The 51,927-nt window shown below is 70.5% G+C and carries 53 protein-coding genes; 24 read left to right on the forward strand and 29 right to left on the reverse strand.

The genetic code is table 11. From position 1 onward, the window contains the following. Together GXW79_RS19200 and GXW79_RS19205 are read right to left on the reverse strand one after the other, a co-directional pair. Positions 1 to 1,302, reverse strand: a 1,302-nt coding sequence (locus GXW79_RS19200; protein WP_246504140.1) for an efflux RND transporter periplasmic adaptor subunit, incomplete at its 3' end; no start/stop codon positions are given. Beyond that, positions 1,299 to 2,681: an efflux transporter outer membrane subunit gene (locus GXW79_RS19205; RefSeq protein WP_211876066.1), complete on the reverse strand. Its 1,383-nt coding sequence runs from the start codon at positions 2,679 to 2,681 to the stop codon at positions 1,299 to 1,301. The genes GXW79_RS19205 and GXW79_RS19200, both read right to left, overlap by 4 nt. Positions 2,682 to 2,989: 308 nt before the next feature. Here GXW79_RS19205 and GXW79_RS19210 point away from each other — a divergent pair, with 308 nt between their 5' ends. Next, complete coding sequence (locus GXW79_RS19210) at positions 2,990 to 4,018, forward strand: GGDEF domain-containing protein (RefSeq protein WP_211876067.1); 1,029 nt, start codon at positions 2,990 to 2,992, stop codon at positions 4,016 to 4,018. Here the strand turns inward: GXW79_RS19210 and GXW79_RS19215 are convergent, their stop codons facing one another. Further along, positions 4,019 to 5,737 carry a hypothetical protein gene (locus GXW79_RS19215; protein WP_211876068.1) on the reverse strand — a complete coding sequence of 573 codons (1,719 nt, stop codon included), beginning with the start codon at positions 5,735 to 5,737 and terminating at the stop codon, positions 4,019 to 4,021. A gap of 164 nt (positions 5,738 to 5,901) precedes the next feature. Here GXW79_RS19215 and GXW79_RS19220 point away from each other — a divergent pair, with 164 nt between their 5' ends. Then, a complete protein-coding gene (locus GXW79_RS19220) occupies positions 5,902 to 6,528 on the forward strand; it encodes a hypothetical protein (RefSeq protein ID WP_211876069.1) in 627 nt (208 codons plus the stop codon). Positions 6,529 to 6,535: 7 nt separating this feature from the next. Here the strand turns inward: GXW79_RS19220 and GXW79_RS19225 are convergent, their stop codons facing one another. Continuing rightward, positions 6,536 to 7,111, reverse strand: coding sequence for an HNH endonuclease (locus GXW79_RS19225; protein ID WP_211876070.1), 576 nt, complete (start codon positions 7,109 to 7,111; stop codon positions 6,536 to 6,538). Between the two features lie 184 nt (positions 7,112 to 7,295). After that, positions 7,296 to 7,985 (reverse strand): alpha/beta hydrolase, encoded by a 690-nt coding sequence (locus tag GXW79_RS19230; RefSeq protein ID WP_211876071.1) that lies wholly within the window; start codon positions 7,983 to 7,985, stop codon positions 7,296 to 7,298. A gap of 49 nt (positions 7,986 to 8,034) precedes the next feature. Here GXW79_RS19230 and gluQRS point away from each other — a divergent pair, with 49 nt between their 5' ends. Next, the gene (gene gluQRS / locus GXW79_RS19235) at positions 8,035 to 8,859 is read left to right on the forward strand and encodes a tRNA glutamyl-Q(34) synthetase GluQRS (protein WP_211876111.1); all 825 of its coding nucleotides are present in this window, start codon (positions 8,035 to 8,037) and stop codon (positions 8,857 to 8,859) included. A 68-nt stretch (positions 8,860 to 8,927) separates the two neighbouring features. Here the strand turns inward: gluQRS and GXW79_RS19240 are convergent, their stop codons facing one another. Both GXW79_RS19240 and GXW79_RS19245 read right to left on the reverse strand, forming a co-directional pair. Continuing rightward, positions 8,928 to 9,398, reverse strand: coding sequence for an OmpA family protein (locus GXW79_RS19240; RefSeq protein ID WP_211876072.1), 471 nt, complete (start codon positions 9,396 to 9,398; stop codon positions 8,928 to 8,930). Positions 9,399 to 9,483: 85 nt separating this feature from the next. Beyond that, positions 9,484 to 10,335, reverse strand: coding sequence for an NUDIX hydrolase (locus GXW79_RS19245; RefSeq protein ID WP_211876073.1), 852 nt, complete (start codon positions 10,333 to 10,335; stop codon positions 9,484 to 9,486). Positions 10,336 to 10,418: 83 nt separating this feature from the next. Between GXW79_RS19245 and GXW79_RS19250 the strand changes: the two genes are divergently transcribed. From GXW79_RS19250 to GXW79_RS19265, 4 genes are all read left to right on the forward strand, one after another. After that, entirely contained in the window at positions 10,419 to 12,293 is a 1,875-nt protein-coding gene (locus tag GXW79_RS19250; RefSeq protein WP_211876074.1) for an ABCB family ABC transporter ATP-binding protein/permease, read from the forward strand. Between the two features lie 72 nt (positions 12,294 to 12,365). Further along, positions 12,366 to 12,614: a hypothetical protein gene (locus tag GXW79_RS19255; protein ID WP_211876075.1), complete on the forward strand. Its 249-nt coding sequence runs from the start codon at positions 12,366 to 12,368 to the stop codon at positions 12,612 to 12,614. A 375-nt stretch (positions 12,615 to 12,989) separates the two neighbouring features. Continuing rightward, positions 12,990 to 13,283 carry a 50S ribosomal protein L28 gene (gene rpmB / locus GXW79_RS19260; protein WP_211876076.1) on the forward strand — a complete coding sequence of 98 codons (294 nt, stop codon included), beginning with the start codon at positions 12,990 to 12,992 and terminating at the stop codon, positions 13,281 to 13,283. Between the two features lie 74 nt (positions 13,284 to 13,357). Next, positions 13,358 to 13,894 (forward strand): class I SAM-dependent DNA methyltransferase, encoded by a 537-nt coding sequence (locus tag GXW79_RS19265; RefSeq protein WP_367614970.1) that lies wholly within the window; start codon positions 13,358 to 13,360, stop codon positions 13,892 to 13,894. On the opposite strand, the gene GXW79_RS19270 is transcribed toward GXW79_RS19265, so the two are convergent. Then, on the reverse strand, positions 13,891 to 15,927 hold the full coding sequence (locus tag GXW79_RS19270; protein WP_211876077.1) for a hydantoinase/oxoprolinase family protein: 2,037 nt from the start codon (positions 15,925 to 15,927) through the stop codon (positions 13,891 to 13,893). The two genes, GXW79_RS19265 and GXW79_RS19270, sit on opposite strands and share 4 nt — an antisense overlap. A gap of 175 nt (positions 15,928 to 16,102) precedes the next feature. Continuing rightward, a complete protein-coding gene (locus GXW79_RS19275) occupies positions 16,103 to 17,737 on the reverse strand; it encodes a hydantoinase B/oxoprolinase family protein (RefSeq protein ID WP_246504142.1) in 1,635 nt (544 codons plus the stop codon). A gap of 86 nt (positions 17,738 to 17,823) precedes the next feature. Here GXW79_RS19275 and GXW79_RS19280 point away from each other — a divergent pair, with 86 nt between their 5' ends. Next, positions 17,824 to 18,741 (forward strand): SMP-30/gluconolactonase/LRE family protein, encoded by a 918-nt coding sequence (locus tag GXW79_RS19280; RefSeq protein WP_211876078.1) that lies wholly within the window; start codon positions 17,824 to 17,826, stop codon positions 18,739 to 18,741. Here GXW79_RS19280 and GXW79_RS19285 read toward each other — a convergent pair. Continuing rightward, positions 18,738 to 19,253 (reverse strand): fasciclin domain-containing protein, encoded by a 516-nt coding sequence (locus GXW79_RS19285; RefSeq protein ID WP_211876079.1) that lies wholly within the window; start codon positions 19,251 to 19,253, stop codon positions 18,738 to 18,740. The two genes, GXW79_RS19280 and GXW79_RS19285, sit on opposite strands and share 4 nt — an antisense overlap. 167 nt (positions 19,254 to 19,420) lie before the next feature. Here GXW79_RS19285 and GXW79_RS19290 point away from each other — a divergent pair, with 167 nt between their 5' ends. The 6 genes from GXW79_RS19290 to GXW79_RS19315 all read left to right on the forward strand — a co-directional run bounded on the left by GXW79_RS19290 (position 19,421) and on the right by GXW79_RS19315 (position 24,344). Continuing rightward, on the forward strand, positions 19,421 to 20,854 hold the full coding sequence (locus GXW79_RS19290; protein WP_456315838.1) for a lactate utilization protein B: 1,434 nt from the start codon (positions 19,421 to 19,423) through the stop codon (positions 20,852 to 20,854). Between the two features lie 278 nt (positions 20,855 to 21,132). Next, on the forward strand, positions 21,133 to 21,813 hold the full coding sequence (locus GXW79_RS19295) for a LutC/YkgG family protein (protein WP_211876080.1): 681 nt from the start codon (positions 21,133 to 21,135) through the stop codon (positions 21,811 to 21,813). Positions 21,814 to 21,846: 33 nt separating this feature from the next. Then, on the forward strand, positions 21,847 to 22,362 hold the full coding sequence (locus GXW79_RS19300; RefSeq protein ID WP_246504143.1) for a Smr/MutS family protein: 516 nt from the start codon (positions 21,847 to 21,849) through the stop codon (positions 22,360 to 22,362). Further along, positions 22,359 to 22,715: a helix-turn-helix domain-containing protein gene (locus GXW79_RS19305; protein WP_211876082.1), complete on the forward strand. Its 357-nt coding sequence runs from the start codon at positions 22,359 to 22,361 to the stop codon at positions 22,713 to 22,715. The genes GXW79_RS19300 and GXW79_RS19305 overlap by 4 nt, the downstream gene beginning before the upstream one ends. Continuing rightward, on the forward strand, positions 22,712 to 23,695 hold the full coding sequence (locus GXW79_RS19310) for an NAD(P)-dependent oxidoreductase (RefSeq protein WP_211876083.1): 984 nt from the start codon (positions 22,712 to 22,714) through the stop codon (positions 23,693 to 23,695). Before GXW79_RS19305 ends, GXW79_RS19310 begins: the two co-directional genes overlap by 4 nt. Positions 23,696 to 23,744: 49 nt before the next feature. Beyond that, positions 23,745 to 24,344, forward strand: a complete 600-nt coding sequence (locus GXW79_RS19315; protein ID WP_211876084.1) for an NMCC_0638 family (lipo)protein — start codon at positions 23,745 to 23,747, stop codon at positions 24,342 to 24,344. A 33-nt stretch (positions 24,345 to 24,377) separates the two neighbouring features. On the opposite strand, the gene GXW79_RS19320 is transcribed toward GXW79_RS19315, so the two are convergent. Then, positions 24,378 to 24,854: an MmcB family DNA repair protein gene (locus GXW79_RS19320; RefSeq protein WP_211876085.1), complete on the reverse strand. Its 477-nt coding sequence runs from the start codon at positions 24,852 to 24,854 to the stop codon at positions 24,378 to 24,380. A gap of 109 nt (positions 24,855 to 24,963) precedes the next feature. Between GXW79_RS19320 and GXW79_RS19325 the strand changes: the two genes are divergently transcribed. Continuing rightward, on the forward strand, positions 24,964 to 25,935 hold the full coding sequence (locus tag GXW79_RS19325) for a Bug family tripartite tricarboxylate transporter substrate binding protein (protein WP_211876086.1): 972 nt from the start codon (positions 24,964 to 24,966) through the stop codon (positions 25,933 to 25,935). Here the strand turns inward: GXW79_RS19325 and GXW79_RS19330 are convergent. From GXW79_RS19330 to GXW79_RS19360, 7 genes are all read right to left on the reverse strand, one after another. Then, entirely contained in the window at positions 25,925 to 26,380 is a 456-nt protein-coding gene (locus tag GXW79_RS19330; protein WP_211876087.1) for a YaiI/YqxD family protein, read from the reverse strand. The genes GXW79_RS19325 and GXW79_RS19330 overlap by 11 nt on opposite strands. Next, positions 26,377 to 27,198, reverse strand: a complete 822-nt coding sequence (locus GXW79_RS19335) for an SDR family NAD(P)-dependent oxidoreductase (RefSeq protein ID WP_211876088.1) — start codon at positions 27,196 to 27,198, stop codon at positions 26,377 to 26,379. Before GXW79_RS19335 ends, GXW79_RS19330 begins: the two co-directional genes overlap by 4 nt. A 1-nt stretch (position 27,199) precedes the next feature. Next, positions 27,200 to 28,003: a crotonase/enoyl-CoA hydratase family protein gene (locus tag GXW79_RS19340; protein WP_211876089.1), complete on the reverse strand. Its 804-nt coding sequence runs from the start codon at positions 28,001 to 28,003 to the stop codon at positions 27,200 to 27,202. Beyond that, the gene (locus GXW79_RS19345) at positions 28,000 to 28,998 is read right to left on the reverse strand and encodes an acyl-CoA dehydrogenase family protein (RefSeq protein ID WP_211876090.1); all 999 of its coding nucleotides are present in this window, start codon (positions 28,996 to 28,998) and stop codon (positions 28,000 to 28,002) included. The genes GXW79_RS19340 and GXW79_RS19345 overlap by 4 nt, the downstream gene beginning before the upstream one ends. After that, complete coding sequence (locus GXW79_RS19350) at positions 28,995 to 30,131, reverse strand: acyl-CoA dehydrogenase family protein (protein ID WP_211876091.1); 1,137 nt, start codon at positions 30,129 to 30,131, stop codon at positions 28,995 to 28,997. Before GXW79_RS19350 ends, GXW79_RS19345 begins: the two co-directional genes overlap by 4 nt. Further along, complete coding sequence (locus tag GXW79_RS19355; protein WP_211876092.1) at positions 30,131 to 31,339, reverse strand: CaiB/BaiF CoA transferase family protein; 1,209 nt, start codon at positions 31,337 to 31,339, stop codon at positions 30,131 to 30,133. Before GXW79_RS19355 ends, GXW79_RS19350 begins: the two co-directional genes overlap by 1 nt. Positions 31,340 to 31,401: 62 nt before the next feature. Continuing rightward, on the reverse strand, positions 31,402 to 32,793 hold the full coding sequence (locus tag GXW79_RS19360; protein ID WP_211876093.1) for an MATE family efflux transporter: 1,392 nt from the start codon (positions 32,791 to 32,793) through the stop codon (positions 31,402 to 31,404). Between the two features lie 224 nt (positions 32,794 to 33,017). On the opposite strand from GXW79_RS19360, the gene GXW79_RS19365 reads away from it, so the two are divergent. Further along, positions 33,018 to 33,575: a TetR/AcrR family transcriptional regulator gene (locus tag GXW79_RS19365; RefSeq protein ID WP_211876094.1), complete on the forward strand. Its 558-nt coding sequence runs from the start codon at positions 33,018 to 33,020 to the stop codon at positions 33,573 to 33,575. Here the strand turns inward: GXW79_RS19365 and GXW79_RS19370 are convergent. From GXW79_RS19370 to GXW79_RS19385, 4 genes are read right to left on the reverse strand one after another with little or no spacing between them, the layout of a single operon-like run. Beyond that, positions 33,572 to 33,877 carry a hypothetical protein gene (locus GXW79_RS19370; protein WP_211876095.1) on the reverse strand — a complete coding sequence of 102 codons (306 nt, stop codon included), beginning with the start codon at positions 33,875 to 33,877 and terminating at the stop codon, positions 33,572 to 33,574. The two genes, GXW79_RS19365 and GXW79_RS19370, sit on opposite strands and share 4 nt — an antisense overlap. After that, positions 33,870 to 34,862 (reverse strand): phosphotransferase family protein, encoded by a 993-nt coding sequence (locus GXW79_RS19375; protein WP_211876096.1) that lies wholly within the window; start codon positions 34,860 to 34,862, stop codon positions 33,870 to 33,872. The genes GXW79_RS19370 and GXW79_RS19375 overlap by 8 nt, the downstream gene beginning before the upstream one ends. Continuing rightward, positions 34,855 to 36,063, reverse strand: a complete 1,209-nt coding sequence (locus GXW79_RS19380) for an acyl-CoA dehydrogenase family protein (protein WP_211876097.1) — start codon at positions 36,061 to 36,063, stop codon at positions 34,855 to 34,857. The genes GXW79_RS19375 and GXW79_RS19380 overlap by 8 nt, the downstream gene beginning before the upstream one ends. A 12-nt stretch (positions 36,064 to 36,075) precedes the next feature. Further along, positions 36,076 to 36,825 (reverse strand): SDR family NAD(P)-dependent oxidoreductase, encoded by a 750-nt coding sequence (locus tag GXW79_RS19385; protein ID WP_211876098.1) that lies wholly within the window; start codon positions 36,823 to 36,825, stop codon positions 36,076 to 36,078. Between the two features lie 90 nt (positions 36,826 to 36,915). On the opposite strand from GXW79_RS19385, the gene GXW79_RS19390 reads away from it, so the two are divergent. The 3 genes from GXW79_RS19390 to GXW79_RS19400 are packed head-to-tail and all read left to right on the forward strand — an operon-like array spanning position 36,916 to position 39,957. Then, positions 36,916 to 37,656, forward strand: coding sequence for an SDR family NAD(P)-dependent oxidoreductase (locus GXW79_RS19390; protein WP_211876099.1), 741 nt, complete (start codon positions 36,916 to 36,918; stop codon positions 37,654 to 37,656). A 60-nt stretch (positions 37,657 to 37,716) separates the two neighbouring features. Next, positions 37,717 to 38,778 (forward strand): NAD(P)-dependent oxidoreductase, encoded by a 1,062-nt coding sequence (locus tag GXW79_RS19395; RefSeq protein WP_367614972.1) that lies wholly within the window; start codon positions 37,717 to 37,719, stop codon positions 38,776 to 38,778. 21 nt (positions 38,779 to 38,799) lie between these two features. Next, positions 38,800 to 39,957, forward strand: a complete 1,158-nt coding sequence (locus GXW79_RS19400) for an MFS transporter (RefSeq protein WP_367614973.1) — start codon at positions 38,800 to 38,802, stop codon at positions 39,955 to 39,957. On the opposite strand, the gene GXW79_RS19405 is transcribed toward GXW79_RS19400, so the two are convergent. After that, on the reverse strand, positions 39,935 to 40,549 hold the full coding sequence (locus tag GXW79_RS19405; RefSeq protein WP_211876100.1) for a M35 family metallopeptidase: 615 nt from the start codon (positions 40,547 to 40,549) through the stop codon (positions 39,935 to 39,937). The genes GXW79_RS19400 and GXW79_RS19405 overlap by 23 nt on opposite strands. A 139-nt stretch (positions 40,550 to 40,688) precedes the next feature. Between GXW79_RS19405 and GXW79_RS19410 the strand changes: the two genes are divergently transcribed. Genes GXW79_RS19410 through GXW79_RS19425 form a run of 4 tightly spaced genes read left to right on the forward strand, consistent with a single transcriptional unit; the run spans position 40,689 to position 45,715 of the window. Further along, a complete protein-coding gene (locus GXW79_RS19410) occupies positions 40,689 to 41,498 on the forward strand; it encodes an enoyl-CoA hydratase (protein WP_211876101.1) in 810 nt (269 codons plus the stop codon). Positions 41,499 to 41,509: 11 nt separating this feature from the next. After that, a complete protein-coding gene (locus GXW79_RS19415) occupies positions 41,510 to 43,135 on the forward strand; it encodes an acyl-CoA synthetase (RefSeq protein ID WP_211876102.1) in 1,626 nt (541 codons plus the stop codon). A gap of 13 nt (positions 43,136 to 43,148) precedes the next feature. After that, positions 43,149 to 44,543, forward strand: a complete 1,395-nt coding sequence (locus GXW79_RS19420; RefSeq protein WP_211876103.1) for a dipeptidase — start codon at positions 43,149 to 43,151, stop codon at positions 44,541 to 44,543. Continuing rightward, positions 44,540 to 45,715, forward strand: a complete 1,176-nt coding sequence (locus GXW79_RS19425) for a multidrug effflux MFS transporter (RefSeq protein ID WP_246504144.1) — start codon at positions 44,540 to 44,542, stop codon at positions 45,713 to 45,715. Before GXW79_RS19420 ends, GXW79_RS19425 begins: the two co-directional genes overlap by 4 nt. On the opposite strand, the gene GXW79_RS19430 is transcribed toward GXW79_RS19425, so the two are convergent. The 6 genes from GXW79_RS19430 to GXW79_RS19455 are packed head-to-tail and all read right to left on the reverse strand — an operon-like array spanning position 45,697 to position 50,333. Further along, the gene (locus GXW79_RS19430) at positions 45,697 to 47,382 is read right to left on the reverse strand and encodes a thiamine pyrophosphate-binding protein (protein ID WP_211876104.1); all 1,686 of its coding nucleotides are present in this window, start codon (positions 47,380 to 47,382) and stop codon (positions 45,697 to 45,699) included. The genes GXW79_RS19425 and GXW79_RS19430 overlap by 19 nt on opposite strands. Before the next feature lie 55 nt (positions 47,383 to 47,437). Further along, positions 47,438 to 48,097, reverse strand: a complete 660-nt coding sequence (aat, locus tag GXW79_RS19435) for a leucyl/phenylalanyl-tRNA--protein transferase (protein WP_211876118.1) — start codon at positions 48,095 to 48,097, stop codon at positions 47,438 to 47,440. 1 nt (position 48,098) lies between these two features. Next, positions 48,099 to 48,566, reverse strand: a complete 468-nt coding sequence (locus GXW79_RS19440; RefSeq protein WP_211876105.1) for an Lrp/AsnC family transcriptional regulator — start codon at positions 48,564 to 48,566, stop codon at positions 48,099 to 48,101. Positions 48,567 to 48,584: 18 nt separating this feature from the next. Next, positions 48,585 to 49,079, reverse strand: a complete 495-nt coding sequence (locus GXW79_RS19445) for a L,D-transpeptidase family protein (RefSeq protein WP_211876106.1) — start codon at positions 49,077 to 49,079, stop codon at positions 48,585 to 48,587. 22 nt (positions 49,080 to 49,101) lie between these two features. Continuing rightward, the gene (locus GXW79_RS19450; protein WP_211876107.1) at positions 49,102 to 49,638 is read right to left on the reverse strand and encodes a cytochrome P460 family protein; all 537 of its coding nucleotides are present in this window, start codon (positions 49,636 to 49,638) and stop codon (positions 49,102 to 49,104) included. Continuing rightward, positions 49,635 to 50,333 carry a glutathione S-transferase family protein gene (locus GXW79_RS19455; protein ID WP_211876108.1) on the reverse strand — a complete coding sequence of 233 codons (699 nt, stop codon included), beginning with the start codon at positions 50,331 to 50,333 and terminating at the stop codon, positions 49,635 to 49,637. The genes GXW79_RS19450 and GXW79_RS19455 overlap by 4 nt, the downstream gene beginning before the upstream one ends. A 54-nt stretch (positions 50,334 to 50,387) precedes the next feature. On the opposite strand from GXW79_RS19455, the gene glpK reads away from it, so the two are divergent. Next, entirely contained in the window at positions 50,388 to 51,884 is a 1,497-nt protein-coding gene (gene glpK / locus GXW79_RS19460; RefSeq protein ID WP_211876109.1) for a glycerol kinase GlpK, read from the forward strand. Positions 51,885 to 51,927 lie beyond the last annotated feature (43 nt).

Below are 51,927 nucleotides of genomic sequence, written 5' to 3' on the forward strand. Positions count from 1 at the left end.
CTGGCGCCGGCGCCCGCCACCGGCCGGGCGCGGCGGCGGCTGCACCGCCTCGGCAACCTGCACCGCGCTGCCCTGCGCGAGCCGCAGCGCGCCGGAGGTCACCACCGCCTCACCTACCCGCAGCCCGCGCATCGCCACCGCATCGGTGCCCTGCATGACGCCCAGGGTGATCGGGCGCTGCTCGACCGTATTGTCCTCCTTCACCACGAAGACGAAGGCCCCGTCCGGCCCGCGCTGCACGGCGACGAGCGGGATCACGGTCACGTTGCGCAAGGTCGTCACCTGCATGCGCACATTGACGAAGGCGCCCGGCCACAGCCGCTGGTCCTCGTTCGGGAACAGCGCCTTGAGCCGGATGGTGCCGGTCGCCTGGTCCACTTGGTTGTCCACCGTTACCAGCGTCCCGGTCGGGTCGGCGGGCGGCGCGGCGCCATCGGGCCGCGGAATCGCCGATTCGCCCAGGCGGATGCTCACCGGCACGGCGCCAGCCGCGATCGCCTCGGTGACCTGCGGCAGGGTCTGCTGCGGCAGGGTGAAGTTCACCGCGATCGGCCGCACCTGCGTCACCACCACGATGCCGGTGCTGCTGGTCTGCACGAAATTGCCCACGTCGACCAGGCGGAGCCCCACCCGCCCGTCGATCGGCGAGCGGATGGTCGTGTAGTCCAGCTGCACTCGCGCCGCATCGATCGTCGCATCGTCGAACTGCAGCTGCGCCTCCAGCTGGGCGACCGTCGCGCGTTGCGTGTCCAGCGTCTGCTGCGAGGCGCCGTTGTTGCGCACCAGCTGCTGGTAGCGCGTGAGGTCGAGCCGCGCATTGGCCAGCTGCGCCGCGTGCTGTGCCCGCGTCGCCACCGACTGGTCGAGCGTCGCCTGGTAGCTGCGCGGATCCAGGCGCACCAGCACGTCGCCGGCGCGCACATCCTGGCCTTCGCGGAACGCCACCTCGATCAGCCTGCCGGAGACCTGCGGCACGATGGTGATGGTGTTGGATGCCTGCAAAGTGCCGAGCGCGTCGAGGAAGATCGGCAGGTCGCGCGTGGCGGCCGCCACCGCGCTCACGGGTACCGGCGGCGCGCCACGCCCGCGCGGCCCACCTGAGGGCCCGAAGCCGCCCGCCGGGGCGGCGGTCTGGCTGCTGCGGGCGAAGGGCGGCCAGCCCATCCACCAGGCGAGCCCCGCGGCACCGGCGCCGAGCAGCACCAGGATCGCCAGGATGCGCGGCCAGCGCCGCCGGCGGACCACCGGGGTGCTGATGACCGAGGGCAGTGGCTCCGGCGCGCGGGCAGGCAACTCGTTCATCGGGCGATCCTTCCCTCGGGCATCGACCAGCCGCCGCCGAGCGCGGTGAACAGGCTAGCCGCCGCCTGCAGCCGCTGGATGACCGCGACGGCCAGCGCATCGCGCGCCGTGAACAGCGTGGACTGCGTGTTGAGCACGGTCAGCAGGTCGATGGTCCCCGCGCGGAGCTGCGCATCGGCGATCTCGAAGGCGCGCCGCGCCGCCGCCTCGCGCGCTTCCTGCAGCCGCACCAGCTCGGTGGTCCGGCGCAGCGCGGAGAGGTTGGTCTCGGTATCCTGCAGGGCCGCGAGGATGGAACGCCGGTAGCTTGCCAAGTTCTCCTCCTGCACGCCGCGCGCCTGTTCGACCTGGGCGCGGAGCGAGCCGCCATCGAATATGGGCTGGGTGATGCCCGCCGCGAGGTTGTACAGCACCGAGCCCGGCCGAAGCAGCGTTTCGAGCGCGAGTGACTGGATGCCGCCCGAACCGGTCAACGTGATGCGCGGGAACAGGGCCGCCCGCGCCGCGGTCACATCCGCGTTGGAGGCCGCGAGCGTGGCCTCTGCGAGGCGCACATCGGGCCGCCGCAGCAGCATCTCGGACGGCAGGCCGGGGACGATGGTGGGAACCCGCAGCGCGCGCAGCGGCGGGCCATCGGTCGAGAGCAGCTCCGGCAGGCCGCCGCTCAGCGTCGCGAGGGCGAAGCTGTTCTGCTCGGCGCTCTGTTGCAGCGGCGGTGCGGTCGCGCGCACCTGCGCCACCACCACCTCCTGCTGCGCGACGTCGAGCCCGGTGGCGGTGCCGGCGTCGAGGCGCTGGCGCAGGATGCCCAGGATGTTCTCGGCGGCTGCGAGATTCTCGCGCTGGATCGCGAGGCGGGCGATGGCGCCGAGATACGCAAAATAACCGTTCGCAACGGAGGACTGGGTGCTCAGCGTCACCGCGCCGATGTTGTAGGCGTTGGCGATCGCGCTCGACCGCGCGCTGTCGAGGCGCGCCTGCAGCCGGCCCCAGAAATCGATCTCCCAACTGGCGCTCAGCGAGGCGCCGAACGCGTTGGTGCCCTGGCCGGAGGAGCCGGGATTGAAGTTGGTGTTGCGCTGGCGCTGCACCGAGCCATCGGCATCGACGATGGGCAGAAGCGCCGCGCCGGTGATGCGGGTGAAGGCGTCGGCCTGGCGCAGCCGCGCCACCGCGATGGCGATGTCCTGGTTGGCCACCATCGCCTGGCCCATCAGTCGGTCGAGCGTGGGCGCGCCGAAGCCGCGCCACCAGGCTGGGTCATCCGAGCGCGGCCCGGCTGCGCCGGCCATGACGTATTCGGCCGGCGGGGTGATGCCGCTCTCGGTCCGCTCGGTCGTCAGGGCGCAGCCGCCCAGCATGGCGGCGGCGAGCAGCACGCCGCGTCGCGTTGCGGCAGCGGTTAATTGTCGAGCCAATCGCGGTCCACTCCAATGCGTCACCCGCCCGGGCGGGGTGGCGCCACCCTCGGCGGGGGCACGCCTGCGCTGTTTTGCCTAGGCCCGCGGCTCAAGCCAGTATCTTAGTGAAACCAGCAGCCAGGGTTTGGTTGCGCCGTCATATCAATAAGGCGTCCAGCAGGGGTTCGCCACCGGCGTCTTCCGTCGCGCCGGCGCATTAAGCCCCGTTTCACCCTTCCGCGCTATGGATCGCCATGGCTCGTGCCATGCGCGCCGACGGAGGGTTCATGCTGACGGATCAGACCCTGGTGACCGACGCCGCCTGCGCCGCTAGCCTGCGAGACCTGGCAATGCGGCGCCTCGCCCCGAACGGGCGCAACTACAGCGTCTGGTACGAGTACCACGAGGGCAAGAATTTCGCCCTCCGCCACGCGATCGACCAGCACCTCGCCGCCGGCGCGACGATCGACGAGGCGGAGATGCACGCCCTCCATGGCCGCTTCCTGTGCGACGCGCAGCAGGACCGGCTGCTGAGCGAGAACCGGCTGCTGGCGCAGGGCACGCTGCAGGAGGTCGTGGCGCTGTTGAGCCGCGCGGCTGTCGAACATTCCCAGTCGGGCCACGTCATCGCCGAGGCAGGGCGTTCGCTCGCCGAGGACTCCTCGCGTCTCGCCAACGTGGTCACCGCCCTGCTCGCCGAGACCGATGCGATGTCGCGGCGCGGCGAGATCCTCGGGCGCCGGCTCGATGCCGCGACGCGCCAGATCAGCGGCCTCGAGAAGCGGCTCTCCGTCGCGCGCCACGAGGCGACGGTGGATCCGCTCACCGAGCTGCTGAACCGCCGCGCCTTCGACGCCGCCCTGCAGCGGGTGACGCAGCAGGCGGCCGCGACGAAGGAGCCGCTGGCCATGCTCATGGTCGACGTGGACCGTTTCAAGCGCATCAACGACAGCTGGGGCCACCCGGTCGGCGACGCGGTGCTGCGCGTGGTGGCGAACAAGCTGCGGCAATCCTCGCGCGACACCGACACCGTCGCCCGCTATGGCGGCGAGGAGTTCGTCGTGCTGCTGCCCAAGGCGCCGCTGGCCGAGGCGATGATGGTCGCCGACCGCGTGCGCCTGGCGGTGTGCGGGCGCAATCTCACGTTGCGCGACACTGGCAAGGTGATCGGCACGGTGACGGTCTCGGCGGGCGTCTCGATCTACCGCCCTGGCGAACCGGTCGCCGATTTCCTCACCCGTGCCGATGAGGCGCTGATCCAGGCGAAGCAATCCGGCCGCAACCGGGTGATGACGCTGGAAGGCGCGATGGCCTGATCAGCCGCGCCCGGCAAGCGCGCCGAGCGTCGCTGCCTGCCCGGCGCCGCTCGCCGGGCCGCCGAGTGCGCTGTCGGCCACCGCAAGGCCGTCGCCATCGCCGCGCAGCCGCGCGTCCAGCAGGCCCGTGTAGAGCGATCCGAGGCGCGTCGCCCGCGCCGCCGCCGTGGGGTCAAGCACCAGCGCCCCGGCACCGCGCGCCCGCGCGACGCAAGCGAGGGCGCGGACCAGCAGCGCGAGCGAGGCGGCATCCTCGGCCGACATGCCGGCGATCGCGGGCAGCTCGGCCATACCGCGGCGCCCGCCCAGGGCGACCGGCGCCGTCACGATCCCCAACGCCGCCAGCGCGCGTGCGACCGCCCCCGCCTCGCCGAGCTCGGCGAGCGCCATGATGGCGGCGGCCTGGTCCAGGGCGGTGCCGTAGAGCCCACGCTCCAGCCCGTCGCCCAGCGCCTCGCGTCGTTCCAGCGCCAGCAGCCGCGCGGGTGAGGACGCCTCGCCCAGCGCGCGCTCGGCCAGCACCAGGAAACCGGCATCGAGCGCCGCCAGGGCAGGGGTTGCGCGCAGCTCGGCCAGCAGGGTGGCGGCAAAGCCGCGCAGCGCGGCGCGCTCTGCCTCGGGCACCGGGGCGAGCCCGTCTTCGGCCAGCGCCAGCCGCCGTGCCACCGCCAGCAGCGCGACGCCGCGGCCTCGCGCCCGGCCGAGCGCGCGGCCGCGCTGGTCCGCCCTCGGGTCCGCGATCTCGTGGTCGAGCAGCAGCCGCTCCTCGGCGACCGTCACCGCGTCGGCACCCTCCGGCCCATGGCGCAGAACCAGCCAGTGTGCGGCGGCATCCGGGCGCACGGAGAGCTTGGCGTTGACCACCGCCCCCGCCGCGGGCCGCAGCTCCAGCCGTAATCCGGCGGCACCTGCTTGGCGCAGCGTCACCGCGGCGACTGTCCCTTCGCACAGCGTCACCATGCCTGCGGCGAGCGGCACCGGCGCGCCATCGACCGCCGCCTCGGTGAAGGACTCGCCGTCGCTGATACCGTCGCAGGCGGTGATGAGGCGCAGCCGGCGTGGCGCCACGCCAGGCGCCGGCTCGAACCGCACCGTGACGCCCAGCCAGCCGGAGGCGGCGCGGATCTCATAGGTGTAGCTCAGCCGGCCCACCTCGCGTGGTGCTCCGCCGAAGCGGCCGGGCGCGACGATGGCGCTCACCTGCGTCAGGCGCACCAGGCCGGGCGCGCGGTCCACGCGCGCCTCGACGATCGCGTCCTCCACGTCCAGGCAATGCGCCCGACCCCAGAGGCGGAACTCGATCATGGCGCCGCCATGCTTCACGCCGGGGCCGGTCGCGTCGCGCATGCGCTGGTGCAGCACGCCCTCGCGCAAATTGCCGAAGAACTCATGCGTTGCGGTGCGGATGTCGAGGCGCTCTGGGTCGTCGCTCACGACCACCAGGGGCAGCTTGCCGATGGCGCGGACCAGCGTGCCACCCGCAGCCATCGCGCGCAGGCATTCCACGAGCGCGCCGGCCAGCGCGGGCTCGGTCCGGGCGAGTGCGGGGTGGGTGAGCGCCTCCGCCGCGAGTGCGGTCTCGAAGGCACCCGCCGTCGCCTCGCCGGGCGCGGCGGCGATGCCACGATGCAGGGTGCCGTCATGGCCGATGGCGCAGGCGAAGTCGCGCAGCAGATGCGCCAGCAGCGCGGGCGCGAGCGGCGCCGCCCGCCCGCTCATCTCCCCCCGCCTGCTCATCGCCAACGACGCGCCGTCTGCTCGCATGGCGCAATTCTCGCAGGAGGGGCGACACGAAGCCAGCCTCCGCGAATGTGACCGGCGTGTCGTTGGAAAACGCCGCGGCCGGGTGCAAGCATCGTCCCGATCTGCAGCGGGAGGCGAGGATGGCGCGACATATCGGATGGCTGATGCTGGCGCTGGCGGCGACCGCCGGCCCGGCCCTGGCCCAGGTCAAGGCGCCTGCCGCCGGCGGCGGCGAGCGCGTCGCCGTGCTGGAACGGCTGCCCGAGCGCATCGGCAGCTTCGCGCGCTCCGGCCCCGTACGCCAGGACACCACCGCGAATGTCGAGGATGGCGCCATCCTGCGCTACCAGGGTGCGAGTGGCTTCATGACCGTCTTCCTCTACCGCATGGGTGGTCCTGCCATTCCGAACGGGACGGAATCCCCCATCGTGCAGGCGGAGCTCGCCGGCTCCGAGCGCTCGATGCTCAACACGATGGCGCAGCCGGGGCCGGACGGGATCCCTCGCGCGCCGGCGGAGCTGATCACCGGCTACGCCTTCGCCGCGCCGGACGGACCGCGCTTCCGCTGCGTCGAGGCGCGCCGTGCGATCCCGGCGCCCCAGGGGGCCGGCGGCGGCTGGCACCAGCACGAGCATGTCTGCGTCACCGGCCACATGCAGGGCTACCTGAAGATGCGCGTCACCTACCGCGCGCCGGACCCCGAGGGCGAACGCGTGCGCGACGCCGTGCAGGCGCTGGTCGGCGGGGCGGCCGCGGCGGTGCGGTAGCCCGGGCTCAGCTCTCGAGCTCGGAATCCCAGTAGAGGTAGTCGCGCCAGCTCTCGTGCAGGTGGTTGGGCGGGAAGGCGCGGCCGTTTTCCTGCAGTTCCCAGCTTGTCGGCTGGCGCGGCTCCTGCACCGGGAACATCCGGCATTCGCGCGGCAGTTTGCTGCCCTTGCGCAGGTTGCACGGCCCGCAGGCGGTCACGACGTTCTCCCACGTGGTCCGCCCGCCGCGGCTGCGCGGGATCACGTGGTCGAAGGTGAGGTCATGCGCCGGCAGCGCATCGGTGCAGTACTGGCACTCGAAGCTGTCGCGCAGAAAGACATTGAAGCGAGTGAAGGCCGGCCGCCGCGCCGCCGGGATGTATTCCTTCAGCGCGATCACGCTGGGCAGCCGCATCGTCATGCTCGGCGAGTGCACCTGGGCGTCGTATTCGTTGAGCACCGAGACGCGGTCGAGGAACACGGCCTTCACCGCATCCTGCCAGGCCCAGATGGAGAGGGGAAAATACGAGAGCGGGCGGAAATCCGCGTTCAGAACGAGGGCCGGGAAGGATTGAGCCCCGACGAATTGTCCACCGTCTGGCAAGCGCCGCTCCTGTTCACCACCCTAGAGTGGCTGTGCCGCGGCGAAACCAAACCTGGTCTGGACCAGGGGACCTCAAGAGCTTGGGCCATTCACGACAGTCCGGCCCAAGATCATGTGGCGCCGCCGCGTTTCGGGAGCATAAATGGCAGCGCCGCGGGCGCAGCGCAACCCATTGTGGCCGCTGTCACACAGCTTTCGCGAGGCGTTCGGCCCGCTTGCGGTCGGCCTCGGCGAAGCCGTGCTGCAGGAAGGACGCGGCAATGTCGATGCCCTGCTGGTCGATCGTGTGGTCGAGTCCGGGCTGGATATGCGCGTGCACGGTGACGCCGCAGTCGCGCATTGTCTCGGCCGCGTCGCGCGAGGCCTTGGGCGGGACAACGCCGTCATCCTCGCCATGGATGAGCAGCACGGGCGGGCGCACGGTGATGTCCATGACCAGGGCTTCGGGCACCAGCAGGGCGCCGGAAAAGCCGACCAGCGCGGCCGGCGCATTGGGCCGCCGCAGCCCGGCGAACAGCGCCAGCATGGCCCCCTGGGAGAAGCCGGTGATGGCAAGGTCGTCATCCTCGAGCCCCAGCCGGGCGAGCTCGGCGTCGAGGCTCGCGAACAGGCCACGCGCGGCGTTGCGCAGCAGCTCGATCATGCGGGCAGGGTCGCGCTCATAGAGGTCGAACCATTGCCGGCCCATGGGGATGCCTTCCATGGGATCGGGCGCGTCATAGGCGAGGAAGGCGGCGTTGGGCATGGACCGGCCCCAGAGATGGCCGATGCCGATCAGGTCGTTCCCGTTGGCGCCCAGGCCGTGCAGGATGACGACGAGTTTCTTCGCCTTGCCACCATCGGCGGGGGGAATGCTCGGGCCGGTCAGCAGCATGGTGTGATCCCTTGTCCAGTCGCGTGTGCGCCGCTAGCGCGATCCCATGATGGCCGCAACCGGGATCGTCACGCGCTTCGCGCCCAGCCCCACGGGGTTGCTGCATCTGGGGCATGCCTTCTCGGCGCTGGTCGCCTGGCGGACGGCGCGGGCGGCGGGCGGGCGGTTTTTGCTGCGGATCGAGGATATCGACACGGCGCGCTGCCGGCCGGAGTTCACGGCGGCGATTCTGGAGGACCTGGCATGGCTGGGGCTCGACTGGGACGGCGAGGTGCGGGTGCAGTCGGGGCATTTTGCGGCGTACGCCGCGACGCTGGAGGCGCTGCGTGGGCGGGGGCTGCTGTACCCCTGCTTCTGCACGCGCGCCGAGATCGCGGCTGCCGCGCCGCATGGGCCGGAGCCGGTCTATCCGGGCACCTGCAAGCACCTGGATGCGGGCGAGGCGGCGGCGCGGATCGCGAGCGGCGCGGCGCATGCCTGGCGACTGCACATGGACCGCGCGGCGGCCGGCCGGACGCTGAGTTTTTCCGAACACGGCGAGCGCCGCGTCTGCGACCCGATGCCCTTCGGCGACGTGGTGCTCGCGCGCAAGGACACGCCGGCAAGCTACCACCTCTGCGTGACGCAGGATGACGAGGCGCAGGGCGTGACGCTGGTGACGCGCGGCGAGGACCTGCTGCCGGTAACGGCGATCCATCGCTTGCTGCAGGAGGTGATGGGGTGGCCGGAGCCGGAATACGCCCATCACCGGCTGCTGGTGGATGCGGGCGGGCAGAGGCTAGCCAAGCGGGACGGGGCGCCTGCGATCCGGGCGTTGAGGGAGGCCGGGTTGTCGGTCGAGGCGGTGCGAGCGCGAGTCGGGATATTCGAATAGGCCGCTAAGTCGAACCGGAAACACACATCACACGTTCGCGTTTAAGCAGTGGTCAAGGCGACGATTTACTAACGAAGGACGAACTCAACACGGCGATTCATGCCGAAATTTACAGCGTCGAATCCCATCGGAAGATTAACACGGCCGGAAAGGGAAATGAGATCAGCCGGGACGCCAAGTCGTTCCAACTCACGACCGATTCTCGCGGCGCGGAGGAAGGCTAGGTTGTTTCCATCCCGCTCGCGCAGCGAATGCCCCACCAGCTCCACGCGCACTTCCTGCGCCGGAAGCGGCACGCTCGCCTCTCGGTCCCAAGACGAAAGAGACGGGTGACTAAGTCTGTCACGCTCTTGGCGCCACCAGGCAGCGAACTCGCTCACGATTTGCAAGCATCGCGGCGGGAGTTCCGCGCTTTCGAGGTCGAAGTCAAAGCAAATATAGCTCCGGCTCAGTGCTTGCGCGTGACGACTATCGGAAACGGTGAGACAGAGCGCCGCGAGGATCCCGCCGACCCTCAGCAGCTTCAGACCGAGCATCATGTCGTTCCCCCACCGCTGGAGCCGTCGCGCCATCAGCATAGCGAACCAGACTGGGCGTTACGCCGCGAGAATTTTCTAGTTCTTCCTAAGCCGGCCCCTGATCCAGCCCCGCCCGCAGCACTCCACCCGGATCCGCCACCAACCCCTCCCGTAGGAACAGGTCCAAAAACACCAAATTCACGTTGAACTTCACCCCATCCCCGTCCCGCACCGCCTCCACCAGCCGCACCACCGGCCACAGCTCGAACCGCTCCACCTCGTCATCATGGGGCACCGGCACCACGCCCTCCGGCACATCAAGGTCGTAGCAGTGCAGCACATCGCGTCGGACGCCGCCGGCAGCCTCGCGCATCACATAGGACACCCGCCCCACCGGCCGCGCCTGCACCGCCAGCGCCGCATCCAGCCCCGCCTCCTCGGCCGCTTCCTTCATCAGGCATTCATCCGGCGTCAGCCCCGCCGGAATGCCCCCCGCCACGATGTTGTCGATCAGCCCCGGTGCGACCGGCTTGTGCTTCGAACGGAACCCCACCCAGACGTGCAGCCCATCCGCCCGGCGCACCAGCCCGTTCACATGCACCCCCTGCGACATCACCCCGAAGGCCGGCAGCGCGCCGCGGTCCAGTACGCCCAGCACCGGCCCCGCGCTCTCCGCGCGGATGTCGAACAGCTCGTCGCGAATCCGCAGATGCCCCGCGGCGGCCAGCGGCGGCAGCAGCCTGGCCAGAGCCTCGCTGCGCGCTCCCGGCCCGCGCAGTCGCCAGGCGAGCGTCACGCCCTCGGCGTCGAAATGGATGTCGCGGGGGAAGAACGTCAGCGCGCGGCAGAACTCCGGCCCGATCCACCCGACCTGGACGCCCTCGATCCGGAAGGCCAGGTACCCGGCCGGGGAGGCCAGGTTGTTGCAGGCATCGATGTGGCGCTGGAAACCGGTCATGCGCCCTGCCTACCCCAGCCCCCACCCCCGCGTCACCCGTCCAGCCCTGGACCGCGCCGCAGTTACACGCCACATGCGGGGCCATGAGCACGCCGACCCCCCAAGTCAGCCACGGACGCACCCTGCTGTCGCTGGCCCCCTACCTCTGGCCCAGGGGCGAACGCGAACTCCGCATCCGCGTGGTCGTCGCCCTGGCCGCCCTGGTCGCCGGCAAGATCGCGAACGTGATCGTTCCGGTCGCCTATGGCCGCGCCGTCGACGCACTCTCGCCGACCGCGGGCGTCGCGGCGATTGCCGCCGTGCCGGTCGCGATGATCGTCGCCTATGGGTTGCTGCGCGCCCTCTCGGCCGGGTTCGGGGAGCTGCGCGACGCGGTGTTCGCCAAGGTCCAGGCGCGTGCCGCGCGCCGCATCGCCCATGGCGTGTTCGAGCACCTGCACGCGCTGTCGATGCGCTTCCACCTGGACAGGCAGACGGGCGGACTGTCCCGCGTCATCGAACGGGGCACGCGCGGCATCAACTTCGTGCTCGACTTCATGCTGTTCAGCATCGTGCCGACCATCATCGAGATCCTGATGGTCACGATCATCCTGTGGGGCCTGTTCGACTTCGCCATCGCCGCCGTCACCTTCGGCACCATCATGGTCTACATCACCTTCACCCTGGTCTTCACCGACTGGCGCACCCGCTTCCGCCGCCAGATGAACGACACCGACCAGGAAGCCAACACCCGCGCCGTGGACAGCCTGCTGAACTACGAGACGGTGAAATACTTCAACAACGAGGCGCATGAGGCGCGGCGCTACGACGCCTCCCTCGGCCGCTACGAGGCGGCCTGGATCCGCTCGGAACAGACGCTCAACGCGCTCAACGCGGGCCAGGCCGGCATCATCGCCACCGGCCTGGCGCTGGTGATGCTGATGGCGGGCAATCGCGTCGCTTCGGGCGCGATGACGGTGGGCGATTTCGTGTTGGTGAACACCTACCTCATCCAGCTGTACCTGCCGCTGAACTTCCTCGGCTTCGTCTACCGCGAGATGAAGCAGGGGCTGATCGACATGGAAGCGATGTTCGGCCTGCTCAAGCAGGAACGAGAGATCGCCGACGCGCCCGGCGCCCAGCCCCTGAAGCCCGGACCAGGCGCGCTGGTCTTCGAAGACGTCCGCTTCGGCTATCGGCCGGACCGCGTGATCCTCAAGGGCGTCTCGCTGACCGTGCCTCCGGGCAAAACCCTCGCCATCGTTGGCCCCACCGGCGCGGGCAAGTCCACCATCTCGCGCCTGCTGTTCCGCTTCTACGACGCAACGGGGGGACGCATCCTCATCGACGGCGAGGATATCCGCTCCGTCACGCAGGATTCCGTGCGCGCCGCCATCGGCGTGGTGCCGCAGGACACCGTGCTGTTCAACGACACCATCGCCTACAACATCGCCTATGGCCGTCCCGGTGCGACCGAGGCCGAGATCGAACAGGCCGCGCGCCTGGCCCAGGTGCACGACTTCGTCCTGAAACTGCCCGACGGCTACAAGACCCGCGTCGGCGAACGCGGCCTCAAGCTATCGGGCGGCGAAAAACAGCGAGTCGCGATCGCGCGCACCATCCTGAAGAACCCGCGCATCCTCATCCTCGACGAAGCGACCAGCGCGCTCGACACCCGCACCGAGCAGGAAATCCAGACCGCGCTGCGCGACATCTCCCGCAACCGCACCACCCTGGTCATCGCCCACCGCCTGTCCACCGTCGTCGAGGCCGACGAGATCATCGTCCTGCAGGACGGCCAGATCGCCGAACGCGGCAGCCACGGCGCACTCATCGCCGCCGACGGCCTCTACGCCGACATGTGGCGCCGTCAGTCCGAAGCCGTCGCCATGGCCGAAGCCGCCGCGGCCGCCCAGGAAGCCGCGGGATTTGGCCAGAAAACCATCCGCGAGGCCGAGGAAGTCGCGCCCACGGCCTGACCGAACGCGCCCTCGCCCTTCCCTCCACCGCCCCAAGGCCCCATCTGCCGGGCAGCAAGGAGTGCGCGACCCATGCAAATGGACCCCCGAGGCATGGCCCCGGAAGACCTCAGCCACGCCGGCTCGGTCATCGACAAGGCCATCGAATACATGGTGGGCCAGAACATCGCGCCCCTCTCCATCGCCTCCGCCCTGCTCGGCGGAGCCCTCGGCCTGCTGGCCCGCACCATGGACGACGGCGCCATCGCCCAGGTCCTGCGCAGCGCACTCCACTCGGTCGAAAGCGGTGAGCTGCGGGAGATGCGGGACGAGCAAGGGTAAGCAAGGCGGGGGGCTCCGCCCCCTCGACCCCCGCCGGGGATCGCGCCGATCCCCGGGCCCCTGCGTGTGCTGGTCCTCGGTTTGGGAGGGCTGTGTTTCATCGACGTGCGCCGGGGTTGGGAGGGGGCGCATCGCGCAAGCTCCCGTGCAGCTGGTGCTCTAGGCGCCCCCTCCCAACCCCGGCTCGCCTTCGGTGAGCCTCAACCCCCTCTCAATTCAAGAACCAACAGATGGAGGTCCAGGATCGACACGATCCTGGCGGGGTCCAGGGGCAGAGCCCCTGGCCTTTCTACCCTTGACCTTCCCGGCTCCTTCCGCCACACACCGCCCTCTCGCGCGGGATTGGCGCGGCTTTCGTTGTTGGGAATTGCTTTCATGGCTCGTCGCTGTGCCGTCACCGGCAAGGGTGTCCTTTCGGGGAACAATGTCAGCCACGCGAACAACAAGACGCGTCGGCGTTTCCTCCCGAATCTGCAGGAGAGCTCGTTCTTTTCCGATGTACTGGCGGCGCAGATCCGCTTGCGGCTGACGGCCAATGGCATTCGCACGGTCGAGCACAATGGCGGGATCGACAGCTACCTGTTGGGCACGCCGGACCGGAAACTGACGGTCGAGACGATCGTGTTGAAGCGCCGGCTCGAGAAGGCCAAGGCCAAGAAGGCCGCCTGAGCGAGGCTGCCGCAGGCCGGATCATCGGCCTTTACCGCCGCCACGCCCGGGCCTGGTCCGAGGCGCGTGGCGGGGTGCTCGGGGGCGAGGCTCCCTGGCTCGATAAATTCCTGAAGCCATTGCCGGCGTTGGCTGAGATCCTCGATCTTGGCTGTGGTTCGGGGCGTCCGATCGCGGAACATCTGATCGGGCTGGGTCACCTGCTTACGGGTGTTGATGCGTCGCCGCAGTTGCTGGCGATGGCGCGGGACATGGCGCCGGAGCAGCGATGGGTCGCCGCGGATATGCGCCGCCTGGTGTTGAGGCGGTGCTTCGACGGCGTGCTCGCCTGGGACAGTTTTTTCCACCTGACGCATGCCGACCAGCGCGCGATGTTCACGGTCTTCGCGGCGCATGTGGAGCCTGGGGGCACGCTGATGTTCACCGCCGGACCGGCGCATGGCATCGCGATGGGCGTGATGTTCGGCGAGGCACTGTTCCATGCGAGCCTCGCACCCGAGGAGTACCGCCAGCACCTCGACGCGCACGGCTTCGACGTCCTGGACCACAAGGCCGAGGACCCGGATTGCGGCGGCCGCACCGTGTGGCTGGCGCAGCGCCGCCAGGTCTAGGGCAGCGCGATCTCCAGCCAGCCGCGCGCATCCATCCGCGCCACGTCGCCTTCGAGCAGCAGCACGGTGGTGGTGTCGCTCTCGATGATGGCGGGGCCAAGGATGGCTTGGCCGGGGGTGAGTGCCGCGAAGGCGTGGACGGGGATATCGGCGGCGCCGGCCTCCAGCATCACGCGCCGGTGGGGCGCAACCGGGCGGCCAGGCGGCAGCGTCGCGCGCGCCTCCCCGCCTGGCAGCAGGCCAAGCACCGCGATGCGCGCATTCACCAGCGCCACCTCATCGCCGCGAAGCGCATAGGTGAAGAGCTGTTCGTGGCGCGCGTGGAAGGCCTCGGCGACGCGGGCGCTGACGCCGTCGCTGTCGAAATCCACGGCGTCGAGCGACACGCCCACCTCGAACACCTGCTCGCCGTAGCGCATGTCGGCGGCGCGCTTCACCGCCACGTCGCCGCCGAACCAGCCGGCGACGCGGGCGCGGCCTTCGGCCTCCAGCGATGCGAAGATGTCGCGCAGCGCGGCGTCATCGGGCAGCCCCGCGCCTTCGAGGCTGCGGGAGACCTCGTAGCGCAGATCGGTGTGCAGCATGCCCCAGGCCGAGAGGCCCGCGGCGAAGACCGGCACGGCCGCGCGTGACATGCCCAGCTCCCGCGCAACGGCCGAGGCGTGCAGCCCGGCGGCCCCACCGAAGGCGAGCAGGGTGAAGCCGCGCGGATCGACGCCGCGCCGCACGGTGGCCAGGCGAATGCCGTCCGCCATGCGCAGGTTCGCCAGGCGGTGCGCGCCGGCCGCCGCAGCCATGGCGTCCAGCCCCAGCCGCGCGCCGAGCCGCGCGAAGGCGGCCTCGGCCGCGCCGCCGTCCAGCACGCGCTTGCCGCCGAGGAAATTCGCGGCGTCGAGGTAGCCCAGCACCAGGTTCGCGTCGGTGACGGTCGCCTCGGTGCCGCCCTGACCGTAGCAGGCGGGGCCGGGAACGGCGCCGGCGCTGCGCGGGCCCACCTGCAGCAATCCGCCGGCGCTGAGGAAGGCGATGGAGCCGCCGCCAGCGCCCAGCGTCAAAATGTCCAGGCTTTCCAGTGCGATGCGTTCGCCGGCCACCTCCCGCCCACGGCCGAGTGCTGCCTCGCCCCCCTCGATCAGCGCGATGTCGGTGGAGGTGCCGCCGACATCGAAGGTGATGAGGTCGCGCCCGATGCCTTGCCGCGCCAGCGCCACGCCCGCCGCGACGCCGCCGGCGGGGCCCGACAGCGCGGTGCCGGCGGCGAGGCGCGCGGCCTCCTCGACCGGTGCGACGCCGCCATGGGAGAGGATGACGAAAACCGGCCCGAGAAAGCCTTCCTCCGACAGGCGCGCGCGCAGGCGGGTGAGATAGCGCGCGACGATAGGCCCTACATAGGCGTTCACGACGGTGGTGGAGAAGCGCTCGAATTCCTTGATCTGCGGCAGCACCTCGGCCGAGTGGGTGACGAAGACGCCCGGCATGGCGGCGCGCACGGCATCGGCGGCGGCGCGTTCATGGGACGGGTCGCGCCAGGCATGGAGGAAGGCGATGGCGACGGCCTCGGCACCCTCGGCTTTCGCGTGGTCGATGGCGGTGGCGAGCGATGCGGCGTCGAGCGGCGTCTCGACGCGGCCATCGGGGCGGAGGCGTTCGCGCACGGGGATGCGGCGCTGGCGCGGCACCAAAGCGGGGGCGGCGGGCAGGCGGAGGTCGTAGCGTTCGGGCTTCAGCCCCTCGCGCATTTCGATGACGTCGCGATGGCCTTCGGTGGTGAGCAGCGCGACCTTGGCGCCGCGCCGTTCCAGCAGCGCGTTGGTGGCCACCGTCGTGCCATGGACGATGCGCTCGGTGCGTTCGAGGAGGCTCGGCAGGGTCAGGCCGAGCAGGTCGGCGAGGGCGACGAGGCCGGCGATGACGCCCTCGCTCTGGTCGCCAGGCGTGGAGGCGGATTTGGCAAGCACGGTGGTGCCGTCGGCGGCGATGCAGACCACGTCGGTGAAGGTGCCGCCGACGTCGATGCCGATGCGGTAAGTCATGGGGCGGTGTCAGCCTCACGCCCAAGCGGAGGCTCGAAGTCGATCTCCACATGCAGGTTCTCATCGGCTATCGCGTCGACATGCACCGCCAAGTCTGATCGGCGCTGCCTCTGCAGCCAGGACCGGGCAGCAAAAACAGAAGAAGGGGCGCGACGCAGTGGGTCCCGGGGGGAATTCATTCCCCCATGCTCACTATATCCCGCGCCCGCGCGTCGACATCCCGCCCGCTCGGCGGCCCCCATCCCCCGCCGCCGCCCGCCTGCACATGCAGCGTGTCCCCGGGCGCGATGGTGATTCCCACCTCCTTGGTCTTCAGCACCCGCTCGCTTCCATCCGCGCGCTTCAGCACGTAGTGGTGCGGTGCCCCATCTTCGCCGCCGAGCATGCCCGCCGCCCCGTGCCGCACGCCGTCGCCCGCGGTGTTCGCGCGGCAGGGACCGTCGCTCTCCACAACCAGTTCGAGTGCGCCGCCATAGCCGCCGCGATGGGTGCCGTCGCCGGCTGATCCGGGGCGGAATTCATGGTGGCGGAAGAAGAGGGGGAAGCGCGTCTCCGCCATCTCCACGCTGCCGAATTTCAGCCCGCCCGCCGAGTGCCACTCGCCCGCCGTGGACCAGCCATCCCCGCGCGCGGAGCCGCCGCCGCCGGGACGCGCATGGAACAGGTGCCACACGAAGGCGCGGTCGCGGCGGCGGTCGCGCCCCTGGATGGCGACGCGGAAGCGCCGGCCCCAGCCGCCCATCGCGCGCTCCGGGCAGGATTGCGCGAGCGCCTTGACCACCGCCTCCACGATTTCGTTCGAGCAGTGCGAGGTGCACAGCGTGACCGGCGCCCCCGGGCGCGCCCAGACGATGGTGCCCTCCTTGGCGATCACCGTCAGAGGCCGGAAGGCGCCGGCATTCTTCGCCACCTCGGGGTCCAGGAGATAGGCGAAGGCCATCGCCACCGCGCTCCACATGTTGGGGTAGCTGGAGTTCACGAAGCCCACGACCTGCGGCGCGCTGCCGGAGAGATCGACCGTCAGTCTCTCCCCCTGCTTGGTGACCCGCGCATGGATGAGGATGTCCTCCGCCCCATGCCCGTCATCATCGAGGAAGGCGCTGCCCTCGAACACGCCATCCGCCCAGCCGCCGAGGATGCGCCGCGCATGCGCCTCGGCATGGTCGAGGATGGCGTCCACCCCCGCCGCCAGGGTCTCGCCGCCCTGCTTGTCCAGAAGTGCCAGCAGCCGGCGTTCGCCCAGATGCGCGGCCCCCACCATGGCCAGCATGTCGCCGCGCACCTCGCGCGGCAGGCGCGTGTTGGTGACCAGCATGTGCAGCAGGTCCGGGCGCGGGGTGCGCCCCTCGCCGAGGCGGATCGGCGGGATGCGCAGCCCCTCCTGCCAGATCTCTGTCGCACCTGGGTTGTACCCGCCATGGGTGGCGCCGCCGATATCGGTCTGGTGCGCGCGCACCACAGACCAGAAGCGCAGCGTCGCACCCTCCATCACCGGCACCACGATGGTGAGGTCGGGCAGGTGGCTGCCGCCGTGATAGGGGTCGTTGAGCAGGAAGATGTCGCCCTCGCGCGGGTCGGGGAAGGCGTCGGCGACGGCGCGCGCGGCGAAGGGCATGGCGCCGACATGCACCGGAATGTGGTCCGCCTGCGCCACCAGGCGGCAGGCGGAATCACACAAGGCGATCGAGAAATCGCGCGAGGAGTTCAGGATCTGCGAATAGGTGGTGCGCAGCATTGCCTCGCCCATTTCCTCGACGATCGCGCGGAAGCGGTTTTCGAGGACGGCGAGCGCGATGGGATCGGGCGTCATGCGAGGCAGCGTCCCGCCCGGCGCGCCCTCTCGTCAAGCGCGCGTGTCCGCCGCATCCTCTGCGCAAAATCACGGAGGACCGCGCCATGCCAGAGACCATCCCGCTCACCACGCTCGCGACCGGCCTGAAATTTCCCGAAGGCCCGGTCGCCATGCCGGACGGCTCCATCGCCCTCGTCGAGATCGCGATCGGCCGCATCACCCGCGTCGCACCCGACGGTACCGTCAGCACCATCGCAACCCCCGGCGATGGCCCGAACGGCATGGCGCTGGGCCCCGACGGCATGCTGTACGTCTGCAACAATGGCGGCTTCGCCTGGCACGAGGAGCCGGGCTTCATCCGCCCCATCGGCCAGGCGCCCGACTACGTCACCGGCCGCATCGAGCGCATCGACCCCGCGACCGGCGCCGTCACCCGCCTCTACGAAAGCTGCGACGCCAACCCGCTGCGTGGCCCCAACGACATCGTGATGGACCCGCGCGGCGGCTGCTGGTTCTCGGACCTCGGCAAGGTGCGCGCGCGCGACCGCGACCATGGCGGCGTGTACTGGGCGGCGCTCGACGGTAGTCGCATCATCGAGGCCGCCTTCCCGGTCCCCGGCGGGGCGAACGGCATTGGGCTGAGCCCAGACGGCAGCGTGCTCTACGTGGCGGAGACGGAGACCGGTCGTCTCTGGGCCTGGGATGTCGAAGGTCCCGGCCAGCTTCGCAAGGACCCCTGGCCGAGCCCCAACGGCGCCCGCCTGCTCACCCAATTCCCCGGCTTCCGGCGGCTGGACAGCCTGGCCGTAGCGGCCTCCGGCAACATCACCGTCGCCACGCTGGTGAGCGGGGAAATCACCACCGTCTCACCCACGGGCGAGATCCTGCGCCAGGTGACCATGCCCGAGCGCATGCCCACCAATTTCTGCTTCGGCGGGCCGGACCTTCGCACCGGCTTCATCACGCTCTCCACCAGCGGCGCGCTGGTCAGCGCCGCCTGGGACGAACCCGGCTTTTTCTAGGCCGTCGGGACCAGCACGGCATCGATCACGTGGATCATGCCGTTGCGCGCCAGCAGGTTCGGCCGCGTGATGCTGCCCGAGGCGCCCGAGGGCACCCCGCCTTCGCGGGCCGCCTGGATGCGCGGCTGCTGCGGCGTGCCGCCGACCGTGCGGATCTCGATCCCACTTGCCATGCGGATGCGGCCCTGGCGCGCCTGGATGGAGGCCAGGCTGAGGCGCGACATCGCGATCAGGTTGCGCAGCGCGTCGGCATTGCCTTCGCGCATCGCCTGCGGGGCGGCCGCGAAGGCGGCATTGGTCGGCGCGAAGACCGTGAAGGGCCCGTCGCCGGCCAGCAACGTGTCGAGCCCGGCGCGGCCGAGGGCGCGGCGGAAATCGCTCAGTTCCGGCTGCGCCTCCATGAGCGTCAGCAGCGGCCGCGAGCCATCGGCGCGGATATCCTCGCCGGCGGTGCAGGCGGAGAGCAGGGCGGCGGTGCTGGCCGAAAGGACCAGGCTGCGGCGGGTGATCACGGGCGCGAATCTCCGGTGGTGTTCTTATACCGGCGCCTTGTCCCCCGGCGGGCGACGCGCCGCAAGCCCTACGAAGCGGCCGCGGCGCCGGATGCGCCAGGCCGGGCTCTCGCTGTCGGGCCGCTTCGCGCTACATTGCAACGCAACCGCCTCGTGGAATCCGTGCCGTGGTGCAGCTGACCTCGCCCGCCTTCAAGACCAACGCCCATCGCGCCATGGCCGATGCCGGGCTGCAGAAGGCGCTCGGCACCGCCAAGGGAGCATTTCTGCAGCGCCGCGCCGCCGCCGTCGCCGCCCTGCCGGAATTCGAGGCTCTGCGCGACATCGGCCGCGACATCAAGAACCACACGCTGGCCAACCTCGATTTCTACCTCGAGGCCTTCGCCGCCAAGGTCGAGGCCGCGGGTGGTGTCGTGCACTGGTGCTCCACCGCCGACGAAGCCCGCGCCACCGTGCTCGCCATCTGCCAGGACGCCGGGGCCCGTACCGTCACCAAGGGGAAGTCGATGATCTCCGAGGAGCTCGGCATCAACGACCACCTCGAGGCCAACGGCATCGCGCCGATCGAGACGGACCTCGGCGAATACATCCTCCAGCTCCGCCACGAGCACCCCTCCCACATCATCGCCCCCGCCTTCCATCTGAACCGCGAAGACTGGGAAGCCGATTTCCGCCGCGCCCACACTGACCTGCCCGCCGACCGCGTCTTCGCCGAACGCCGCGACATCCTCTCTGAGGCGCGCACCCGCCTGCGGGCAAAGTTCCTCGCCGCCGATGTCGGCATCACCGGCGCGAATTTCCTCATCGCCGAGACCGGCAGCAGCGTCATCGTCACCAACGAAGGCAATGGCGATCTGACCCAGACGCTGCCGCGCGTGCACATCGCGCTCGCCAGCATCGAGAAAGTGGTCCCCACGCTCGAAGACGCGACCTCGCTGCTGCGCCTGCTCGCGCGCAGCGCCACTGGGCAGGATTTTTCCGTCTACACGACCTTCTCCACCGGCCCGAAACGCGCCCCCGACCTCGACGGCCCCGCCGCCTACCACGTCGTCCTCATCGACAACGGCCGCTCCAACATGATGGGCACCGAATTCCAGGAGATGCTGCGCTGCATCCGCTGCGCCGCGTGCATGAACCACTGCCCCGTCTATGGCGCCATCGGCGGCCACGCCTATGGCTGGGTCTACCCCGGGCCGATGGGCAGCGTGCTCACGCCCTCGCTGGCCGGCATCGAGAAGACCGCCAACCTGCCCAACGCATCCACCTTCTGCGGCAAGTGCGAAGCCGTCTGCCCGGTGAAAATCCCACTGCCCAAGATGATGCGCCACTGGCGCGAACGCGAGTTCGAACGCCACCTCACGCCGAGCTCGATGCGGCGCGGGCTGGGCGTGTGGGGGTGGTTCGCGAAACGCCCGGGGATGTACCGGATGGCAACACGTATCGGCGTTGGCGCACTGCGCCTGCTAGGGCGGGGAAAGGGTGCGTTCACCTCTCTGCCGCTGGCCGGAGGGTGGACGGAAGGGCGGGACCTGCCAGTGCCGGAAGGCGGGACGTTCATGGCGCGCTACAAGGCAAAGCAGAAGCAAGGCCGGGGGAAATGAATTTCCCCCAGACCCCCATTCTTTTATTTTTGGCTACTGGTGCTGGTTGCGCAGGCGGTACTGGGTTCATTAGGGCCGACTGCGCATCCAGCACCGCATCTGATCGACGAGTGCGCCTTTCCAACCTGGACCCAGAAATTTGCATTGCTGCTCGTGGGCCAGCTGCACCGAGCGCCAAGACGCAGCACTGCCTTCACACCAAGAACCAGAAGATAAATATAAAAGAATGGGGGTCTGGGGGAAATTCATTTCCCCCGGTCTTCGGAGCCACCGCCTAGATGTCCAAGGACGCCATCCTCTCCGCCATCCGTCGCGGCCTCCATCGTGGTCCTCTCCCCCAGGACCAGCAGGCCATGCTCCGTGCCCGCATGGCGCATCCGCCGCGCCATCTCATTCCCGCGCGCTCGCAGCTCCCGCGCCCGGCGCAGGTCGCGCTGTTCATCCACAATGTGGAGAAGGAGTTCGGCACGGTGGAGCGCGTGGCGGAAGCGACCGATGTTCCGGCGTCGCTCGCGCAGTATCTCGCCGCGCAGAATTTGCCGTCGCGTTTTGTGATGGCGCCGCATCCGGAGTTGCAAGCGCTGCCGTGGGATCGCGCGCCGTTGCTGGCGTTCGAGGCGCGGCGGGCGGAGGCGACGGATCTGGTGTCGCTCACGCATGGGTTTGCCGGGGTTGCCGAGACGGGGACGCTGATGTTGCCGTCGGAGCCGACGCGGCCGACGACGTTGAACCTGTTGTCGGATACGGCAGTGGTTCTGCTGCGCGCGAGTGCGATCGTCGGGCCGTATGAAGATGCTTGGGACCGGCTGCGGGCGCGTGGCGAGGGCATGCCGCGCAACGTGATGTTCGTGACCGGCCCGTCGCGCAGCGCGGATATAGAGCAGACGCTGGAACTGGGCGCGCATGGCCCCCGCCGGCTGCACATCATCCTGCTCGACGACGATGCGGCGGCGATCTGAGCGCGAATGTCCGGGCGCCTGAAGAAGCGTGGATTGAGCGAGGCGGATCGCGCGCTTTGGGCGAATTATGCAGCGCATGTTGCCCCGCTGCGGGGGCGAGCGCGGCCGGATGTGCCGCCGGTCATTGCGGCCGACGTGACGCCACCGGCGCCCGCGAAGGCGCAAGCGGCACCGCCGCCGCCGATGCGCATGCAGCATGCACCGGTGATCACGGTGGGCACCGCGCCGGCCGGGTTGGATGCGCGGCGGTGGGCGGCGTTGCGGCGCGGCAAGCTGCGGCCGGAGCGCACGCTCGACCTTCATGGGCAGCGCGCACAGGAGGCGCATGGGGCGGTGCGCGCCTTTCTCGCCGCGGCGCTGGCCGATGGCGTGCGCTGCGTGTGCGTGGTGACGGGCAAGGGGGACCGGGTCGAGGGTGGGGTGCTGCGGCGCGAGTTTCCGCATTGGCTGAATGCGCCGGATCTGCGGCCGCTGGTGCTGGGTGCCGCGCATCCTCACCGCGCCGGCAGCGGCGCCGTGCATCTGCTTTTGCGGCGGCCGCGCGCGTGACACCGTTCGGCGCGCGGCTGCGGGCGTTGCGCGAGCAGCGCGGCGTGAAGCTCGCCGACCTCGCCTCGGCCGTGCAGGTGTCCTCAGCTTATCTTTCGGCGCTGGAGCATGGCCGGCGTGGCCGGCCTTCGGCGGGCCTGGTGCACCAAGTGAACGAGTTCTTCGGCCTGATCTGGGATGATGCGGAGGAGTTGTCGCGCCTGGCGCGCCTCTCGCATCCGCGCGTGACGCTGGACACGGCGGGGCTGTCGCCGGAGGCCACCGAATTCGCCAATCGCCTCGCCGCGACGATCCGCAAGCTGCCTCCTGAAACCATCGCGCGCCTTGCCGATGCGCTGGATGCCCCGCCATGACGCTTCGTGTTTTCCTCGCCCACACGCAACCAATGTTCGAGGGCTATTACGGGGAACGGGCACTTGCGGGGCTGCGCGAACATGCCGAGGTGGTGCGCAACACCACCGGCGCCGCGCTCGTTGGCCGAGCGCTGGCCGATGCGGCGGCCGGCTGCCAGGCGATCATCGCGGACCGGGCCACGCCTGGAACGGCGGAGACGTTTGCGCATGTGCCGGACCTCATCGCCTTCCATCGCTGCGCGGTCGATATCAGCACAATCGATGTCGCGGCCGCCTCGGCCGCCGGCGTGCTGGTCACGCAGGCGACGCCGGGCTTCGTCGATGCCGTGGCGGAGCTGGGTATCGGGCTGATCGTGGATCTGGTGCGCGGCATCACCGACGCCGCCGGCGCCTATCGCGCGGGGCGCGAGCCGGAGGGGCGCATGGGGCTGCAGCTCAGCCACGCGACACTCGGCATCGTGGGGCATGGGCGCATCGGGCAGCGCCTGGCCGCGATTGCGCGAGCGATGGGGATGCGCGTGCTCATCAACGATCCGGCGCTGGCAGAAAGCGTGGCCTTCCACGCGCTGCTGGCGGAGAGCGACATCGCCGTCTGCCTCGCGCCCGCGCTGCCGCAGACCGAGAACCTGTTCGGCGCGGCTGCCTTCGCGGCGATGAAGCGCGGAGCGTATTTCGTGAACCTCGCACGCGGCCAGCTGGTCGATGACGCGGCCCTGGAAGCCGCGCTCGAGGGTCGTCATCTCGCCGGTGCCGCGCTCGATGTCGGTCGCGCGATGGACCAGCGCCCGGCCGCGCGCCTGGCCTGTCGCCATGACGTGATCGCAACGCCGCACATCGCCGGGCTGACACGCGAGGCGGCGGAGCATCAGGCCATGGACACGGTGCGCCAGGTGGCCGCGCTCGCGGCCGGTCGGATGCCCGAGGGTGCGGTAAACGCCAGCGATGCGCGGCGCTTTCTCGCACGGCAACATGGTGGTTGATTTCGTGGCCACGGCGTCCTTACCATCCGTCTCGCCCCGGAGCGTGCGCATGTTCAGAGGTCTCTTCGTCGTCATGCTGCTCGCCGGCTGCGCCACCGCACCGCGCGAGCCGGATGCCTTCGCCATCGAGCGCACCGCGGCGGGTCATGCGCTGTTCGTGGACGTCTGCGTGCGCCATCTCGGCGCGCCGGAAGCGCTCGAGCGCCAGGCCGAGGTGCGCAATCTGCACCAGATGGGCGCCGACCTCGAAGGCAATGAGTCCCGGCCCGAGGCGCTGCGCCTCTACGGCCTCGCAAATGAGGATGGGCGCGTCGGGCTCGGCCTCGCCTTCTCGGTCACGGCGCAGAGCTGCTCGGTGTTCTTCCGCGATGCCGATCCGGGGCTCGCACTCGCCTTCACCGCGCAGCTTGCGCTCGCGCGCGCGCGGGAGGGTGCGGAGGTGACGCCGATCGTGCGCAACGCCACCGCGCTGGCCGCGACGACGAGCGGCTACCGGGTGCAGGCGGGCGAGGCGCCGCCGGGCGTGGACTGGGCCTTCGGCCTCACCATCGCGCGCGACGGCCTTGCAATGTTCCATGCGCAACTGACGCCGGAGGAGGGTGGCCGGCGTGCCGCACCTCCGCCGCGCGGCCTGCTGCGGCGGACCTGAGGGAAGGCCGCGGCAAGATCCACTGACGTTCGTCTATTCCAGGCGCAGCGCCATGCGTGCCAGCAGCCCGGCCTCCGGATCCGCCGCCGCAGAGGCGCGCAGGCCCGCCAGCATCGCGTAGCGCAACAGCATCGAACGCCGCCGCGCGGGCGCGAGTGGATGCGCCGGCGGCGGCCGCAGCAGCGCCCAGTCCTCCATCGAGGCGGCACAGATCAGCCCCACATCCTCGGGCAGCAGCGCCTGCGGGAAATCGGCATCGACGGCGAAGAGCAGCGCGTCGCAGAAGTCGCGATACTCGGTCCATTTCCGGTCGGTCAAAAAGTCCCGCGCGCAGGATTTCACCTCGATGATGCGGAAACTGCCGTCGGGCAGCAGCGCGAGGATATCGGCACGCCGCCCATTGGGCAGTGGCACCTCGGAGAGCGGCGCCCAGCCATTCGCGGCACAGAAGCGCGCGGCGGCGCGGTGGATGCGGCGGGTGCGTTCGGGGGCGTCGAGAACCAGGTCCATGCGGCGGATGTTCGCGCTTCGTTCGAGGCTGCGTCAAGCCATCCGCACCCCCCTTGCGCAACGCACGCGAACCAGGGCCAATCGCGCAAACTGCCGGGAAGGAAACGCCATGACCAACGCCACCCTCAGCCGCCGCGCGGCCCTCGCGGGGATCGCCGCCACGTCGCTCGCACGCCCTGCGCTGTCGCAGGCCGCCTTTCCCAGCCGGCCGATCCGCATGATCATTCCCTGGGCCGCGGGCGGGACCACAGACGTGCAGATGCGCGCGATCTGCGAGGCGACGTCGCGCCGCATCGGCCAGCCGGTCATTGCCGACAACCGCCCCGGCGCGGGCGGCACGCTGGGTCCCGCGGCGCTGCTGAACCTGCCGCCGGATGGCTACACCCTCGCGCAGATCCCAATCAGCGTATTCCGCTACCCCCACATGACGGCGCGCCCGACCTTCGATCCGCTGAGCGATTTCACCTACGTCGCGCACCTGACCGGCTACCTGTTTGGGATCGTGGTGAAGGCCGATGCGCCGTGGCGCACGATCGGCGAGTTCCTCGATTTCGCGAAGGCCAATCCGGGCGTGGTGAACTACGGATCGCCGGGCGTGGGCACCTCGCTGCACATCACGATGGAGCAGATCGCCGGCCAGCGCGGCATCGAGTGGACGCATGTGCCGTTCCGCGGCATCGCGGAGAACATGCCCGCGCTGCTCGGCGGCCAGGTGCATGCGGTGGCCGACAGTTCCGGCTGGACGCCGCTGGTCGAGGCCGGGCAGCTGCGTCTGCTCTGCTCCTGGGGGCCGGAGCGCGCCAAGCGCTTCCCCAACGTGCCGACTCTGCGCGAGAGCGGCATCGATATCGTCTCCGCCTCGCCCTACGGCGTCGCGGGTCCGAAGGGGATGGATCCAGGCGTGGTGCGGGTGCTGCAGGAAGCCTTCCGCGCGGCGATGGACGACCCGCAGCATGTATCCGTGCTCGACCGCTTCGACATGCCGCCGATGTTCATGCCGGCCGCCGAATACGATGCCTTCGCGCGCCGACAATTCGCGGATGAGGGCGTGATGATCCGGCGGATGAACCTCAGGCTCTGAGCGCGGCCTGCAACACGCGGTCGAGTGTGGAGAGAAAGCGAGACCGATCGGCCTGCGCCATTGGCGCAGGGCCGCCGCCACCGGTCCCCATCTCGCGTAGATGCCGCGCCAGCTCTCGCCCGGCGACCGCGGTGCCGATGTTCTGCGGCGTGAACTCATGGCCCTTGTGGGTGATGACGCGGGCGCCTTTCTCCAGGCAGCGCGCGGCGAGCAGGATGTCGGCGGTGATGCAGACATCCTGCGGCGTCGCGTTATCCGCGATCCAGTCATCGGCCTTGTCCGCGCCTTCGCTCACGATGACCAGGCGGGCCTTGGGCAGCGGCGGCGGCCGCACCGGGCGCGCGCCGTTCGTCACCAGGACCAGCGGCAGGTCGAGCCGCGCGGCGACGCGATAGATCTCCTCGCGTACGGGACACGCGTCCGCATCGACGAGGATCGTGGTCACGCGGGCTTCGCGGGCAAGGGGGCGGGCGAGGCCAGCGACGTTTGCCCCGCACTCGTCCCGGCATCGACGGGAATGGTCTGCCCGGTGATCCAGCGCGCGGCCGGCGAAACCAGCCAGGCGATGGCCTCCGCGACGTCCCAGGCGGTGCCTTCGGTCTTGAGCAGCGTGGCCTCGGCGCGCGCGCGGCGGCCTGCCTCGTCGACGCCGCGCACAGCGACCATGGGCGTGAAGACGTAGCCGGGGGCGACGCAGTTCACCCGGATGCCCTCCGGTCCGTGATGCGCGGCCATGGCGCGTGTCATCTGCACGATCGCGCCCTTGGTGGTCGCGTAGAGCAGCCCCTTGTGGCCGCCCTGCAGCCCGGCGATGGAGGAGAGATTGACGATGTTGCCCGCCCCCTGCACGCGCATCGCCGGGATCGCGTATTTCGACATCAGCATCACCGACGCGACGTTCACGCGCATCGCGTGGTCCCAGGCCTCCGGATCCACATCGACGGCGTTGCCCGGCGGGCCGGAGATGCCGACATTGTTGATGAGAATGTCGAGCCTGCCCCATTCGGCCAACGCGCGCTCCACAGCTGCCTGGCAATCCGCCGCGCGGGTAACGTCGCCGGCGATGGAGGCGGAGGTGCCGCCCTCGGCTGCGATGGCTTGCGCCGTGGCGCGCATCCAATCCGCCTCGACATCCATCAGCAGCACGCGCGCACCGCGCCGCGCGAGGATGATGGCGGTGGCGCGGCCATTGCCCACACCCTCGGTGCGCGACCCCGCGCCGGTGACGATGGCGACCTGGCCGGCGAGCGAAATACTGTCCATTTTAGCGGCCCTCAAAGCTGGGCGCGCGCTTTTCCAACATGGCGGCGACGGCCTCGCGATGGTCACGTGTGTCATGCGCCAGCGCCTGGAAGGCGGCCGACATTTCCAGCAGCGTCGAGAGGCGCAGATGTTGCCCCTCGCGCAGCAGACGCTTGGTGAGGCGCACCGCCTGCGGCGGGTTGGCCGCAATCTTTTCCGCCAGCGCGCGCGCCGTCGGCAGCAGGTCATCCGGTGCCACCACGCGCGAAACCAGCCCGCAGGCCAGCGCCTCGGCGGCGTTGATCGCCTCGCCGGTCAGCGACATCTCTAGCGCCTTCGACATGCCCACCACGCGCGGCAGCAGAAAGGCGCCGCCATCGCCTGGCACGATGCCGACCTTCACGAAACTCTCGGCAAAGATGGCCTTCTCGCTGGCGATGCGGATGTCGCACATGCAGGCGAGGTCAAGCCCCGCGCCGATGGCCGGCCCGTTCATCGCGGCGATGGTGGGGATGTCCAACTCATACAGCGCGAGCGGGATGCGCTGGATCCCGCGCCGGTAGCTCTCGCGCATCTCCGCCGCCGTGTCGCCCTGCGTGATGCCGGTGCGGTCGCGCATGCCCTTGAGGTCGCCGCCGGCGCAGAAGGACGTGCCCGCACCGGTGAGGATGATGCAGCGCACCGTGTCGTCGCGCCGCAGGGCTTCGACGGCATCGACCACCTCGTCGCATTCGCCGCGCGTCGAGATGGCGTTGCGCTTTTCCGGCCGGTTTAGGGTGAGGGTGACGATGCCACCCTCGCGCTCGCTGATGATGAAGCCAGTCATGGAGCAATCCCCTCGTCGCGCGCGGTGATGTCGGGCCAGAGTGCCGCGCCGCCGCGCGCCTGGGCTTCGGCGCCGATGCGCTGCGCCCAGAAGCGCTCGGTGCCGCCCTCCTCGCGCCAGGACCAGAGGCGGCGGGTGAAGTGATGCAGGCTGTGATCCTCGGTGATGCCGATGGCAGCAAAAACCTGATGCGCGATGGCGGCACATTTGCCCGCGGCCTCGCCGGCGATGATCTTCGCGCAGCCGATCTCGAACGCCGCGCCCGCCAGGCCGCGTTTGTCGGCCGCGCGTGCAGCGGAGCGTGCCGCAACGGAGGCGCAGGCGCTCTCCTCGGCGAACTCCGCGAGCTGCTGCTGGATGGCCTGGAAGCGTCCGATAGGGCGGCCGAACTGCACGCGGGTATTGGCGTAGTCCACGGCGAGGGCGAGGATCGCGCCGAGCGCGCCGGCGATCTGCGCAGCGCGGATCAACGCCGTGAGGCTGCGCGCCGACCCATCGCCGAAGGATTCGGGCAGGGTGACTTCGGCGAGCGTCGTCGCATGTTCGATCACGTCGCGTGGCTCGCCCGAGATGCTGGCGCGGCCATTTGCAATGCCGCCGGCCAAGATGTGCAGGCGGCGCCCATGGACCGTGGCGACGCGCGTCGCGAAGGCGCCCCAGGGGACCGTGCCGCCGGCGGCTGCGAAGGTCAGCACGCCATCCTCCGGCACTTCGAGCCCACTCGCGGCGAAGAGCATCGCGGCGACCATGTCCTCGGCCAGCGGCACCGGCGCGCCGTGATGGCCGAGTGCCATGAACAGCTCGGCGGCGGTCTCCAGTCCCAGCCCGGCGCCGCCCTGGTCCTCCGGCACCAGGGCGAGTCGCAGCCCCATCGGCGCCAGCGCATCCCAGGCCTGCCTGGGGAAGCGCCGCGCTTCGACCTCGCGCATCGTGGCCGCGTCGCAGTGTTCGGCGAGCGCGCGCGTCACCTGATCGACAAGCATGGTGTCGCTCATCGCAGGCCGAGCTCCTTGGCGATGATTCCGCGCATGATCTCGCGCGTGCCGCCGCGCAGGCTGAAGGTTGGCGCCACTTGCGTGAGGTAGGCGTGCATGCGGCGCACTTCCTCGGGCATCGTGTCCATGTCGGCCATGCGGCGGAGGTTGCCCGGAAGCGCCTGCTCGTAGCTGTTGCCGAGGTCCTTCACGAGGGCCGCCTGGCGCACCGGATCCTCGCCATCCTCCAGCATCCCCGCGATGGACAGCGACATCCGACGCAGCGCCCACAGCCGCGCGACCTCACGCCCCAGCGGCTCCGCGGCGGCGGGGTCGTCGCGCAGGGCCGTCACACTCTCGGCGAGCAGCGGATAGGAGGAGAGAATGCGATCCGGCCCGCTGCGCTCGAAGGCCAGCTCGCTCGTCGCCTGCGCCCAGCCAGCGCCTTCCTGGCCGATCAGAGCATCCTCGGGCAGGCGCACATCATCGAAGGTGATCTCGTTGAACGCTTCCTCACCGGTGAGGTCGCGGATCGGGCGGATGGTGATGCCCGAGGCGCGCAGATCGACCAGCACCTGCGACAGTCCCTGGTGCCGCGCGCCCTTCTCCGGCGCGGGCGAGGTGCGCACCAGCGCGATCATGTAGTCGCAGAGATGCCCGAAGGTGGTCCAGAGTTTGCGCCCATTGAGCACCCACCCACCGGGCACACGCTCCGCCCGCGTGCGCAGGCTCGCGAGATCGCTCCCGGAATCAGGCTCCGACAATCCGATGCAGAAGGCGAGTTCGCCGCGCGCGATGCCAGGCAGCAGCGTGCGCCGCTGCTCCTCGGTGCCCAGGCGCAGGATCAGCGGGCCGGATTGTCGGTCGCCGATCCAATGCGCGCCGGCGGGCGCACCAGCGGCGAGCAGTTCCTCGAGCACGATCAGGCGCTCCATCGCGCTGCGGTCATGGCCGCCGTAATCGCGCGACCAGCCCATGCCGATCCACCCCTCGCGCCCGACGGCGAGGGAAAATTCGCGGGAGAAGCCCATCCAGGATCGCGCACGGATTTCGGGTGTCCAGTCGCGCCCGGCCTCGCGCAGGAAATCGCGCAGGCGGGCGCGCAGCGCGGCGGCCGGTGGCGGGTCGCGCAACGGGAAGCGAAGCCCCTCCATCACACCAGCTCCGCGGCACGCGCGGCCGCGATCTCCGCGGCATCCATGCCGGCGAGCTGGGTGAGGATGGCATCGGAGTGCTCGCCGGGCGCGGGAATGCCGTGGCGATATCTAATCGGCGTGACCGACAGATGCAGCGGGCTGGCGGCAACGCGCACCTTGCCCGCCTGATGGTGCGGCACCTCGACGATCATGCCGCGCTCAAGGATGTGCGGGTCGTTGGCGATGTCCTCGGGCGTGTTGATCGGGCCGGAGGTGATCTTGGCGTCGCGCAGCACGGCCAGCCATTCGACGCGGGTGCGCGTGACCAACACGTCGCGCATCATCGCCAGCACCTCGGCGCGATTGGCGACCCGGTCGCGATTGCGCTTGAAGCGCGGATCCTCAGCCCATTCCGGATGGCCGAGCGCGGCCGCGAGGCGGATGAACTCGCGGTCGTTCAGCACGCCAATCACGAATTTCGCGTCGGAGCCATTGAACACGCCATAAGGCACCGCGACAGAGGCATCGTTGCCGGTACGCTGCACGCGGAAGCCCGCATTCAGCCAGGCGGAGAGCGGGTGCTGCAACAGCGACGTCATCGTCTCGAACAGGTTCACGTCGATGGCCTGGCCCTGCCCGGTCGCGTCGCGGTGCCGGATCGCCGCGAGGATGGCAATGGTCGCGGATTGCCCGGTGAACATGTCCGCGATCGGGATGCTGACGCGCATCGGGCCACCGCCGGGCACGCCATCGGGCTCCCCGGTCGTGGCCATGACGCCGGCCATCGCCTGGGCCACAAAATCGTAGCCGGAGCGGTCGGCATAAGGCCCCGTCTGGCCGAAGCCGGTGACCGAGCAATAGATCAGCCGCGGATTGACGGCGAGCAGGTCGTCGGCACCCAGGCCATAGCGCGCCAGGGTGCCGGTGCGGAAATTCTCGATGAGGATGTCGGCCTTGGCGACCATGCGCTTGAGGATGGCCGCACCCTCCGGCCGGGCGAAATCGAGCGAGAGCGAGCGCTTGTTGCGATTGAGCGCGACGAAATAGGTGCTGTCCTCGCCGCCCGTGACGAAGGGCGGACCCAGCGCGCGGAGATCATCGCCATCGCCGCGCCGCTCGATCTTGATGACGTCCGCGCCGAGGTCGCCCAGGGTCATCGCCGCGAGCGGCCCCGCGACCACGCGGGTGAGATCGAGCACAACCAGCCCGTCGAGCGCCGAAGCCATGCGTTGTTCTCCCTAAGGCGAACATTCTGGCGCGCTTCGACGGGGCTGGATAGGCGGACCCTTCAGGACTGGCCCTTGAACCAGGCCCCGCGCCCGATCGCCAGGGCGAGCGTCACGCCGTACACGACCATTGCCGCCGCAAGGGCCACGAAGACCCAGCTCAGCGACCCTGTCAGGCGCAGCGCGAACCAGCCTCCCAGCACCGCGATCAGCATGCGCAGCACGGAGGTGAGCAGGGGCCAGAACAGGCGCCCGGCCCCCTGAGAGGCGAAGTAGAGCGCCAGCCCGAGGCCGAAGAAGCCATAGGTCGGACCGACGCGGCGCAGATAGTCAGCGCCGACGCGCAGCATGGTGGGATCATTGCCGAACAGGCGCAGCCAGGCCTCGGGCCAGATCGCGGCCGCGACCCCGATCGCCTCGCAGATGCCGAAGGCGAGCGCCCCGCCGAGCATGGCGACCCGCAGCGCACGGGCGCGCTGCCCCGCGCCGACGTTGGTGCCGACGAGGGCGACCAGCGGCGAGCCGAGCCCGAAGACCAGCGGCACCAGCAGGTATTCCAGGCGGCTGCCGACACCGTAGCCGGCGACGCCCTCGGTGCCGCTCGCGGTCGCGACGAGGGCGGTGGTCAGCGCCACCGTCAGTGTCGTCTGCAACGTGTTGATTGAGGCAACGGCGCCGACCCCGAGGATATCGGCGAACATCCGCCACCGCAGCTTCGACAGCCGCAGTCGCGCGATGCTGCGCCCCGACAGCACAGCCCAGGCGAGCACCACCGCGGTCAGCGCCGTGCCGGCGATGACGGCATAGCCGGCGCCGGCGATGCCGAAGGCCGGCACCGGGCCCCAGCCATAGATCAGCAGCGGCGAGAGCGGCACGAGAAGGGCCACGCCCGCGATCACCGCCGCTGAAGGCAGCGCCATGTTGCCGCCGCCGCGCAGCACGCTCGCCAGCGCATTGCCGATCCAGAGCAGCAGGCCGCCGGCGAAGACGACATCCGAATAGCGAACCGCCGCTTCGAGTGCCGCGCCCTCACCCCCCATGGCGACGTAGATCGAGCGCCCGAACCCGATGAACAGCGCGGCGAAGCCGAGGCCGAGCAGGCCGTTGATGATCAGCGCGTGCAGCACCAGGGCATCCGCATCCGCCTGGCGTCGCCCACCGAGCGCGCGCGCGATCGCGGAGGCGATACCGCCGCCCATCGCGCCGGCCGAGATCATGGTCATCATCATGTAGCCGGGGAACACGATGGCGATGCCCGCCAGGGCGTCCGGGCCGAGATGGGAGACCCACCAGGTCTCGATCAGCCCCACCGAAGCCTGGGCGAGCATGACCAGCATGTTCGGCCAGGCGAGGCGCAGCAAGGTTGTCAGGATGGGTCCGTTCAGCAGCAGCCGCGTGCGCGGGTTGACGGCGACCGAAGCGGTGGGCGCGGCGTCAAGGGCGGCGGCGCTCATGCCGCGCGCTCCGGGCGGGCAAGGCGAAGCGCCGTCGCGCGCGAACGGCTGCAGCGATCAGTGGTGACGGTGCCGAAGCCGGCGCAGGTGAGCGCGGTTGTTTTGGGCATGCGAACCTCGGGCGATGGGAGGCCGTTTGATTACGGTCGCCATGATTGACTTTAGATTGCGGACGCCACTAATATTGTCAAGCGGGAAAACACGACCGCGAATGGGGTTGAGCGATGAGGGTTTCGAAGCAGCAGGCCGCGGCCAACCGCGAGCGCATCCTCGACGAAGCGGCGCGGCTGTTCCGCGAACGCGGGCTCGCCGGCGTGGGCGTGGATGCCCTAGCCGCGGCGGCGGGGATGACCCATGGCAGCCTGTACAGCCAGTTCGGTTCGAAGGAGCGCCTGGCGGGCGAGGCGATGCGCCATGCCCTGGCCGGCAGCGCGGCGCGCAGCGATCAGGCAGCCGATCTCCAGGCTTATGCCGAGAGCTATCTCTCCACGCGCCACCGCGATGCGCCAGGCAGCGGCTGCGTACTGGCGACGCTCGCTGCCGAAGCGGCACGCCAGGATGGGGCTGTGCGCGAAAGCGTCACCGCCGGCGTGCGGCGCATGGCGTCACGGATCGCGGGGTTGCTCGCAAAACGCCGAGCCGGCGATGAGGCGGCGGCCCTTGGCGTCGCGGCGACGATGGTGGGCGCGATGGTCCTGGCCCGTGCGGTGGATGACCCGGCATTGTCCGAGCAGATCCTCGCGGCCGGTCGGGCGGCGGTCGCGCAACGCGCTGCCGACTAGTCGTCGCGCAGCGCGCGCGGGTTGGAGACCGCGCACCGCGCGCGGGCCATGGCGAGGAGGCGGGCGGCGATTTCGTCATGCTGCGGAGTGCCGGGATCGTAGGCGCCGGCCCGGATCAGCGCGGCGTCGGGCGGCGCCGGCCAGGCTGTCGCGTCGCGCGCGGCGCGGGCGGCGATGGCCATCGCATTGGCGATCATGCGCGCGGCAAAGGCGTGGGAGGCCGGCAAGGCGGGCAGCAGCTCCGCGAGCAGCAGGGCGCGGGCGGTCTCCAGCAGGTCCGCGGCATCGGGTTGCTCATGCATCGCGGGTCTCCACCATGCGAAGGATTTCGAGCTCCAGCTCCGGCACGATATGGCCGGTGAGCGCCAGCTCCAGGCTGCGCTCGACACCGGAGATGTGGCGCTCGGCCTGGTCGATGGCGATGGTCGCCCAGCGGATATGCGCGGCCAGTTCCCACCAGCGCACGCGGGCATCCTCGACCGCGCCATACCCTTCATAGAGTGCCGCGCGCGGGCCGATGCCGCCGGCCTCCCGCGCGACATTGCCGAAACGCCAGCAGCGCGCGCAGAGCCAGCCGAGATCGGCCGCCGGGTCGCCCCAGCCGGCGAATTCCCAATCGAGCACCGCGGTGATCCCGCCATCATCCACCATGATGTTGCCGGTGCGGAAGTCATTGTGGGTCAGGCGCGCGGGCACCGGCGGCGGCGCGGTGCGTTCGAGGTGGCGCAGCCCCCATTCCAGCGCGGGTCGCGGCTCACGCTGGCGATCCAGCGCCTCGCGCTGGGCCGCGATGAAGGCGCGCCCGGCATCCACGGGTGCCGCGCCAAGAAATGCCAGATCATCACGCGGCGGCGCGATGGAATGGATGCGCGCGAGTTCGCGACCCATCGCCTGGGCCAGTGCGGCGCGTCCGCCACCGAGCGTCTCGCTTTTCACCACACGGTGTCCGGCGGCCACGCCCGCGACGCGTCGCATGACGAAGAAGGGCGCGCCGGCGATGGCTGGGTCCTCGCACAGGAAGAGAGGTTCCGGCACCGTCACGCCCGCCGCGCGCGCCGCTCGCAGCAGCGCGTACTCGGCCGCTCGTGGCAGCGAGACCGCGAGGGTTGCGGCATTGTCCGTCCGCAGCACCCAGGCCTCGGGTGCGCCATGTCGCACCACATCAAGCGCCCAGTTCTGCTGGATGGCGCCGCCCGAAAGCAGCGACGCTGCCTCGATGCGCAGCGCCGCATCGCCACTCACGCTGCGCAGGTAGCCCTCGACCGCGGCGCGCCGCGCATCATCCATGCGGGCCGCCCCAGGCGAAGAAGCCGCTCCCCTCCGCGCGCAGCGTGTTGGCGATGACCATCCGGTGCACCTCGGAGGCGCCATCGACCAGCCGCGCCTGGCGCGCATAGCGGTAGATCCACTCGATCACCGTGTCCTTGGAATAGCCTTTCGCGCCCAGCAATTGGAGCGCCGTGTCCACCGAGCGCTGCAGCGCATCGGCGACGACGATCTTCGCCATCGAGACCTCCTTCTTCGCGAAGGAGCCCTGATCCAGCATCCAGGCCGCGTGCATCGTCAGCAGGCGACCCGTCTGGATGTCCATGGCCGCCTGGCCGATCAGGCCCTGCACGCTCTCCCGGTCCAGCAGCACCTTGCCAAAGCTCTGGCGCTGGGCGACGTGCGTCATGGCGATTTCCAGCGAGCGCTTGGCCAGCCCGAGCCATCGCATGCAATGCGTGAGGCGCGCGACGCCCAGGCGGATCTGCGTCACCTTCAGCCCGTCGCCGATGCCCATCAGGCGGTCCTCGTCGGGGATCTCCAGCCCGTCGAATACCAGCTCGCAATGCCCGCCATGTTCCTCGGGCCCCATGATCGGGATGCGGCGCACGATGTGCCAGCCCGGGCTGTCGGCGTGGAACAGGAAGGCGGTCAGGCCCTTGCGTTCATCATCCGACGTGCGCGCCATCAGGATGAAGTGCTTGGCGTTACCGGCACCGGTGATGAACCACTTGCGGCCGGTGATCCGCCAGCGGTCATTGCCCACCGGCTCGGCCTTCGTATAGGTCAGCGAGGGGTCGGAGCCCGCGCCATCGGGTTCCGTCATCGCGAAGGCGGATTGCACCTCCCCACGGATGATCGGCATCAGCCAGCGATCCTTTTGCGCCGGCGTGCCGACCTTCTCCAGGATCATCATGTTGCCGTCATCGGGGGCGGCGGAATTGAACACGACAGGGCCGAAGATGGAGCGATTCATCTCCTCATAGCAGGCCGCCATGCCGACGCGCGTGAGCCCGCCGCCGCCGAGTGCGACCGGCATCTGCAAGGCCCAGATGCCCTCGGCCTTCGCCTCCAGCCGCAGCCGCGCGAGCACGGCCGGGGCGATGTTCTCGTGCTCGTCGAAATTCGCGCGGTCGGCTTCGAGCGGGATCAGCCGTTCGTCGACGAAGCGGCGCACCCGCGCGCGGAGCGCCTCGACCTCAGGGGAGAGGGAAAAATCCATGATGGCGCAATCCTAGAGGCTGTTGATCGAATGGCCGCCATCGACGGTGATGGTCGCGCCCGTCATGTGCGCGCCGGCCGCGGAGGCGAGCAGCAGCAGCGGGCCGGTGAGATCGTCCGGCGTGCCGAGGCGGCGCTGGGGCACGCGCTTGAGCATCGCCTGGCCAGGCTCGCTCTCGAAGAAGCCGGCGTTGATGTCGCTGGCGATGTAGCCCGGCGCGATGGCGTTCACGCGGATGCCGTAGCGCGCGAACTCCACCGCCATCTGGCGCGTCATCTGCAGCAGCCCGGCCTTGGCGGCGGTGTAGCCGGCGACACCGGGGATGATGCGCAGCCCGAGGATGGAGGCGATGTTGACGATGCTGCCGGCCGCCTTCGCTGCGACCAGCCGCCGCGCACCCTCCTGCGCGACCAGGAAGCAGCCGCGCAGATTGACGTCGAGCACGCCGTCGTAGTCCGCCGCCGACATCTGCAGCACAGGCTTGGTCACCGCGATGCCGGCATTGTTCACGATGATGTCGCAGGGCGCGCCGAACGCCGCCTCGACAGCGGCGAAGCAGGCGAGGACGGAGTCCGGCTGCGTCACGTCGAGCCCGACCGCGACGCTGCCCTCCCCGAGCGCCGGCACCGCCTCGACGCGCCGCGCGGCCAGAGCCACGCGCGCGCCGGCCTCATGCAGCACGCGCGCGAAGTGACCACCGAGCGTGCCGGAGGCTCCGGTGACCAGCGCCACGCGACCTTCCAGCGAAAAGAGCGAATTCATGCGGTTCCGTCCCTGATTGCCGCATGGGACCATCGCGCGCCGCGCCGGGCAAGGGCATGCTTCGGCGGTGCAGCGAGAGGAGAGATTGGCATGGCGAAGGTGGCGTTGGTGACGGGGGCGCAACAGGGGATCGGGCGCGCGATCGCGATCGGCTTCGCGCAGGCGGGCTACGACGTTGCGGTCAACTGGCTCGACAATGAAGCGGCGGCGAAGGAGGTCGCGGAGACCGTGGAAAAGCGCGGCATGCGCGCCCTGCTGCTGCGCGGCGATGTCGGCGTGGTGGCGGAGGGTGCGGCGCTCGTCGTCGATACCGTGGCCGGCCTTGGCGGCATCGATGTGCTCGTCAACAACGCCGGCATCTTCCCGCGCGTCGAGTTCCTGGAGATGAGCGAAGGCATCTGGGACGCGGTGCATGACGTGAACCTCAAGGGCAGCGCCTTCTGTGCCCAGGCGGCGGCGCGCGCGATGGTCGCGGCGGGCACGCGCGGTTGCATCATCAATCTCTCCTCCCAGGCGATGCGCGGCACGCCGCTGGGCGTGCATTACAGCGCGACCAAGGCGGGTGTGGCGGGCCTGACCCGCGCTATGGCGCTCGCACTCGCGCCGTACGGCATCCGGGTGAACGCGATCGCGCCCGGCCTCACCGACACCGCGCAGCCGCGCTACGGCAGCAGCGAGGATGAGCTGGTCGCGATGGCGGCCGCGCTGCCCATCCCGCGCCTGGGCACGCCGGAGGATATCGCGGGGCTCGCGCTCTACCTCGCCTCAGACGCGGCAAGCTGGGTCACCGGCCAGACCATGCACATCAATGGCGGCAGCTATATGCCCTGAGTGGCTTGCGCGGCGCGGTCGCTGCCTGGAAACTCGCACCGAAGAACCAAGGAAACGCCTGTGTCCGAGCACCGTCCCAACGCCCCGTTCCGCGTCGGCTACATCGACTTCGTGCCGCACCCGGCCTTCCTGGAGACGGCGGCAGAGGATCCGGCGCTGGAGATCGTGCGCATCGCGGCCGACCAGCCCGAGGCGGCGATCCTCGCGGCGTTGGCGGAGTGCGACGGCTACTACGTGATGGCGTCCCGCGATGAACTGGCCAAGCCCTTCCACGTCACCGACGCGCTGCTGGCGCAGCTGCCGCGCCTGCTGATCGCGGCGAGCTACGGCGCCGGCTACGACACCATCGACCCCGAGGCGGGCACGCGGGCCGGCGTGCTCATCGTGAACCAGGCCGGCGGCAATGCGGAGGCCGTGGCCGAGCACGCCGTGGGCATGATGCTCGGCCTGCTCAAGCGCTTCCCGGAATGCCATGCCGCGATGCGCGCGGGCGGTGCCGCGAACCGCAACGCGTTCATGGGCCGCGACATCCTGGGCAAGACGGTGGGGCTGTTCGGCCTGGGCAATGTCGGCACTCGTGTCGCCGAAATTTTGCGCGTGGCCTTCCGCTGCCGCGTGCTGGCCTGCGACCCCTACCTCGACGCCGCGACGGTGACCGCGCGCGGCGCGGAGAAGATGGAGAAGGCCGAGATGCTGGCGACTTCGGATGTCATCAGCGTGAACTGCCCACTCACTAGCGAAACCCGCGCCATGATGGACGCCGAGGCCTTCGCCACGATGAAGCCGGGCGCGATCTTCGTGACCACCGCGCGCGGCTCCATTCATGACGAGGCGGCGCTGGAGGCCGCACTCGCATCCGGCCACATCGCCGGCGCCGGGCTCGACGTGTGGGAACAGGAGCCGCCGCCGGCCGATCACCCCCTGCTGCACCATCCGCGCGTGATCGCGACGCAGCACACGGCGGGTGTGACGCATGAGAGCCGCAAGCTGATCACCTCCATCGCGGCGCAGGCGTTCTCCGACGTCGCGGCCGGGCGGATGCCGCCGCGCATCATCAACCCCGCGGTGATCCCCGCCTTCGCCGAGCGCTACCGTGCGGCGCGGGGCCGGGCGATCGGCTGAGGCTCCAAGGCATGGTCCGCCGTGGCTGAGCCGTCGCGCAGTCTCGTCGTCATGGCGCTGGGCACGACCCAGACCCTGGCCTGGGCGTCGAGCTACTACTTGCCGGCTATCCTCGCACGCCCGATCGCGCGCGACCTGGCGGTGTCAGAGACGGTGGTCTTCGCCGCCTTCTCCGCCGCCCTGTTGCTCACCGCCGCCCTCGGCCCCGCGGTGGGACGGGCGATCGACCGGCGCGGCGGCCGCGACGTGCTGGTCATGTCCAGCGTGGTCTTCGCGGCCGGCCTGGTGATGCTGGGCTGCACGCAGGGGCCCTTCATGCTGTTCGCCGCATGGCTCGTCCTCGGCGTCGCGATGAGCCTGGGGCTCTACGATTCCGCCTTCGCGACGCTGGCCGGCCTCTATGGGCGCGAGGCGCGCGGCGCCATCACCGGCATCACCCTGATCGCAGGCTTCGCCAGCACCATCGGCTGGCCGGTCACCGCGGCGCTGGATGCGGGCCTTGGCTGGCGCGACGCCTGCTTCGCCTGGGCCGCGCTGCACCTGGTCCTGGGACTGCCGGTCAATGGCATGCTGGTGCCGCGCGCCCCGCCGCCACCCGCCGCGCAGCCCGCGGCCGAAGGTGCGGCGCCACGCCGCGCGCTCGTCATCCTCGCCTTCGTCTTCGCGGTCGCCGGCTTTTGCGCCAGCGCGCTTGGAGCGCACCTGCCCGGCCTGTTGCTGGCGGCCGGAGCGAGCCCGGCCGGCGCCATCCTCGCGGCCTCGCTGGTGGGGTTTTCCCAGGTCGGCGCGCGGATCGTCGAGTTCTCGGTGCTGCGGCGGATGCACCCGCTGCTCACAACGCGCCTCGCGTTGCTGACGAACCCGCTCGGCGTTGCGGCGCTGCTGAGCTTCGGCGGCCCGGCCGCGGCGGTGTTCACGGTGCTTCACGGCGCCGGCAACGGCATGCTGACCATCGCGCGCGGCACCCTGCCGCTCGCGCTGTTCGGCCCGGTCGGCTACGGGCTGCGCCAGGGCTTGGTGACGGCGCCCGCGCGCGTGCTCGTCGCTATCGCCCCGCTCGCCTTCGGCCTGCTGATCGAGCGCGCGGGGCAGCATGCGCTGTTGCTCACGGCGGGCCTTTGCCTGTCTGCCTTGGCGAGCCTCGCGCTGCTGCGGATCAGCGCGGCAGGCCCTCGATGAAATACTCGTAGTTGTCGGCGTTGGAGGAGGCGCGCTGCCAGTCGGTCTTGGCGAGCAGGCGGGCCGCGCGCGGCTGGTAGACATGGTCCATGGTGCGGGCCGCGAGATGCGAGAATTCATGCACCAGGATGCCGAACCTCGAATCCTGGCCCTCCGTACGGGCGCGGAAGAAGGGCGGGCAGACGCCGACGGTCTGCACGGCCGGCCGCATGTAGCCCATCTGCCCGCGCGAGCAGGTCTTCATGTCGTTGCAATGCAGCGTGTAGGTGTTGCGCTGTTCCATGCGCGCGAGGGTGAGGGTCAGTACCTCGCGCATCACCTTCGGCGGCGTGTCGCCGAACCAGAGCCGCACATGCGGGTCGTTCGGAGTGGCCGCCAGGAAGCGCAGCCCTTCGCGGATACGGCCGCGCGCCACCGTATGGGCCTCGTTCACCATCGCCGCCTGCTCGGGCGAGCATTGCGGCCCTGGGGCGACGGCGGCACGCGCCACGACTTCGGGCGAGGCCACCGGAATGGCCTCGCCATAGCCCGCGGCGCAGGCGCCGAGCGTCGCTGTCACGAGGAGAGCGAGGGAAGAACGCGCCAGCCGCATGCACCATCATCCTGTGATATCGAATGCACCGGATGATGCCGCAACGAAGCAGCCGCGGCCAGCATCCGTTTGGCAACCGGGTCGCCATGGCCGGGAAGCGCGCCCCGGCGCATACTGCGTCCACGGGAAGGAGATGATCATGGCCGACGGCATGCCGCATGCCCCGCTTGTCACGCGCGCCGACTCAGATGCCGTCGTGACGCTGACGCTCAATCGGGCTGCGGCGCGGAACGCGCTGTCGCGCGCGATGATGGCAACGCTGCGCTCGGCGCTCGAGGATATCGCCGCCGAGGCGAGCCTGCGCGTCATCGTGCTCGCGGCCGAAGGGCCGGTCTTCTGCGCCGGGCACGACCTGCGCGAGATCACCGCGCACCGCACCGATACCGATGGTGGCGCCGGGTTCTTCGCCGCGACGATGGCGGATTGCGGTGCGCTGATGCAGGCAATCGTCCATCACCGGCTGCCGGTGATCGCGGCGGTCGAGCATGTCGCGACCGCGGCGGGCTGTCAGCTCGTCGCCTCCTGCGACCTGGCGGTGGCCGGCGCAGGTGCGCGGTTCTGCACGCCCGGCGTAGATATCGGCCTGTTCTGTTCCACACCTGCCGTGGCGCTGGCGCGCGCGGTGCCGCGCAAGGCGGCCATGGAGATGCTGCTGACCGGCGCCATGATCGACGCCGGAGAGGCGCTGCGCATCGGGCTGGTGAACCGCGTGGTGCGAGAGGGCGCTGCGCTCGAGGAAGCCGTGGACCTTGCGCGTGGCATCGCGGAACGCTCCGCGGTCGCGGTGCAGATGGGCAAGCGCGCCTTCAACGCGCAGATCGACGCACCGCTGGCCGAGGCCTATCGGGTCGCCTCGGCGACGATGGTGGAGAACCTGCTGGCGGCGGATGCGGCGGAGGGGATCGGCGCCTTCCTCGAGAAGCGCCCGCCGCGCTGGCAACATCGCTGAACGGAGGATCCATGGTCGATTTCACGACGGGGCTCGAACGCGGCCCGGCGAACCATCAGCCGCTCACGCCGCTGCTGTTTCTCGAGCGAACCGCAGCGGTGAACCCTGGCCACATCGCCGTCATCCATGGCGCGCTGCGGCGCGACTACCGCACGCTGCGCGCACGCTGCGTGCGCCTTGCTTCGGCCTTGGCGGCGAACGGCATCGGGCGCGGCGACACGGTCGCTGCGCTGCTGCCCAACATTCCCGAGATGTTGGAATGCCATTACGGCGTGCCGATGGCCGGAGCGGTGCTCAATGCCATCAACATCCGCCTCGATGCCGCGACCATCGCCCACATCATCGAGCACGGCGAGGCGCGCGCGATCATCGTCGACACCGAATTCATGCCGGTGCTGCGCGCCGCGCTGGCGCAATGCGCTGCGACGCCGCTGATCATCGAGGTCGATGATGCGCTCGCGCCCGCATCCGCGCACGGCGCGACGCTGGGCGGCGTCGGCTACGAGGCGCTGCTCGATGAGGGCGATGAGAACTTCGCCTGGCTGATGCCACTCGATGAGTGGGATGCGATCGCTTTGAACTACACCTCCGGAACCACCGGGCGGCCCAAGGGCGTGGTGTATCACCATCGCGGCGCGCAGCTGCTCGCAACCGGCAATGTGCTGTCGGCGGGCATGGGCAAGCACCCTGTCTACCTGTGGACGCTGCCGATGTTCCACTGCAACGGGTGGTGCTTTCCCTGGACCGTCTGTGCGGTCGCCGGCACCCATGTCTGCCTGCGCGCGGTACGCGGTGCCACGCTGTGGCAGCTGATGGCCGATCATGGCGTCACGCATATGTGCGGCGCGCCGATCGTGATGGCGACGATGCTGGCCACGCCTGAGGCCGAGCAGCGCGTGCTGGCCCACCCGCCCCAGTTCATCACCGCCGGCGCGCCGCCGCCCGAGGCCGTGCTGGCTGCGATGCGCGCGGCCGGATTCTCCGTCTGCCACGTCTATGGGCTGACCGAATGCTACGGCCCCTCCGTCGTCAATGAATGGCACGCCGCCTGGGACGAGAAGCCCGCATCCGAGCAGGCGGCGCTGATGGCACGCCAGGGCGTGCGCTACCTGGCCCTCGAGGGCCTCGACGTCATGGATGCCGCGATGCGCCCCGTGCCCGCCGATGGCGCGACGATGGGCGAGGTGATGATGCAGGGCAATGTGGTGATGAAGGGTTACCTGAAGGATCGCGCCGCGACGGAAGCGGCATTTTCGGGGGGCTGGTTCCACACCGGCGATCTGGCGGTGAAGTACCCCGACGGGTATATCCAGATCAGGGATCGTTCCAAGGACATCATCATCTCGGGCGGCGAGAATATCAGCTCCATCGAGGTCGAGGACGCGCTCTACAAACACCCCGCCGTCGCGGTTGTGGGCGTGGTCGCCAAGCCCGACGAGAAATGGGGCGAGACGCCTCTCGCCTTCGTCGAGTTGAAGCCCGGTGCCAGTGCCACGGAGGCGGAGCTGATCGCCTTCGCGAAGCAGCATTTGGCCGGCTACAAGGTGCCGCGCGCGATCGTCTTCGCGGAGATCCCGAAGACGTCGACCGGCAAGATCCAAAAACACCTCCTGCGCAGCCAGGCCCGGGGGGACTGATCGCGGAGCGACGATGACGGAACAGCTGGATGCGGTGCTCGCGCGCCTCGACGCCAACCTCGATGCCGCGCGCGAGCGGCTATTCGCCCTGCTGCGGATCCCCAGCATCAGCGCGCCGCCGGCCCATGCCGGCGATTGCCGCGCCGCCGCCGAATGGCTCCGCGCCGAATTCGCAGGCATGGGGTTCACTGCGACGGTGCATGAGACGGGCGGGCACCCGGCCCTCGTCGCGCATCACCCCGGGCCCGGCGGTGCCGTGCCGCACGTGCTGTTGTACGGCCACTACGACGTACAGCCCGCCGATCCGCTGGAGCTCTGGACCAGCGCGCCGTTCGAGCCGGTGCTGGTCGATGGCCCGCACGGCCCGCGCATCCGCGCCCGCGGCGCCGTCGACGATAAGGGCCAGGTGATGATGTGGGTCGAGGCGCTGCGGGCCTGGCACACCGTCGCCGGCTGGCCGCCCGTCGCCGTTACGGTGCTGATCGAGGGCGAGGAGGAGGTCGGCAGCGACAACCTCGATGCCTTCGTCGCCGCCAATCGGGAGCTGCTGCGCTCCGACGTCGCGATCATCAGCGACACCGGCATGTGGGACATCGACACGCCCGCAATCACCACGCGGCTGCGCGGCCTGGTCTATGCGCAGATCGACGTGAAGGCCGCCGCGCGCGACCTCCATTCCGGCCTGTTCGGCGGCTCCGCGCTCAACCCGATCAATCTGCTGACCAGCATCCTCGGCGCGCTGCGCACGCCGGATGGGCGCGTGACCATGGATGGCTTTTACGACGGCGTCGCCGACCTACCGCCCACGCTCGCCGCGCAATGGCAGGGGCTGGATTTCAGCGAGGCGGAATTCCTCGGCAGCGTCGGGCTTTCGGTGCCGGCGGGCGAGCCCGGCCGCACGCCGCTGGAACGCATGTGGGCGCGGCCGACCTGCGACATCAACGGCATCTGGGGCGGCTACATGGGCGCCGGCTCCAAGACGGTGATCCCGTCCGAGGCGCATGCGAAGCTGTCCTTCCGGCTGGTTCCCGGCCAGGACCCCGCGCGCATCGCTGGTTTGCTGCGCGCGTTCGTCGCTGCGCGCCTTCCGGCGGATGCGCAGGCCACCGTCACCATCCTCGGCGAGGCCCCCGGCATGGAGGTCGATCTCGACAATCCTGCGATTGCCGCGGCCACGGACATCCTGGCGGAGGAGTTCGGCCGCGCCGCCGTGCTCTGCGGCAGCGGCGGCTCCATCCCCGTTGTAGAGAGCCTTCGACGCCTGCTCGGAATCGACACGCTGCTGATGGGCTTCGGCCTCGATGACGACCAGGTGCACAGCCCTGACGAAAAGTTCGAACTGCGCTGCTTCCATCGCGGCATGCGCAGCCATGCGCGGCTTCTGGATCGCCTGGCACGACGGACTTGACCGCGCTTCCATCACACCGCCGGCTCGCCCTGATCCTGGGCGGGCTGGCGGCCATGGGGCCGCTCGCGATCGACACCTACCTGCCGGCGTTTCCCGCCATCGCGCTGTCGCTCGGCACCGACGCCGCGCGCATGCAGGGCACGCTCGCCGCCTATTTCGCCGGGCTTGCGCTCGGCCAGGCGGCGATGGGGCCGGCGAGCGATCGCTTCGGCCGGCGCTGGCCGCTGCTGGCGGGGCTCGCGCTGTTCGCGATCGCGTCGCTCGGCTGCGCGCTGGCCACCTCGGTGGACCAGCTCACCCTGCTGCGCTTCGCCCAATCGCTGGGCGGCTGCGCCGGCATGGTGATCGCGCGCGCCGTGGTGCGCGATGTCGCGCAGGAACAGGCGGCGGTGCGGCTGATGGCGCGCCTGATGCTGGTGATGGGGCTGGCGCCGATCCTCGCGCCATTGCTGGGCGGTTGGCTGCTCAGCGTGATGGGGTGGCGCGGGATCTTCGCCACGCTCGCCGCCTATGCGGCCGCGATGGCCTGCGTCGTGTGGTTCCTGCTGCCCGAGACCCTGCCGGTGGAGCGGCGCCGGCGCGACTCCATGATGGGCATCCTGCGCGTCTACGGCCAGCTTCTCGCCGACCGTCGCTTCATGGGACCGGCGCTGGCCGGCGCACTCTGCCTGGGCGGGATGTTCGCCTACATCGCCAGCTCGCCCTTCGTGATGATGGAGCTCCACGGCCTCTCGCCCAGCGTCTACGCCATGGTGTTCGGCGCCAACGCCGCGGGTCTGATCCTGATGTCGCAGGTCAACGCCTGGGCCACGCGGCACGTGTCACCGGCGCGGCTGCTGCGCATCGCCCTGCTGGTCCCATTGGCGGGCGGCGTCCTGCTGCTCATCGGCGCGGCTATCGGGCCTGGCGGCCTCGTCTTCCTGCTGCCCGGCCTGGCGCTGAGCATCGCCGCACTCGGCGCGATCCTGCCGCTCTCGGCGGCGATCGCCATGCAGCCGCACGGGCGCGTGGCCGGCAGCGCTTCGGCCCTGCTCGGCACCTTGCAGTTCTCGTTGGGCGCCGTGGCCGGCGCGCTGACCGGGCTGCTGCATGACGGCACCGCGCTGCCGATGGCGGTGGTCGTCGCCTGTGGTAGCCTCGGTGGCTTCCTCGCCTATCGCGTCTTGCGCTGAGCGGCACGCTCCGCGTGCTTGCCCATGTTCGAGTAGGGCGCATAAGGCGGATGTTCGCCGATCGCGATCATGTCGACCTCGACGAGTGACGGGCCGGGTGTGGCCAAAGCGCGCGCCACGGTCGCGCCGAAATCCTCGCCGGCATCGACGCGATAGGCGCGGATGCCCGCAAGCGCGGCGAGCTTCTGCAGATCCGGCCCGACCAGCTGGTCGGCGAAGCGGCGCCCATCGACCACGGCATCCTGGATGTGGCGGATGACGCCGTAGCCGCGATCATTCATCACCACGATGCAGAGGTCCGGGTTCTCCTGCGCCGCAGTCCAAAGCTCCGTCTGGTTGAGCGCGAAGCCGCCATCGCCCACCATCGCCACCGTCTTGCGCCCGGTCGCTGCCAGCGCGGCGCCAATGGCCAGCGGCAGGCCGGGCCCGATTGCCGCACCCACCGGGTGCACCCCGTCATGCGGGCCGTAGAGGGGCATGATGCGATTGCCCCAGCTGGAGTTGTTGATGGTGATGTCGCGCACCCAGACGCCGTCGCGCGGCAGCGCCGCCCGCATCTGGTCGGCGAAATCGGCGTAGGGGCCGAGCGTGGCGCGATACTCCTCCCCGGCGCGGCGCTTCGTCTCCGCGAATTCCGCGGCGAAGGCCGGCGCGACGGCCATGCGTCCGGCGAGGCGCTTCGCCAGGCCCTCGGCGACCAGGCCTGTATCGCCATGGAGGAACAGGCTCGAGGCGTAGGTGCGGCCTTCGGCGGCGGGGTCCACATCGGCCTGGATGAGCGTGGCCGGCAGCTTCAGGGAAAAATCCCCGGTTTCATGCCCGCGCAGGCGGGAGCCGAGCACCAGCATCGCATCGACGCCGGCATAGAAATCCTGGATGCGCGGCGAGCCGTTGCCGTGCAGCGCGCCGAAGCTCATCGGGTGGTCCTCCGCGACCGTGCCGCGCCCGTTCCAGGAGGAGACGGCGCCAAACCCCAGCGCCATGAGCTGCGCCACCGCATCGCCCGCGCGCTTCGCGCCATTGCCGAGCCACAGCATGGGCCGCGTCGCGCGGCTGAGGATTTCGGCGGCCTCATCGAGTGCGGCCTCGGAAGGCGGCAGCGGCGGCGGCACCGGCAGCACCAGCGTGTCGAGCGAGGCCGGGCGCGCGATCTCCGCCCGCTGCAGGTCGATCGGGATCTCGACCGAGACCGGCCCCATCGGCGGCGTCAGCGCCTCGGTCGCGGCGCGCACCAGCACACCGTAGGCCTCGGCCGCGCTGCGCACCCGATGCGCGGCCTTGCCCACGGCCGCGAGCATCGCGGTCTGGCCCGGGACGTCATGCACCGTGCCGGTATCGCGGTCGATGAAGCGCGTCGCCGTCTGGCCCGTGATGTGCAGCACCGGCGATCCCGCGAAGCGCGCCTCGACCAGGCCGGGCACCGCATTGGCGGCCCCCGGCCCGGTCGAGGAGAAGATCACGCCCAGCCCGCCGGAGACGCGCGCATAGCCATCCGCCATATGCGCGCCGCCCATCTCGCCGCGCGCCATGACGAAGCGCAGCGCGTTGCGGCGCGCGAGGGCGTCCAGCATGGGGATGTTGTGCACGGAGACGATGCCGAAGGCGGTGGTGACGCCGATGCGCGACAGGAACTCGGCGACGAGGTCGCCGACGGTATAGGGGGTCATGCGCGTTCCTCCGGTTTTTCCTCATCCTGGCACGGCTGCGCCGCACGTCCAGGCGTCAGCCGGTGCTGCGCATCGCCCGGATGGTGGCATCGAGTGCGGCGGGATCCGGCTCCCGCCATTGAGCCGCGACGTCGAGTGCCGCGGCCAGGCGCGCCTTGTAGGTGGCGCGCAGGATTTCATGGGCGCCGAACTGCGTCAGGTGATGGGTCAGGAACTGGGTGTCGAGCAGCGTGAAGCCACCCAGCGACAGTCGCGCGACGAGATGCACGAGCGCGACCTTCGAGGCGTCCCGCACGCGGGAGAACATGCTCTCGCCGAAGAAGGCGCCGCCGAGGGCCACGCCATAGAGGCCGCCGACCAGCGTGGCGCCTTCCCAGCATTCGACGGAGTGCGCGACGCCATCCTCGTGCAACGCGAGGAACAGCCGGGTGATCTCGGGGTTGATCCAGGTATCGCCGCGCCCCTCCGCGGGTTCCGCGCAGCCGGCGAGCGTGGCGGCGAAATCGACGTCGCTGGTGACACGGAAGCGCTGTGACAGCGCGGTGCGCGCGAGGCGGCGCGGCAGGTGGAATCCCTCGATCGGCAGCACGCCGCGCAGCGCCGGGTCGAGCCAGTGCAGCCGCGCCGCGTCGCGGCTTTCCGCCATGGGGAACAGCCCCGCCTGGTAGGCGCGGATGACCAGCTCCGGCGTGATCTCGATCTGGCGGCGGCTCAGCCTATTCCTCCTCTGTGGCGGGGGCGACGGGGAGCAGCGCGGTCTCCTTCTCGGTGGCGATCGCGATGAGGGATTCGAGGCGCTCGACCGAGGGCTGGGCGCGCAGCTCCTCGTCGAGGAAGGCCTCAAGCGCGGCGAGGTCGGCGACCCGCAGCTTGAGCAGGAAGTGCCATGGCCCGGTGATGCGGTGGCATTCCAGAACGTGCTCGTGCCGCGACATCGCGCGGCGGAAGGCGGCGTCGTCGCGCCCGGGGCGCAGGGCGACGAAGACGAAGCCGAGCAGCGGGCAACCGACCTGCGCCGGGTCGAGGTCGGCGCGCCAGCTGCGCACGACGCCCCGCTCCTCCAGGCGCTTCACGCGCTCGGCGGTGGCGGAGACGGAAAGCCCCGAGACCTTGGCCAACTCGGCGAGGCCGGCGCTGCCATCCTGCTGCAGGGCGATGGCGATGTTCCGGTCGATCTCATCCATCGCCGTAGAATATCCGGTCTAGGCGACAATTTCCAGTGAAGAGGCGCCCATGGCGAGGAGGCGCCGCAGATCGGGCCGGGAAAGCGCCACGCAGCCCGCCGTCGGCGCGTAGTCGGGGCGGGCGATGTGGAGGAAGATCGCGCTGCCACGATGGCGCACCACCGGCGTGTCGTTCCATCCCAGCACCCCGATCAGGTCATACAGCGCATCCTCGCGCCAGAGGTGTTCGTGCCGCGCCGGATGCGGCAGCGTGACCTGGCGGTTGTAGTCGGCGTGGAACGGGTCGTCGCACCAGCCATCCTCGGGGGCGAGCGGCGCGCGCGGCAGGCGCCCGTCCGGCGGCGCGATGCGGTCGGCGCGGTAGAGCAGGCGGCGGATCGGCAGCAGGCCGGCCGGCGTCGCCTCGTCGCCCTCCTGCTTGACGGCGCGGATGCCCGCGGCACCGAGGGCGCAACGGAAGCTGGCATCCTCGAAGGTGACGCGGCCCTCAGGTGTGACACGTGCGCTCGTCATGGGGCGCGCCTCTGCGCGACGCTCATCGCCGCGCCTGCACGAAGTCCCAGAAGCCGAAGCTGAAATCCTGCTGCGCGCGGGTGACGAGGTGGCAGGTGAAGCACGCCTCGACCGGGCCATTGTTGCGGCTGCCATCGCCGTTGAAGCGCGCGTATTCCCATTCGCCGTTGCGCAAGGTGGGCGGGTATCCCTCGCCCCAGCCGCGGTTGCGTTGCTGCGCGGCGATGGCGATCCAGCCCGGCTCGGGGATGAAGCGGCCCACCGAGTCGCGCAGCGGCGTGCCATCTGCATCCAGGCGCGCGCGCTGGTCCGCCATGATGAGGAAGGTGCCGTCCGGCAGCGGCTGGGCGGGCCGCGCCGCGGCGAAGGCCTCGGGATTTACGTAGATGGTGCGGATGATCCGTCGCGCGGCGCTGTCGACCGTGATGGTGCGGATGAAGCGCGCCTGCCAGTCGGCCGGCAGCACGATGTTGTGCGGCCCTGGCCTGTAGGGCGTCTGCGCCATGGCGCCGGCGCCGAGGGCCAGCAGGACCACGGCCGCCAGCAGCGAGCGCGTCACGCCGCGTCGCTCGCCGTCGTCGCGCGCGCCGCGCCGCCATAGGCGTCGAGCATCCGCTCGCGCCAGGCGTGGACGGCGTCGCTCGGCTCCAGCAGCGGGAAGTCGCTGACGCAGCGCGCCCATTGGAACGCGCCGAACACGCTGTGGTCGGCATAGTTCGGCGCGTCACCGCCGAGGAAGGGAAAATCCTTCAGCGTGGTGCGCAGCGGGTAGAGCGCGCGGCGGAATTCCACGACGCGTGTCTCGCGCCCGGCGGTGACCTCGGCGAGCGGCTTGCCGAAGCGCTTCTCGCGCGAGGCGATGAAGTAGTCGCGGTCCACCGGGTCCAGATGCGCGGGAATGTCGGCGACGATCATCGTGACCAGACCGGCCTGCACCACGCTCTCCGCCCAGTTGCCGATCATGCGGCACATGGAGCGGCCGCCCGGGCCGCCGAACAGCGAGGGCGCGTCGGGGTAGGTGTCCTCGAGATATTCCGCGATGGCCCAGCTGTCGGCGACGCTGCGCTCGCCATCGACCAGCACCGGCACCTTCTCCGACTTCGCGAAGGCGATCGCTTCCGTCTGGGTGAAGCGCCACGGCACCGTCTCGAAGGCGAGGCCCTTGTGCACCAGGGCCAGGCGCGTGCGCCAGCAATAGGGGCTGAACACCCGGGCGGGGTCGGTGCCGCAGAGTTCGTAGAGCTGGCGGGGCATGGTGGGTTCCTCCTGCGGCGTAGTATCCTCGCCCCCGAGGCTGGAGGCCAGGGCATGGATGGTTCGCTGCTGCTCGCGATCGACCAGGGGACGACATCGACGCGCGCCATCCTGTTCGACGCGACGCTCGCGCCGCTGCGCGTGGCCAGCCGCGCCCTGCCGCAGCATTTCCCGAGCCCCGGCTGGGTCGAGCACGATGCCGAGGATATCTGGGCCGCCACACTCGCCACGCTGCGCGAGGTGGCGGAGGGCGTCGACGCCGCACGGATCGCCGGCATCGGCATCACCAACCAGCGCGAGACGACGTTGCTGTGGGAACGCGCGACCGGCCGCGCCGTGGCCCGCGCCATCGTCTGGCAGGACCGCCGCACCGCCGACCACTGCGCGCGGCTCGTGGCCGAGGGTGCCTCGCCGCTGATCACCGCGCGCACCGGGCTGCTGCCCGACCCCTACTTTTCCGCGACCAAGCTCGCCTGGCTGCTCGACGCCATCCCCGGCGCGCGCGAGGCGGCTGCGCGCGGCGCGCTGTGCTTCGGCACCGTCGAGAGTTTTGTGCTGTTCCGCCTCACCGGCGGTCGCGTGCACGCGACCGATGCCTCGAACGCCGCGCGCACCCTGCTGTTCGACATCCACCGCGGGTGCTGGGACGAGGACCTGCTGCGCCTGTTCGACCTCCCCGCCGCGTTGCTGCCCGAGGTGCGCGACAACGCCGCCGAGTTCGGCATGACCGATGCGAGCGTCACCGGCGTCGCGCTGCCCATCCGCGGCATGGCCGGCGACCAGCAGGCGGCCATGATGGGCCAGGCCTGCTTCGCGCCGGGTATGGTGAAATCCACCTACGGCACCGGCTGCTTCGCGCTGATGAACACCGGGCCGACCGCCGTCGCCTCCTCCCACCGCATGCTCACCACCATCGCCTGGCAGCTGGGCGGGTTGCGCTGCTATGCGCTGGAAGGCGCGATCTTCGTGGCTGGGGCCGCGCTGCAATGGCTGCGCGACGGGCTCGGCATCATCACCCATGCGAGCGAGGCCGATGCGCTGTCGCGCGCGGCCGACCCGGCCCAGCGCGTCATCCTGGTCCCCGGCTTCACGGGGCTGGGCGCGCCGTGGTGGGATGCCGGGGCGCGCGGCGCGATCCTGGGTCTCACCCGCGGCACCGGGCGTGGCGAGATCGTGCGCGCGGCGCTGGAAAGCGTGGGCTATCAGACGCGGGACCTGATCGAGGCAATGGCCGCGGATTGGCCGGGCGGCGCACCGCAAATTCTGCGCGTGGATGGAGGCATGGTGGCGAGCGACTGGACGATGCAATTCCTGGCCGACCTGCTCGGCATGCCGGTCGACCGGCCAACCGTGCTGGAGACCACCGCCATGGGCGCCGCCTGGCTCGCCGGCCTGCAGGCGGGGCTGATGGCCGCCCCCGGCGAGGGTGCCGCGCATTGGCGCCTGGAACGCCGCTTCCTGCCGATGATGGCGCGGGCCGAGGCCGATGAACGCCAGGGCGCCTGGCGCGGCGCGGTGCGGCGCGTGCTGAGCGAGGCGCGCCCGGCATGAAGCGCGTGGGTGGGCCGAGCGTGCCCGTGGTCGGCGGCCGGCC

It is taken from the genome of Plastoroseomonas arctica (assembly GCF_018128965.1).
Classification (GTDB): domain Bacteria; phylum Pseudomonadota; class Alphaproteobacteria; order Acetobacterales; family Acetobacteraceae; genus Plastoroseomonas; species Plastoroseomonas arctica.

Bases quoted from the DNA above. Each gene is read 5' to 3' on its own strand.
- GXW79_RS19255 (WP_211876075.1), top strand. From the start codon at position 12,366: ATGCAAATGGACCCCCGAGGCATGGCCCCGGAAGACCTCAGCCACGCC.
- GXW79_RS19210 (WP_211876067.1), top strand. From the start codon at position 2,990: ATGCTGACGGATCAGACCCTGGTGACCGACGCCGCCTGCGCCGCTAGC.
- GXW79_RS19215 (WP_211876068.1), bottom strand. From the start codon at position 5,737: ATGAGCGGGCGGGCGGCGCCGCTCGCGCCCGCGCTGCTGGCGCATCTG.
- GXW79_RS19325 (WP_211876086.1), top strand. From the start codon at position 24,964: ATGACCAACGCCACCCTCAGCCGCCGCGCGGCCCTCGCGGGGATCGCC.
- GXW79_RS19275 (WP_246504142.1), bottom strand. From the start codon at position 17,737: ATGACGCCCGATCCCATCGCGCTCGCCGTCCTCGAAAACCGCTTCCGC.
- rpmB (WP_211876076.1), top strand. From the start codon at position 12,990: ATGGCTCGTCGCTGTGCCGTCACCGGCAAGGGTGTCCTTTCGGGGAAC.
- GXW79_RS19380 (WP_211876097.1), bottom strand. From the start codon at position 36,063: ATGGATTTTTCCCTCTCCCCTGAGGTCGAGGCGCTCCGCGCGCGGGTG.
- GXW79_RS19410 (WP_211876101.1), top strand. From the start codon at position 40,689: ATGGCCGACGGCATGCCGCATGCCCCGCTTGTCACGCGCGCCGACTCA.
- GXW79_RS19345 (WP_211876090.1), bottom strand. From the start codon at position 28,998: ATGAGCGACACCATGCTTGTCGATCAGGTGACGCGCGCGCTCGCCGAA.
- GXW79_RS19230 (WP_211876071.1), bottom strand. From the start codon at position 7,985: ATGCTGCTGACCGGCCCGAGCATTCCCCCCGCCGATGGTGGCAAGGCG.
- GXW79_RS19320 (WP_211876085.1), bottom strand. From the start codon at position 24,854: ATGGACCTGGTTCTCGACGCCCCCGAACGCACCCGCCGCATCCACCGC.
- GXW79_RS19370 (WP_211876095.1), bottom strand. From the start codon at position 33,877: ATGCATGAGCAACCCGATGCCGCGGACCTGCTGGAGACCGCCCGCGCC.
- GXW79_RS19445 (WP_211876106.1), bottom strand. From the start codon at position 49,079: ATGACGAGCGCACGTGTCACACCTGAGGGCCGCGTCACCTTCGAGGAT.
- GXW79_RS19340 (WP_211876089.1), bottom strand. From the start codon at position 28,003: ATGACTGGCTTCATCATCAGCGAGCGCGAGGGTGGCATCGTCACCCTC.
- GXW79_RS19455 (WP_211876108.1), bottom strand. From the start codon at position 50,333: ATGCCCCGCCAGCTCTACGAACTCTGCGGCACCGACCCCGCCCGGGTG.
- GXW79_RS19220 (WP_211876069.1), top strand. From the start codon at position 5,902: ATGGCGCGACATATCGGATGGCTGATGCTGGCGCTGGCGGCGACCGCC.
- GXW79_RS19360 (WP_211876093.1), bottom strand. From the start codon at position 32,793: ATGAGCGCCGCCGCCCTTGACGCCGCGCCCACCGCTTCGGTCGCCGTC.
- GXW79_RS19375 (WP_211876096.1), bottom strand. From the start codon at position 34,862: ATGGATGATGCGCGGCGCGCCGCGGTCGAGGGCTACCTGCGCAGCGTG.
- GXW79_RS19350 (WP_211876091.1), bottom strand. From the start codon at position 30,131: ATGGAGGGGCTTCGCTTCCCGTTGCGCGACCCGCCACCGGCCGCCGCG.
- GXW79_RS19315 (WP_211876084.1), top strand. From the start codon at position 23,745: ATGTTCAGAGGTCTCTTCGTCGTCATGCTGCTCGCCGGCTGCGCCACC.
- glpK (WP_211876109.1), top strand. From the start codon at position 50,388: ATGGATGGTTCGCTGCTGCTCGCGATCGACCAGGGGACGACATCGACG.
- GXW79_RS19335 (WP_211876088.1), bottom strand. From the start codon at position 27,198: ATGGACAGTATTTCGCTCGCCGGCCAGGTCGCCATCGTCACCGGCGCG.
- GXW79_RS19430 (WP_211876104.1), bottom strand. From the start codon at position 47,382: ATGACCCCCTATACCGTCGGCGACCTCGTCGCCGAGTTCCTGTCGCGC.
- GXW79_RS19270 (WP_211876077.1), bottom strand. From the start codon at position 15,927: ATGACTTACCGCATCGGCATCGACGTCGGCGGCACCTTCACCGACGTG.
- GXW79_RS19245 (WP_211876073.1), bottom strand. From the start codon at position 10,335: ATGACCGGTTTCCAGCGCCACATCGATGCCTGCAACAACCTGGCCTCC.
- GXW79_RS19280 (WP_211876078.1), top strand. From the start codon at position 17,824: ATGCCAGAGACCATCCCGCTCACCACGCTCGCGACCGGCCTGAAATTT.
- GXW79_RS19390 (WP_211876099.1), top strand. From the start codon at position 36,916: ATGGCGAAGGTGGCGTTGGTGACGGGGGCGCAACAGGGGATCGGGCGC.
- GXW79_RS19355 (WP_211876092.1), bottom strand. From the start codon at position 31,339: ATGGCTTCGGCGCTCGACGGGCTGGTTGTGCTCGATCTCACCCGCGTG.
- GXW79_RS19405 (WP_211876100.1), bottom strand. From the start codon at position 40,549: ATGCGGCTGGCGCGTTCTTCCCTCGCTCTCCTCGTGACAGCGACGCTC.
- gluQRS (WP_211876111.1), top strand. From the start codon at position 8,035: ATGGCCGCAACCGGGATCGTCACGCGCTTCGCGCCCAGCCCCACGGGG.
- GXW79_RS19385 (WP_211876098.1), bottom strand. From the start codon at position 36,825: ATGAATTCGCTCTTTTCGCTGGAAGGTCGCGTGGCGCTGGTCACCGGA.
- GXW79_RS19415 (WP_211876102.1), top strand. From the start codon at position 41,510: ATGGTCGATTTCACGACGGGGCTCGAACGCGGCCCGGCGAACCATCAG.
- GXW79_RS19440 (WP_211876105.1), bottom strand. From the start codon at position 48,566: ATGGATGAGATCGACCGGAACATCGCCATCGCCCTGCAGCAGGATGGC.
- GXW79_RS19295 (WP_211876080.1), top strand. From the start codon at position 21,133: ATGTCCAAGGACGCCATCCTCTCCGCCATCCGTCGCGGCCTCCATCGT.
- GXW79_RS19420 (WP_211876103.1), top strand. From the start codon at position 43,149: ATGACGGAACAGCTGGATGCGGTGCTCGCGCGCCTCGACGCCAACCTC.
- GXW79_RS19365 (WP_211876094.1), top strand. From the start codon at position 33,018: ATGAGGGTTTCGAAGCAGCAGGCCGCGGCCAACCGCGAGCGCATCCTC.
- GXW79_RS19310 (WP_211876083.1), top strand. From the start codon at position 22,712: ATGACGCTTCGTGTTTTCCTCGCCCACACGCAACCAATGTTCGAGGGC.
- GXW79_RS19250 (WP_211876074.1), top strand. From the start codon at position 10,419: ATGAGCACGCCGACCCCCCAAGTCAGCCACGGACGCACCCTGCTGTCG.
- GXW79_RS19240 (WP_211876072.1), bottom strand. From the start codon at position 9,398: ATGATGCTCGGTCTGAAGCTGCTGAGGGTCGGCGGGATCCTCGCGGCG.